At 47.5% G+C, this 57671-nt stretch carries 47 protein-coding genes, 2 pseudogenes and 1 riboswitch (1 of these 50 running past the window's edge); of the genes and pseudogenes, 32 read left to right on the forward strand and 17 right to left on the reverse strand.

Annotated elements, in window-relative coordinates:
• The coding region (locus tag BLS03_RS19205; protein WP_093277894.1) for a sigma-54 interaction domain-containing protein at nucleotides 1-1036 on the forward strand (1036 nt) is incomplete at its 5' end.
• A gap of 6 nt (nucleotides 1037-1042) precedes the next feature.
• Nucleotides 1043-1381 (forward strand): quorum-sensing phosphorelay protein LuxU, encoded by a 339-nt coding sequence (luxU, locus tag BLS03_RS19210; protein WP_093277896.1) that lies wholly within the window; start codon nucleotides 1043-1045, stop codon nucleotides 1379-1381.
• 94 nt (nucleotides 1382-1475) lie between these two features.
• Here luxU and yvcK read toward each other — a convergent pair whose 3' ends face one another.
• On the reverse strand, nucleotides 1476-2366 hold the full coding sequence (yvcK, locus tag BLS03_RS19215) for a uridine diphosphate-N-acetylglucosamine-binding protein YvcK (protein ID WP_093277899.1): 891 nt from the start codon (nucleotides 2364-2366) through the stop codon (nucleotides 1476-1478).
• A 166-nt stretch (nucleotides 2367-2532) separates the two neighbouring features.
• Nucleotides 2533-2671, forward strand: a riboswitch (molybdenum cofactor riboswitch).
• Here yvcK and moaA point away from each other — a divergent pair.
• From moaA to udp, 8 genes are all read left to right on the forward strand, one after another.
• Nucleotides 2660-3649: a GTP 3',8-cyclase MoaA gene (moaA, locus tag BLS03_RS19220; protein WP_093278028.1), complete on the forward strand. Its 990-nt coding sequence runs from the start codon at nucleotides 2660-2662 to the stop codon at nucleotides 3647-3649. (Overlaps the previous riboswitch by 12 nt.)
• A 75-nt stretch (nucleotides 3650-3724) precedes the next feature.
• Nucleotides 3725-4231 (forward strand): molybdenum cofactor biosynthesis protein B, encoded by a 507-nt coding sequence (gene moaB / locus BLS03_RS19225; protein WP_093277901.1) that lies wholly within the window; start codon nucleotides 3725-3727, stop codon nucleotides 4229-4231.
• Nucleotides 4232-4243: 12 nt separating this feature from the next.
• Entirely contained in the window at nucleotides 4244-4723 is a 480-nt protein-coding gene (moaC, locus tag BLS03_RS19230) for a cyclic pyranopterin monophosphate synthase MoaC (RefSeq protein WP_093277903.1), read from the forward strand.
• Nucleotides 4720-4965, forward strand: a complete 246-nt coding sequence (moaD, locus tag BLS03_RS19235) for a molybdopterin synthase sulfur carrier subunit (RefSeq protein ID WP_093277905.1) — start codon at nucleotides 4720-4722, stop codon at nucleotides 4963-4965. The genes moaC and moaD overlap by 4 nt, the downstream gene beginning before the upstream one ends.
• 1 nt (nucleotide 4966) lies before the next feature.
• On the forward strand, nucleotides 4967-5422 hold the full coding sequence (gene moaE, locus BLS03_RS19240; RefSeq protein WP_093277907.1) for a molybdopterin synthase catalytic subunit MoaE: 456 nt from the start codon (nucleotides 4967-4969) through the stop codon (nucleotides 5420-5422).
• Nucleotides 5423-5561: 139 nt separating this feature from the next.
• Nucleotides 5562-5978: a CBS domain-containing protein gene (locus BLS03_RS19245; RefSeq protein ID WP_093277909.1), complete on the forward strand. Its 417-nt coding sequence runs from the start codon at nucleotides 5562-5564 to the stop codon at nucleotides 5976-5978.
• A gap of 195 nt (nucleotides 5979-6173) precedes the next feature.
• Nucleotides 6174-8501, forward strand: a complete 2328-nt coding sequence (locus BLS03_RS19250; RefSeq protein ID WP_093277911.1) for a zinc/cadmium/mercury/lead-transporting ATPase — start codon at nucleotides 6174-6176, stop codon at nucleotides 8499-8501.
• A gap of 228 nt (nucleotides 8502-8729) precedes the next feature.
• Nucleotides 8730-9491 carry a uridine phosphorylase gene (udp, locus tag BLS03_RS19255; RefSeq protein ID WP_093277913.1) on the forward strand — a complete coding sequence of 254 codons (762 nt, stop codon included), beginning with the start codon at nucleotides 8730-8732 and terminating at the stop codon, nucleotides 9489-9491.
• A gap of 61 nt (nucleotides 9492-9552) precedes the next feature.
• Here udp and BLS03_RS19260 read toward each other — a convergent pair whose 3' ends face one another.
• Both BLS03_RS19260 and metG read right to left on the reverse strand, forming a co-directional pair.
• Nucleotides 9553-10374, reverse strand: a complete 822-nt coding sequence (locus BLS03_RS19260) for a hypothetical protein (RefSeq protein WP_093277915.1) — start codon at nucleotides 10372-10374, stop codon at nucleotides 9553-9555.
• A gap of 220 nt (nucleotides 10375-10594) precedes the next feature.
• Nucleotides 10595-12667 carry a methionine--tRNA ligase gene (gene metG / locus BLS03_RS19265; RefSeq protein WP_093277917.1) on the reverse strand — a complete coding sequence of 691 codons (2073 nt, stop codon included), beginning with the start codon at nucleotides 12665-12667 and terminating at the stop codon, nucleotides 10595-10597.
• Nucleotides 12668-12821: 154 nt separating this feature from the next.
• On the opposite strand from metG, the gene apbC reads away from it, so the two are divergent.
• The 3 genes from apbC to BLS03_RS19280 all read left to right on the forward strand — a co-directional run bounded on the left by apbC (nucleotide 12822) and on the right by BLS03_RS19280 (nucleotide 16976).
• Entirely contained in the window at nucleotides 12822-13898 is a 1077-nt protein-coding gene (gene apbC, locus BLS03_RS19270) for an iron-sulfur cluster carrier protein ApbC (RefSeq protein ID WP_093277919.1), read from the forward strand.
• A 179-nt stretch (nucleotides 13899-14077) separates the two neighbouring features.
• A complete protein-coding gene (udk, locus tag BLS03_RS19275) occupies nucleotides 14078-14719 on the forward strand; it encodes a uridine kinase (protein ID WP_093277921.1) in 642 nt (213 codons plus the stop codon).
• Nucleotides 14720-14822: 103 nt separating this feature from the next.
• The gene (locus tag BLS03_RS19280; RefSeq protein ID WP_093277923.1) at nucleotides 14823-16976 is read left to right on the forward strand and encodes an AsmA family protein; all 2154 of its coding nucleotides are present in this window, start codon (nucleotides 14823-14825) and stop codon (nucleotides 16974-16976) included.
• An 85-nt stretch (nucleotides 16977-17061) separates the two neighbouring features.
• Here the strand turns inward: BLS03_RS19280 and cobO are convergent, their stop codons facing one another.
• From cobO to BLS03_RS19295, 3 genes are all read right to left on the reverse strand, one after another.
• Nucleotides 17062-17667, reverse strand: a complete 606-nt coding sequence (gene cobO, locus BLS03_RS19285) for a cob(I)yrinic acid a,c-diamide adenosyltransferase (RefSeq protein WP_093277925.1) — start codon at nucleotides 17665-17667, stop codon at nucleotides 17062-17064.
• Nucleotides 17668-17820: 153 nt separating this feature from the next.
• Nucleotides 17821-18408, reverse strand: a complete 588-nt coding sequence (locus BLS03_RS19290; RefSeq protein WP_093277927.1) for a GNAT family N-acetyltransferase — start codon at nucleotides 18406-18408, stop codon at nucleotides 17821-17823.
• A gap of 245 nt (nucleotides 18409-18653) precedes the next feature.
• The gene (locus BLS03_RS19295; protein ID WP_093277929.1) at nucleotides 18654-19079 is read right to left on the reverse strand and encodes an HIT family protein; all 426 of its coding nucleotides are present in this window, start codon (nucleotides 19077-19079) and stop codon (nucleotides 18654-18656) included.
• 268 nt (nucleotides 19080-19347) lie between these two features.
• Here BLS03_RS19295 and BLS03_RS19300 point away from each other — a divergent pair, with 268 nt between their 5' ends.
• Nucleotides 19348-19806 carry a low molecular weight protein-tyrosine-phosphatase gene (locus tag BLS03_RS19300; protein WP_093277931.1) on the forward strand — a complete coding sequence of 153 codons (459 nt, stop codon included), beginning with the start codon at nucleotides 19348-19350 and terminating at the stop codon, nucleotides 19804-19806.
• Nucleotides 19807-19830: 24 nt separating this feature from the next.
• Here BLS03_RS19300 and BLS03_RS19305 read toward each other — a convergent pair whose 3' ends face one another.
• From BLS03_RS19305 to sodB, 3 genes are all read right to left on the reverse strand, one after another.
• Complete coding sequence (locus tag BLS03_RS19305) at nucleotides 19831-20499, reverse strand: SDR family oxidoreductase (protein ID WP_093277933.1); 669 nt, start codon at nucleotides 20497-20499, stop codon at nucleotides 19831-19833.
• Between the two features lie 211 nt (nucleotides 20500-20710).
• A complete protein-coding gene (locus tag BLS03_RS19310; protein WP_093277935.1) occupies nucleotides 20711-21214 on the reverse strand; it encodes a VC2046/SO_2500 family protein in 504 nt (167 codons plus the stop codon).
• Nucleotides 21215-21341: 127 nt separating this feature from the next.
• Nucleotides 21342-21926, reverse strand: coding sequence for a superoxide dismutase [Fe] (gene sodB, locus BLS03_RS19315; RefSeq protein WP_093277937.1), 585 nt, complete (start codon nucleotides 21924-21926; stop codon nucleotides 21342-21344).
• 269 nt (nucleotides 21927-22195) lie between these two features.
• On the opposite strand from sodB, the gene BLS03_RS19320 reads away from it, so the two are divergent.
• The gene (locus tag BLS03_RS19320; protein WP_093277939.1) at nucleotides 22196-22531 is read left to right on the forward strand and encodes a Grx4 family monothiol glutaredoxin; all 336 of its coding nucleotides are present in this window, start codon (nucleotides 22196-22198) and stop codon (nucleotides 22529-22531) included.
• A gap of 84 nt (nucleotides 22532-22615) precedes the next feature.
• Nucleotides 22616-24565, forward strand: a complete 1950-nt coding sequence (locus BLS03_RS19325) for a DNA topoisomerase III (RefSeq protein WP_093277941.1) — start codon at nucleotides 22616-22618, stop codon at nucleotides 24563-24565.
• A gap of 76 nt (nucleotides 24566-24641) precedes the next feature.
• Here the strand turns inward: BLS03_RS19325 and BLS03_RS19330 are convergent, their stop codons facing one another.
• Nucleotides 24642-25331, reverse strand: coding sequence for an SDR family oxidoreductase (locus BLS03_RS19330; protein WP_093278030.1), 690 nt, complete (start codon nucleotides 25329-25331; stop codon nucleotides 24642-24644).
• Between the two features lie 173 nt (nucleotides 25332-25504).
• On the opposite strand from BLS03_RS19330, the gene BLS03_RS19335 reads away from it, so the two are divergent.
• The 3 genes and pseudogenes from BLS03_RS19335 to BLS03_RS26225 all read left to right on the forward strand — a co-directional run.
• Entirely contained in the window at nucleotides 25505-26428 is a 924-nt protein-coding gene (locus tag BLS03_RS19335) for a histone deacetylase family protein (protein ID WP_093277943.1), read from the forward strand.
• 204 nt (nucleotides 26429-26632) lie between these two features.
• Nucleotides 26633-27400: pseudogene (locus BLS03_RS26220) on the forward strand (PAS domain-containing protein); the annotation flags it as partial.
• A 114-nt stretch (nucleotides 27401-27514) separates the two neighbouring features.
• Nucleotides 27515-27937 (forward strand): annotated as a pseudogene (locus BLS03_RS26225) (methyl-accepting chemotaxis protein); the annotation flags it as partial.
• Between the two features lie 88 nt (nucleotides 27938-28025).
• Here BLS03_RS26225 and BLS03_RS26040 read toward each other — a convergent pair.
• On the reverse strand, nucleotides 28026-30026 hold the full coding sequence (locus tag BLS03_RS26040; RefSeq protein WP_093277947.1) for a methyl-accepting chemotaxis protein: 2001 nt from the start codon (nucleotides 30024-30026) through the stop codon (nucleotides 28026-28028).
• Nucleotides 30027-30289: 263 nt separating this feature from the next.
• Complete coding sequence (locus BLS03_RS19350; protein WP_093277949.1) at nucleotides 30290-31873, reverse strand: RICIN domain-containing protein; 1584 nt, start codon at nucleotides 31871-31873, stop codon at nucleotides 30290-30292.
• A 1212-nt stretch (nucleotides 31874-33085) separates the two neighbouring features.
• Between BLS03_RS19350 and gbdR the strand changes: the two genes are divergently transcribed.
• The 9 genes from gbdR to BLS03_RS19395 all read left to right on the forward strand — a co-directional run bounded on the left by gbdR (nucleotide 33086) and on the right by BLS03_RS19395 (nucleotide 44627).
• Nucleotides 33086-34240 carry a choline metabolism transcriptional regulator GbdR gene (gene gbdR, locus BLS03_RS19355; RefSeq protein WP_093277951.1) on the forward strand — a complete coding sequence of 385 codons (1155 nt, stop codon included), beginning with the start codon at nucleotides 33086-33088 and terminating at the stop codon, nucleotides 34238-34240.
• A gap of 323 nt (nucleotides 34241-34563) precedes the next feature.
• Nucleotides 34564-35541 carry a dipeptidase gene (locus tag BLS03_RS19360; RefSeq protein ID WP_093277953.1) on the forward strand — a complete coding sequence of 326 codons (978 nt, stop codon included), beginning with the start codon at nucleotides 34564-34566 and terminating at the stop codon, nucleotides 35539-35541.
• 124 nt (nucleotides 35542-35665) lie between these two features.
• A complete protein-coding gene (locus BLS03_RS19365; RefSeq protein WP_093277955.1) occupies nucleotides 35666-36199 on the forward strand; it encodes a DUF5943 domain-containing protein in 534 nt (177 codons plus the stop codon).
• A gap of 130 nt (nucleotides 36200-36329) precedes the next feature.
• A complete protein-coding gene (gene dgcA / locus BLS03_RS19370) occupies nucleotides 36330-38393 on the forward strand; it encodes a dimethylglycine demethylation protein DgcA (protein WP_093277957.1) in 2064 nt (687 codons plus the stop codon).
• Between the two features lie 13 nt (nucleotides 38394-38406).
• Nucleotides 38407-40446 (forward strand): (Fe-S)-binding protein, encoded by a 2040-nt coding sequence (locus BLS03_RS19375; protein ID WP_281241244.1) that lies wholly within the window; start codon nucleotides 38407-38409, stop codon nucleotides 40444-40446.
• A gap of 9 nt (nucleotides 40447-40455) precedes the next feature.
• Nucleotides 40456-41694 carry an electron transfer flavoprotein subunit alpha gene (etfA, locus tag BLS03_RS19380; RefSeq protein ID WP_093277958.1) on the forward strand — a complete coding sequence of 413 codons (1239 nt, stop codon included), beginning with the start codon at nucleotides 40456-40458 and terminating at the stop codon, nucleotides 41692-41694.
• Complete coding sequence (gene etfB, locus BLS03_RS19385) at nucleotides 41684-42478, forward strand: electron transfer flavoprotein subunit beta (RefSeq protein WP_093277960.1); 795 nt, start codon at nucleotides 41684-41686, stop codon at nucleotides 42476-42478. Before etfA ends, etfB begins: the two co-directional genes overlap by 11 nt.
• A gap of 253 nt (nucleotides 42479-42731) precedes the next feature.
• Nucleotides 42732-44300, forward strand: coding sequence for a BCCT family transporter (locus BLS03_RS19390; protein ID WP_425445120.1), 1569 nt, complete (start codon nucleotides 42732-42734; stop codon nucleotides 44298-44300).
• Between the two features lie 99 nt (nucleotides 44301-44399).
• Complete coding sequence (locus tag BLS03_RS19395) at nucleotides 44400-44627, forward strand: hypothetical protein (RefSeq protein ID WP_093277963.1); 228 nt, start codon at nucleotides 44400-44402, stop codon at nucleotides 44625-44627.
• A 244-nt stretch (nucleotides 44628-44871) separates the two neighbouring features.
• Here BLS03_RS19395 and BLS03_RS19400 read toward each other — a convergent pair whose 3' ends face one another.
• Nucleotides 44872-46152, reverse strand: coding sequence for an aromatic ring-hydroxylating oxygenase subunit alpha (locus BLS03_RS19400; protein ID WP_093277965.1), 1281 nt, complete (start codon nucleotides 46150-46152; stop codon nucleotides 44872-44874).
• 465 nt (nucleotides 46153-46617) lie between these two features.
• Between BLS03_RS19400 and BLS03_RS19405 the strand changes: the two genes are divergently transcribed.
• A complete protein-coding gene (locus tag BLS03_RS19405; protein ID WP_093277979.1) occupies nucleotides 46618-47745 on the forward strand; it encodes an FAD-binding oxidoreductase in 1128 nt (375 codons plus the stop codon).
• A 336-nt stretch (nucleotides 47746-48081) separates the two neighbouring features.
• The gene (locus tag BLS03_RS19410) at nucleotides 48082-50145 is read left to right on the forward strand and encodes a glycosyl hydrolase family 28 protein (RefSeq protein ID WP_093277981.1); all 2064 of its coding nucleotides are present in this window, start codon (nucleotides 48082-48084) and stop codon (nucleotides 50143-50145) included.
• A gap of 468 nt (nucleotides 50146-50613) precedes the next feature.
• On the opposite strand, the gene BLS03_RS19415 is transcribed toward BLS03_RS19410, so the two are convergent.
• The gene (locus BLS03_RS19415; RefSeq protein ID WP_093277983.1) at nucleotides 50614-51978 is read right to left on the reverse strand and encodes a diguanylate cyclase domain-containing protein; all 1365 of its coding nucleotides are present in this window, start codon (nucleotides 51976-51978) and stop codon (nucleotides 50614-50616) included.
• Nucleotides 51979-52143: 165 nt separating this feature from the next.
• The gene (locus tag BLS03_RS19420) at nucleotides 52144-53526 is read right to left on the reverse strand and encodes an aminotransferase-like domain-containing protein (protein ID WP_093277985.1); all 1383 of its coding nucleotides are present in this window, start codon (nucleotides 53524-53526) and stop codon (nucleotides 52144-52146) included.
• Nucleotides 53527-53659: 133 nt separating this feature from the next.
• On the opposite strand from BLS03_RS19420, the gene BLS03_RS19425 reads away from it, so the two are divergent.
• Both BLS03_RS19425 and BLS03_RS19430 read left to right on the forward strand, forming a co-directional pair.
• Entirely contained in the window at nucleotides 53660-54412 is a 753-nt protein-coding gene (locus BLS03_RS19425; protein ID WP_093277987.1) for a TSUP family transporter, read from the forward strand.
• A gap of 370 nt (nucleotides 54413-54782) precedes the next feature.
• A complete protein-coding gene (locus BLS03_RS19430) occupies nucleotides 54783-55349 on the forward strand; it encodes a porin family protein (RefSeq protein WP_093277989.1) in 567 nt (188 codons plus the stop codon).
• Nucleotides 55350-55466: 117 nt separating this feature from the next.
• Here the strand turns inward: BLS03_RS19430 and BLS03_RS19435 are convergent, their stop codons facing one another.
• Complete coding sequence (locus tag BLS03_RS19435; protein WP_093277991.1) at nucleotides 55467-56726, reverse strand: gallate dioxygenase; 1260 nt, start codon at nucleotides 56724-56726, stop codon at nucleotides 55467-55469.
• 25 nt (nucleotides 56727-56751) lie between these two features.
• Nucleotides 56752-57671, reverse strand: the 3' portion of a protein-coding gene (pobA, locus tag BLS03_RS19440; protein WP_093277993.1) for a 4-hydroxybenzoate 3-monooxygenase. It continues 316 nt past the right edge of the window; 920 of the gene's 1236 nt are visible here — the last part of the coding sequence; the start codon falls outside the window, past its right edge; it ends in the stop codon at nucleotides 56752-56754.

A 57671-nucleotide genomic window follows, 5' to 3' on the forward strand; every position in this document is an offset into this window, starting at 1 on the left:
CACGGTCAACAACGCAATTCGTAAAGCGACCAAGCTGAAAAACGAAGCGGACAATCCTGGTAATCAGACTTACCAAGGCTTTATCGGCAGTAGTCACACCATGCAAGCGGTGTATCGCACCATCGACTCCGCCGCATCGAGTAAAGCCAGTATCTTCATTACTGGTGAAAGTGGCACCGGTAAAGAAGTGTGCGCAGAAGCGGTTCATGCGGCGAGTAAACGGGGAGACAAACCGTTTATTGCCATCAACTGTGCTGCGATTCCTAAAGACTTGATTGAAAGTGAATTGTTCGGCCACGTTAAGGGCGCGTTTACTGGCGCGGCGACCGACCGACAAGGCGCTGCGGAGCTGGCTGACGGCGGCACACTGTTTTTGGATGAACTGTGTGAAATGGACTTAGACCTACAAACTAAACTGCTGCGTTTTATACAGACCGGTACGTTTCAAAAGGTCGGCTCCTCTAAGATGAAAAGCGTCGATGTTCGGTTTGTTTGTGCTACCAACCGCGACCCGTGGAAAGAAGTGCAAGAAGGACGTTTTCGCGAAGATTTGTACTATCGTTTATATGTGATTCCATTGCATTTGCCGCCTTTGCGTGAACGCGGCGAGGATGTCACAGAAATTGCATATTCGCTGTTAGGCTTTATGTCTAAAGAAGAAGGCAAGGACTTTGTCCGTTTGTCCCCGGAGGTTGTGGAGCGATTTATTCATTACGAATGGCCGGGTAATGTTAGGCAACTGCAAAACGTTTTGCGTAATGTAGTGGTGTTAAACAATGGCAAAGATATCACCCTTGATATGTTGCCACCGCCTTTGAATAAGCCGCATGAGAGAGAGATACGTGTTCCTGTGTTGGAGAAGGAATCGTTCTCGGTCCATGACATTTTTCCATTATGGATGACTGAAAAACACGCGATTGAACAAGCGATAAAAGCCTGTGAGGGCAACATCCCTAAAGCCGCTGGGTATTTGGATGTCAGTCCTTCGACGATTTATCGCAAGTTACAAGCCTGGAATGTAAAAGAAAAACAGTAGGTATTAATGGAAGTCTTAAATCAAGAAAAAATCGACCGCTTGAGCGGTGAAATCGGTGCTGAAAATGTACCGGTATTGTTGGACATTTTTTTAGGTGAATTAAATACCTATCTTGACTCATTGAGTTCAAACGAAACCCCGAATAAAGGGCAATATTTGCGTGAAATTAGCCATGCATTAAAAAGCAGCGCGGCGAGTTTTGGCGCAGAACGCTTGTGTGCGTATGCTTCAGAAGTGGATGCGGCTGCCAAAGCTGGCAAGCCACATATCGAAAGCACTTATGTCGTGCCGATGATTGAACTGCTTGAAACCACGAAATCTCGTTATCAGCAATTAGTCAATTAAAGCAATTAGTCAGCTAAAACCATTAGTCAGTTAAGTGGTTGGGCTAAATCGTACTGAGTGAATGGCGATTGCCATTCACAAGTTTTCAGGCGGTTTAGCCATCACTAAGCAAAAGCTCAATCGCGTTTTTCAGTTTGAGGCGGTCATGACGCCAAGCGCGATTTGGCGACGCTAAATCTTCAGTGACGCAATTCCATTCAGTCAGCTCGGCATGAGCTTTTTCCCCTAACACCAAATCGATTTTTCTTGCTTTACAGGCACGCTCGCACCATTGCAGTTTTTGTCTCGGTGTCATGCGCCCAGCAGGGCCGTATTCCGGTGCCAAGTTCGCCACAAACACCAACTTGGCTGTTTTATTGTTGTGAATGGCTTGGCCGATTTCTGGTAGCAACAGTGGCGGCATGACACTGGTCAGAAAACTGCCTGGGCCAAGGATAATACAATCGGCTTCATTAAGCGCGGTAACGGCTTCGCGCGTTGCTGGGACTTCAGGGTCGAGGTCAAGGCGCAGCAGGTCTTGCTCCATCTCATCAACACTGGTTTCACCCATCACCCATTTGCCATCGGTAGAGAGGGCACGCAGGTCAGATGGATGCTCCGACATCGGCAGGATATTGACATCCACTTTGAGCATGCCGCGAATTAGGTTGATGGCATCAAGAGGGCGTACCGACAAGTTATCCAGTGCGGTTAACATCAGGTTGCCCAAGTTGTGGCCGTTCAGTTCACCGGCGCCGCGAAAACGGTATTCAAACATCATTGAGCTGATCGACGGTTCGGTGATCAGCTGGTTGATACAGTTACGGGTGTCTCCCCAAGCGATGCCGCCCTGACAGTTTCGAATGCGACCAGTTGAGCCGCCGTTATCTGTGGTTGTGACGATACCAGTGGCATTTGAACCAAAACTTTGCAATGCAGCAAGCATGCGTCCTAAGCCGTGACCGCCACCGATCGCGACGACTTTTTTGGTAGAATATAGAGGCATAAATCGTTCTTATTATGTTTTTAAAACCGCCTATAATTTAGTTTAATCGCGGTTTTATCGATACTCAATAATGGGTAATTTGAGCAAAATGTACCTTTTTTTTGTGACAAGTCTAGTAACCCGTACCGTTATTCAGTATTTTACTCACAGCTGCTAGTCAAAAGGCTGGTTGCCATAACTCCGAGCTTATTTTGCTAAGTTGAATTATCGATATGCGTGATAAGCCAGTGACATTTGGTCACAAGGGCTACATTGGAAATGATGTATGCCTCCCGTGTTTGGAAAGGTGTTCCGTGGCGCAACAATTCGAAGATAATTTTCATCGTAAGTTTTATTACTTACGTCTGTCTGTTACAGATGTCTGTAACTTCAAATGCACATATTGTCTTCCTGATGGTTATAAACCTTCGGGCAGAAAAAACTCGTCTTTTTTAAACCTCGACGAAATCCGTCGTGTGGTTAAAGCGTTTGCTGACTGTGGAACGTCCAAAGTTCGCATCACTGGCGGTGAACCGAGTTTAAGAAAAGATTTCACTCAAATCATTGAGACGGTCGCGGCTACCCAAGGGGTGCAAAAGGTTGCGACCACCACTAATGGTTATCGCATGGCGCAAAACGTTGCCAGCTGGAAGCAGGCCGGGCTTACCCATATCAATGTCAGTATTGATAGTTTGGATCCGCGAATGTTCCATCAGATCACAGGCGAAAATAAGTTTCACCAAGTGATGGCGGGGATCGAAAAAGCGTTTGAAGTCGGCTATGAGCAAGTTAAAGTTAACGTCGTGTTGATGAAAGACTTAAACCATCAACAGCTGCCGCAGTTTCTGGCGTGGATTAAAGATAAACCGATTCAACTGCGTTTTATTGAGCTGATGCAAACTGGCGAGATGGACGAGCTATTTCAGCGCCATCACGTTTCCGGAGTTGCCATTCGTAACCAATTGATTGCCGATGGTTGGATTCTCAAAGTTCGCGCGGCCAATGATGGCCCAGCACAAGTGTTTGTTCACCCTGATTATCAAGGCGAAATTGGCTTAATCATGCCCTACGAAAAACACTTTTGTGAGAGCTGCAATCGACTGCGCATCTCGGCAATGGGCAAACTGCATTTGTGTCTATTCGGTGAGCAAGGCTTAGAGCTGCGCGATCTTCTTCAACACGATAATCAAGAAGCAGAATTGATTGCGCGTATCGAGCAGCAACTCCAAACCAAAAAAGTCAGCCACTTCCTTCATGACGGCAACAGCGGCATGACGCCGCATCTTGCATCGATCGGTGGATAATTCCTTTATTTCAATACGCTTGCCTTCTTTTGACGGCGAGGGTTCATGTATGAAAATGATTAAATAGGTGAGCAAATGGGTCACGCAGAAAGCAAATTTCAACCTGCTAACATCGCAGTACTGACGGTATCGGATACACGCACCGAGGAAAATGATACCTCGGGTCGTTACTTAGCAGAGCAGGCGCAAGAGGCAGGGCATAAGGTCGTTGATAAACAAATTGTTATCGATGATATGTATAAAATTCGTGCGATTGTTTCGCAGTGGATTGCTGACGAAAGTGTGCAAGCTGTAATGATCACTGGTGGCACTGGTTTTACCTCTCGAGACAGCACACCAGAAGCGCTTAAGCCTTTGTTTGATAAAGAAGTGGAAGGGTTTGGCGAGCTATTTCGCTTGGTCTCGTATGAAGAAATTGGCACTTCGACGATTCAGTCGCGCGCCGTTGCGGGTTTTGCCAATCACACGGTGATTTTTGCGATGCCAGGTTCGACCGGCGCTTGCCGTACGGGTTGGACTAAGATTATTCGCCAGCAGCTTGATGCTAGCCATCGTCCGTGTAACTTTATGCCACATTTGTGAGGGGCTGCGGCGATGACTCAACTTACTCACATTAACGCCTCGGGCGAAGCGAATATGGTGGATGTTTCAGCCAAGCAAGAAACCGTGCGCGAAGCACGTGCAGAAGCTTACGTTGATATGGCCGCCGAGACGCTGGAATTAATCGTATCGGGCAAACATCACAAAGGTGATGTGTTTGCGACCGCGCGTATCGCAGGTATTCAGGCGGCGAAAAAAACCTGGGATTTGATTCCTCTGTGCCACCCACTGCTTTTATCAAAAGTGGAAGTTCAGCTCGAAGCATTGCCGCAAACCAACCAAGTGCGTATTGAATCAGTGTGCAAATTGGCGGGGAAAACTGGCGTAGAGATGGAAGCGCTCACCGCGGCATCTGTCGCGGCGTTGACCATCTATGATATGTGTAAAGCAGTGCAAAAAGATATGGTCATCAGTGGCGTGCGTTTGCTTGAGAAAACTGGCGGTAAATCGGGACACTTTAAGGTGGAGTCATGATTAAAGTTCTATTTTTTGCCCAAACTCGCGAACTGGTCGGCGTCGATGAACTTGAGGTTGAAAACACTTTTGCCAGCGCTGAAGCATTACGACAACATTTGGCTTCACAGCCGGGTAAGTGGTCACTTGCGCTTGAAGCAGGGAAACTGTTATGTGCCGTTAACCAGGCCATCGTACCTTTAGAGTCTGAGCTCAAAGACGGCGATGAAGTGGCATTTTTCCCACCCGTTACGGGAGGTTAATATGGATACTCGTGTCGCGGTTCAACATGAAGATTTTGACCTCAATATTGAGTATCAAAAATTGGCTCAGGGCAGTTCTGCCGGCGCTGTGGTAACGTTTGTCGGTAAGGTTCGAGACATGAACCTTGGTGATAATGTTATCGGCTTATCGCTTGAACACTATCCGGGTATGACCGAAAAGTCGCTTAGCGAGATTTGCGATCAAGCTGAGCAACGTTGGCCACTGCTTGGCGTTAAAGTAATTCACCGCGTTGGCGATTTGGATATTGGCGATCAAATCGTGTTGGTCGGCGTTGCCAGTGCTCACCGCGGCGCAGCATTTGAAGCGTGTGAATTCATTATGGATTATCTCAAAACTCAAGCGCCGTTTTGGAAAAAAGAGCGCACCACAGAGCAAACCCGTTGGGTAGAATCTCGTGATAGCGATGCGTTAGCCGCTAAGCGTTGGCATAAGTAATTTCGTCACGAACTTGGTGTCGCTGTGACTGATAGCGAGACCCTATTGAAAAAATTACCATTTCCAATTTAGTAAAACCAAGAAATTGGGCAACAATTACTCTAAAAGCAGCACAGCAGTGCTAAATAAGGAGATGGTAATGGAATCGCCAAAAGTTAAAGAGTATATGACTCATCAAGCGATCACGTTTCGACCTGAGATGTCGTTAAGCGCGGCGCTTGATAAAGTAATGCGTTCGGATCATTTAGGTGGTCCGGTTATCGATGACAAAGAAAATGTCATCGGTTTTCTTTCCGAGCAAGATTTGCTCGATAAATTGGTTAAAGCCAGCTACTTCTGCCAAGACACTCACATTGTCGCTGAGTGCATGCACAAAGAAGTGTTATCGGTTTCACCCAATACCTCGATTTTAGAGTTGGCCGATATGATGAAAATCGGTAAGCCAAAGGTCTATCCTGTGGTCGATAACGGTAAACTAGTGGGTATCATTACTCGCCGTGACGTGTTGCGTGCGATTGGTAAAAGTCTGTCGACCTGTTTTCAACACCCAGTTTAATGTCCCTATTGGTTGAAAAACATCGATTGGTTGCAAAGTATTTAGCCGTCGTCAAAAACTAGTTGTTTAAAAGACCTAGTCGCAAAAACACGTCGCTCAATTTGAATATCCATCAAATATGCATTTTTGTCTTGACCTTGGAGTTAGCTCCAAGGTCTATGCTAGTTGGATGTTAAATAAGAAGGAGACGCATTTATGTGTACTAAACATCAAGCATGTTGCTCTCATCATCAGGTTCCTTCCGAGCAGCCAAGTGCTCATCAACATTCACATTCTTGCAGTTGCGATGACCATCATACACAAGCGCAAAGTCAAACCATGTCTGACCAAGGATGCGGTTGTGCTGAACACGTATCGGCATGTTCAAGTGGCGATCCCAATAGTGATGACGAGGAACCCGCTAAGGGGACCCTGACTCACACTTGGCAAATTCTGGGTATGGATTGCCCATCTTGCGCACGTAAAGTCGAAACCGCGGTCAGTAAGATAGATGGCGTGGAGTCGACACAAGTGCTGTTTGCCACCGAAAAATTGGTGGTCAAAACCCATCAAGCAAACTTAAACAGCCAAATTGAAGATGCCATTACTCGTAGTGGTTTTGGATTTACCTCACCATCGGCATCTGCGCAGTCAGAGCATTCCCCCCGTTCGTGGCGTCAAAACTTGAGCCAGTATCGTCATATTCTAGCAATTGGTGCTGCTATGTTAATTGGCGCCGTTACTCAAACCACTATGCCGCTGGTTAGCCACTGGATATTTGTGCTTACCTGTTTGGTCGGGTTATATCCGGTTGCAAGCAAGGCATTTAAGTTAGCCACATCAGGCACGCCGTTTGCCATCGAAAGCTTGATGACGGTTGCCGCGCTCGGTGCCTTGTATCTTGGCGAAACCGCAGAAGCGGGGATGGTTTTGCTGCTGTTTCTCATTGGTGAGGAGTTGGAAGGTTTCGCCGCGGCTAAAGCGCGCAGCGGCGTGCAGGCTCTGATGGCTTTGGTGCCTGATACCGCAAGCAAAATTATCGATGGCAAGCGAATGACTGTCGCGGTTAGCGACTTGGCGCCGAACGATATTATTGAAGTTTCGCCGGGGGATCGTTTACCCGCCGATGGCTATTTACTTGATGAGTTTGCCAGTTTTGATGAAAGCGCGTTAACTGGCGAATCGGTGCCGGTTGAAAAACGTCGTGAAGAGAGCGTGATGGCTGGCGCGGTTGTAGCAGATCGCGTGGTGCAAATCTGTGTGACATCCAAACAGGGCGAAAATGCCATTGACCGCATTTTGCACATGATTGAAGAGGCGGATTTACGCAAAGCGCCGATTGAGCGCTTTTTGGATAAATTCAGCCGTTGGTACACGCCTTTAATGATGTTGGTGGCATTGTTGGTCGTGGTAGTTCCGCCATTATTGTTCGCTCAGAGTTGGGAAACTTGGGTTTACCGCGGGCTTGCGACACTGCTGATTGCTTGCCCTTGTGCGTTGGTCATCTCAACGCCCGCTGCGATAACCTCAGGCCTTGCGGCAGCGGCGCGTCATGGGGCGTTAATCAAGGGCGGTGCGGCTCTCGAGCAACTTGGCAAAATTCAGCGCGTGGCGTTTGATAAAACCGGCACCTTAACCCAAGGTACGCCTCAAGTGACCGATGTGGTTGCGTTTGGCGATATTAAGCGTGAGCAGTTGCTGAATATTGCGTGGGCGCTTGAACTAGGTTCTAAGCATCCGTTGGCCAAAGCGCTAGTTAGCTATGCTGAGCAAGCCATTGAACCATCACTGCAAGCCACAGACAAACAAGCGCTGCTTGGCAGCGGTGTTCAAGGTGTTATTAACGGCAAGCGTTATCAACTGCTCGCGATGAGTAAACTTGAATCGAGCCTAAAGGCTGAGCATCAGCAGCAGTTGGAAACGTGGCAAGCGCAGGCGAAAACTATCGCTGTTTTAATCGATGATGCCGACCAAGCTATTGGCGCCATCGCCTTGCAAGATAAGGTGCGCACTGACGCAAAATCGGCCATTCAAGCGCTTAAGCGCCTCGATATTCAAACCTTGATGCTGACTGGGGACAATGCGAGTAGTGCCAAAGCGCTCAGCGCAGAGTTGGGGCTTGAGTATCAAGCCAATTTGTTGCCAGAACATAAGGTCGATTACATCAAATCGCTTAGCCAACATGGGCATGTGGCTATGGTTGGTGATGGGATCAACGATGCACCTGCGATGAAAGCGGCGAACATTGGTATCGCAATGGGTGGGGGCAGTGATGTCGCACTTGAAACCTCGGATGCTGCCCTGACGCATAATCGGTTGATTGAACTCGCTAACGTGATTGAGTTGTCGCGTGCAACATCGGCGAATATTCGTCAAAACGTCAGTTTAGCGCTGGGGCTAAAAGGTGTGTTTCTGGTCACCAGTTTACTAGGCATCACCGGGTTGTGGTTGGCGGTGTTAGCCGACAGCGGGGCAACGGCGTTAGTTACTCTAAATGCACTACGTTTATTGCGCTTTCAAGGTCAGCACACAGATACTCAATAATTCAATTTAGCTTGGATTATTGATATGCAACTACATGGTTTGCATTGACTTAAAATGTGATGTAAACCGATTTTATGTGAAAATGTGTATTTCATTGCTTATTTTGTTGTGATTTGAATCACTAATTGTTGGGGTTGAGTTAGGTATTGTATACTTAACGCTATTAAGTACCCAGTGCGTATAAATAGGCAAAATGAACGCCTGAACGTGCGATAACAGGAGCCCCCTATGACTCAAGCAGCAGTATTTCACCTTGGCGTAACCGAAGCCGATTTAAATGGCGCGACCTTAGCTATCATTCCTGGCGATCCAGCTCGCGTGCAGAAAATTGCCGAACTGATGGACAACCCCGTCTTTCTTGCCAGTCATCGTGAATACACTTTGTACCGCGCTGAACTTGATGGTAAGTCTGTTGTGGTTTGCTCAACGGGTATTGGCGGTCCATCAACCTCGATTGCGGTGGAAGAGCTGGCGCAACTTGGCGTTCGCACTTTCTTGCGTGTTGGTACAACCGGTGCCATTCAGCCGCACGTCAATGTTGGTGATATGATTGTGACGACAGGTTCTGTTCGTCTTGATGGCGCGAGTCTGCATTTTGCACCGATGGAATTTCCGGCTGTAGCGGATTTTGCCGTCGCGACAGCCATGAAAGAAGCGGTAGAAGAAGCAGGCGCTGGGGTACATATGGGCGTCACTGCATCAAGCGATACTTTCTACCCAGGACAAGAGCGTTACGATACATTCAGTGGCCGTGTCGTACGCCGTTTCCAAGGTTCAATGAAAGAGTGGCAAGAGATGGGCGTATTGAACTTTGAAATGGAATCAGCAACGCTGCTGACCATGTGTGCAAGTTCAGGTTTGCGTGCGGGCTGTGTTGCGGGGGTTATCATCAACCGTACTCAGAAAGAGACGCCGGATCACACCACACTTAAAGAAGCCGAAACTCGTTCGATTAAAATTGTGGTCGAAGCTGCGCGTAAACTGCTGTAATTTTCGACCAATTGAAACAATAAAAAACCACCGTCAAGGTGGTTTTTTTGTGCACGGTATTTTACTGCGTATCTGGCGTTACGTTGGGCTTGGGAAGCGGTAAATACAAAGTTTCGGTTAAGTCAGAAAGCATCTGGTCGTAAACTTGGGAAATACTTAGCGATAAGTCAGTGGTGAGTTGGTACAACTCTTCTGCCGACATAGTGAGGCGTTCACAGTCGCAGATTTCACCCAGTTTGAGCATCGCTTCCGAGCAACTAGGTGACGCGATGGACAACGGGCTAATCAAAGACAGTTGGTTCATTTTTCGGCGCATTTTATCGCAATGGTATTTGATGCGCAGTTCGCCTTCGTAGCTGTCCACGTCTTGAATCGAAATTCGTAACTGCGTCAGCACTTCCATCGTATCCAACACCTGTTGCCAATTGAGGTGGTATTCATCACTGAGATCTTCACGGTCGGACTCCACCAACCAAGCCAGCGCCACTTCATCCATTAAAAACATACAATGGCGAATGGTTTTGCCATGGATCATCTGGTTGCGGGCGACACTGCGACATTGCCACTCTTTCATCAAACTTTTGAGCTTAAGCTGCAAAATTCGATACATAGGTTTGTTATCAAATTGGGCGGTGGCGATGAGGTGATTGCTTTTGTCGATCATCAGATCCTCAATTTGCTCCAGCGCATTGATGCTGGTTTGAGGGGATTGGGTTAAAGCATGATGGGTTAAGCTGCGGTGTTGGCGACACAGCAACAGAATTTCTCGAAGTACCACTAACACATCGTATTTACGTTGCAGTGTGGTTTGGCGTTGTTTAGAGAAATAAAGCAATAATCCGAGAATGCCAAACGAGAGCAGCATAGAGACAACAACGAACATAACGCACTCCTTTTGCGATAGTGTTACTCATTTCAGAGCATTCCATACGTAATAACATGCATGCATCATGCCATTCATTATTTGCAGTTAAACCAATATATTATACTAATAAAAGCCAACTAAATGCGCCATTTTGGTGCGCTGCGAACTAAACAAGTGAAGGCAATAAAAAAGCCTCGAGACATGACTGCCTCGAGGCTTGAATTTTCGCAAGTATGGGTTACATAACGCGCATACCAGGTTGCGCACCTTCGTGTGGCTCAAGAATCCACAGCTCGCTGCCACCAGGGCCTGCGGCGAGGATCATGCCTTCAGACATACCGAATTTCATCTTACGTGGTTTAAGGTTTGCTACCACTACGGTGTATTTGCCCACTAAGTCTTCTGCCTTGTATGCGGCTTTGATGCCAGAGAAGACTTGACGCATTTCACCGCCGATATCAAGCTGGAATTTCAATAGCTTGTCGGCTTTTGGCACTTCTTCGCACGAGACGATTTTAGCGATGCGCAGATCCACTTTGGCAAAATCATCAAATTCGATTTCATCGCCAATCGGGTCTTTGCTGAGTTCGGTTTCTTCACCGGCAAGTTTGGCTTCGGCTTGCTCTTTTGCCGCCATTTCAGCCGCCGCATCTTCTTTTGATGCTTCGATCATCGCTTCGATATTTTTCGGATCGATACGATTGAACAGAGCCTTAAACTTAGTGATGGCGTGGCCAGTTAATGGCGTAGCGATACCATCCCAAGTCAGCTCTTCATTTAAGAACGCTTCTGAGCGCGCAGCAAGTGCCGGCATGACTGGTTTCAAGTAGGTGATAAGAACGCGGAACAAGTTGATACCGACAGAACAGATGTCTTGTAGCTCTTTGTCTTTGCCTTCTTCTTTAGCAACCACCCAAGGGGCTTTTTCGTCAACGTATTGGTTCGCTTTGTCTGCCAATGCGGTGATTTCACGAATCGCACGACCGAATTCACGAGTTTCAAACAGTTCAGCGATACGCTCTGCCGCTGCAACAAATTCGTTATACAGTGCTGGCTCTGCAAAATCTGCTGATAGCTGACCGTCAAAACGTTTGCTGATAAAGCCTGCATTACGTGATGCAAGGTTAACGATCTTGTTGACCACATCGGCGTTAACACGTTGAGTGAAGTCTTCAAGGTTAAGGTCAAGGTCGTCAATACGGCTGTTCAGTTTGGCGGCGTAGTAGTAACGCAGACACTCGGGATCTAAGTGATCGAGGTAAGTACTCGCTTTGACGAAAGTGCCTTTTGATTTTGACATTTTCGCACCGTTAACCGTGACGTAACCGTGGACGAAAACGTTGTTAGGTTTACGGAAGCCCGAACCTTCAAGCATCGCAGGCCAGAATAGGCTGTGGAAGTAGACAATGTCTTTACCGATAAAGTGGTAAAGCTCAGTGCTGCTGTCTTTGTTCCAGTATTCATCGAAATCTAGGTCATTACGTTTGTTACATAGGTTTTTGAATGAACCCATGTAGCCAATTGGAGCATCCAGCCAAACGTAGAAGAATTTGCCCGTTTCACCTGGAATTTCAAAGCCAAAGTAAGGCGCGTCACGAGAGATATCCCATTGTTGCAGGCCTGACTCAAACCACTCTTGCATTTTATTGGCGGTTTCGCTTTGCAAAGAACCTGAACGAGTCCACTCTTTAAGCATGGTTTCAAATTGTGGCAGATCAAAGAAGAAGTGCTCAGAATCTTTCATCACTGGCGTCGCACCAGACACCGCTGATTTTGGATTGATCAGATCTGTCGGGCTGTATGTCTCGCCACACGCATCGCAGTTGTCGCCATATTGATCTTCTGACTTACATTTCGGGCAAGTGCCTTTAACAAAGCGATCTGGCAAGAACATTTCTTTTTCAGGGTCGAAAAGTTGCGAGATAGTGCGGCTAGAAATAAAGCCATTTTTCTTTAATTCTAGATAGATATGTGATGCCAGCTCGCGGTTCTCATCGGAATGAGTGCTATGGTAATTATCAAAGCTGATGTCGAAACCGGCGAAATCTTTTTGGTGCTCTTCACTGACCGCAGCAATCATTTGCTCTGGAGTGATACCCATCTGTTGAGCTTTAAGCATGATCGGTGTGCCGTGCGCATCGTCAGCACAGATGAAATTTACAGTGTTGCCTCTAAGACGCTGATAACGAACCCAGATGTCCGCTTGGATATGCTCAAGCATATGACCCAGGTGGATCGAACCATTAGCGTACGGAAGGGCACAAGTTACCAACAGTTTCCGTGAAGGAAAGTTTCTTGGATCGTTTGCCATACTTAATTTTCGCTTTCTTGATAGGTATAAAATAGATGCCAATATTACCCGATCCAAGTCGCAACTCCAAGCTGTCAAACCAACGAATCCCTTAGTATTTTTGGGGTTCTGGTCAGGATATGTCAGTGTTAGCATAGGGATAAAAGGAGGGCGTATGCACCATTTCTCATCCAAGCAAGATTTTTGTGATTGGCTGAACCAGTTTCAGCATTCAAATTTGATCGCCGAGTGGGCGAGCCAGCCTCATTTCGTCACAGTGGAACCAAGCGGCGAATTTAAAATTCGCTTTCCGTTTGCCAGTGCAGATTTGCCAAGCCAATTAACCGATTGGATTGAAAAATCCCAGCGCGAACAGCAAGTGCCGCCGTTTGATTTTTCTGTGGGTATTGATGTCAAAGCGCTCGAAACACCCGTTGAGCAAAGCGTGAATGGGGTGAAAAACATCATTGCGGTTACATCGGGAAAAGGTGGTGTCGGTAAATCGACGACCGCGGTGAACTTGGCGCTGGCGTTGGCAAAATGTGGCGCTCGAGTTGGTCTGCTTGATGCGGATGTTTATGGTCCTTCGGTGCCGATGATGATTGGCAAGCAGGACGCGAAACCTGAGGTGCGTGACAATAAATGGATGCAGCCGGTCGAAGCCCATGGCATTTATAGCCACTCAATCGGTTTTTTAGTCGATAAACAAGAAGCGGCGATTTGGCGCGGCCCGATGGCGTCCAAAGCCTTGGCGCAATTGCTTAATGAAACCGAGTGGCCAGACTTAGACTATTTAGTGATTGATATGCCGCCGGGCACCGGTGATATTCAGCTTACCTTAGCTCAGCAAATTCCCGTAACTGGCGCGGTCATCGTCACGACACCTCAAGACCTAGCACTGGCCGATGCCCGTAAAGGCGCCAGTATGTTTGATAAGGTTGAAGTTCCTGTGGTCGGCATTGTTGAAAACATGAGTTATCACATTTGTAGTCACTGCGGTGAAAAAGAGCACATTTTTGGCGAAGGGGGCGCGGCGAAGATGGCGAGTGAATACGGCTTGTCTCTGTTGGCGCAAATTCCTCTGCATATCGATATGCGACAAGATATTGATAACGGTTGTCCGACCGTTGCGGCGCGTCCGGAATCTGAACATAGCGCACGCTATATCGAACTGGCTCAATCGGTCGCCAGTCGACTGTTTTGGTATGGTACCGCTAAGCCTGATGCAATTTTGTTCACTATGGTTGAATAACCATCAATTGCGCCGAAATTAGTTTTTCTGCCCGTTCAAAGCAAGTAATCGTTTGCATGGGCAGATATTGTGCTATTTCAGGAAAACCTTACATTTTCCTGTATTCCAGACTAGTATCGACGGGGCTCTGACCCTATAATCAGGCGGTTTATCGAGTTACATCATCGGGTGCAAGAATAATGTCTGATAAAAGTCAGTGCGTCATAGTCGGGATCGCAGGCGCTTCCGCTTCTGGAAAAAGTCTCATCGCGAGTACCATCTATAACGAACTTCGAGAAAAAGTGGGCGACCATCAAATCGGTGTGATTACGGAAGATTGCTATTACAACGATCAAAGCCACTTAAGCATGGAAGAGCGTGTAAAGACAAACTACGACCACCCGAATGCCCTTGACCACGATCTTTTGTGTGAACACCTTGAAGCGTTGGTAAGAGGCGAAGCGGTTGAAGTTCCCGAGTATAGCTACACAGAACATACTCGAACCAGTAACAGCAGAACGCTGACACCAAAAAAAGTGATCATTTTAGAAGGCATTTTGCTTCTTACGGATCCTCGTCTTCGTGACCTAATGCATGCGACCGTATTTATGGATACGCCGCTTGATATCTGCTTGCTGCGCCGCGTTAAGCGTGATGTAGAAGAACGTGGTCGTACGATGGACTCGGTATTGAAGCAATACCAAGCCACGGTTCGTCCTATGTTCATGCAATTCATCGAACCTTCTAAGCAATATGCTGACATCATTGTTCCTCGTGGCGGTAAAAACCGAATCGCGATCGATGTTCTTAAAGCTCACATTGCAAGACTTTTGAAAGCTTAGGCACAAGTCGCTTTATTTTTTCCCTGATAAATGGCACTTTGAGTGCCATTTTTCGTTTTAGAATCCTATTCTTAGAGGAATCTAATTGGACAAGGGAAAGGCGATGAAGAAACTGTTCCTATTCTTAGCTGGCCTTGTTGTCGCGGTGATTATTGCGATTACAGCGCTGGTGCTGTTGGTAAACCCAAACCAATTCAAACCCCTGATTGTCAAACAAGCTAAGCAACAAACCGGCTTAGATTTGGTGATCGACGGCGACATCAGTTGGCAATTCTTTCCGTCCTTGGGTTTTGAATTGGGTAAAACAGAGCTCAAAAATCCGCAAGGCTTCAGCGAGCCAAATTTATTCAAAGTTGAGTCGGTGGGTGTTGATGTTTCGGTGATGCCACTACTTAGCCATAAACTGCAAATCGGTAACGTCACCCTTGATGGCGCTGAGTTTTATCTCGAAACGCTCAAAGACGGTCATAAAAATATCGATGCGTTAACCAAAGCGCAAGATGCTCAAACCAATACGCAATCGTCTGAACAATCGAGTGACGCTAAAGCGCCAGCCTCGACGGACGCAAATGCTGAACCCACCGAATCGAAACAAGCCTGGACCATTGAGCTTGCGGGTGTGACGATCAACAACGCGATGTTGGATATCAATGATAAACAGGCTGGCAGCCATACCAAACTGTATGACTTGGCGTTGAATCTGTCGGAGTTTGCCTTTGATACTTGGACCAACGCGAGCTTCGCCGCTAAAGGGCAAATCAATCAACAGTCGTTCGCCGCAAAAGGCGAAGCGGGCTTCAAACTGGCGCCAGGATTTAGCCAGTATGAACTGCGCAATATCAATCTTGATGCCAGCTACCAAGACCCAAGCAACCAAATTGATTCCGCCAAGTTTGAATTGGAGAGTTTTGCGTTTGACCAATCCAATGCGCTTAATTACTCGATTAAAGGCAAAGCGGCGGATATGACTTTGGATCTATCCGGTAAAGGCAGCGTTGAAGTCGACAGCGATATGACGCTCGCGCAGCTTAAGTCATTTAGTTTATCAGGGAAGGTGAATGGTGAGTCATTGCCACAATCGCCGCTGAATATTGATATGGCGTCAAATATTCGCTTTGACTTAAAACAGAATCAACTGAGTGTTGAACTTGAGAAGTTAGCGGCCAATGATATTGAACTTGATGGCCAAGCTAATGTGACGCTCGGTGATATTCCGAAAATTCGTTTTGGTCTGCATAGCGCTAATATCGATCTGGATGCTTTACTTGGCAGTGGCAGTAGCTCTAAAACTGACGCTCAGCCAGCTCAATCTAAAGCGACAAGTTCCACAGCAAGTAGTTCTCCATCAAGTAGTGCCAGCGCGCCGCAAGAGCCGGATCTTTCAGCATTGAAAACTTTGGACTTACAAGGTGAGATCTCCATCGATAAATTCAAAGCATCCGGCGCTAAGCTGCAAAATGTCGCGGCGAAATTTGCGGTGAATAAAGGCATTGCCAAGCTCAGCAGCTTTAGTGCCAACCTGTATCAGGGTTCAGTGAATGCTTCTGCGACATTAAATGCCAACAATCGCCCTGCAACTTACACCGTGAGTAAGCAGATCAAAGGGGTTCAGATCCAACCGTTACTGGTTGATGTGGCGGACAACGATATTCTTGAGGGAACAGGGAACATCACCGCGAATCTTAAAGGTAAAGGTTTGCTGGTGGATGAAATTCAGAAAAATCTCGATGGCAAAATTGATATTGCGTTTAATGACGGCGCGGTACATGGCATCAATGTCGCGCAGTTGATTCGTAAGAACTACGCCAAAATCAAAGGCAAATCCATTGATGATAAAGAAGGGGTACAAAAGACCGATTTCAGTGCGGTGACGGCAACCCTAAATCTTGCTCAAGGGATAGTCTCGACCAACAATCTCAGCATGCAATCGCCGCTTTTGCGCGTGCATGGTGAAGGTTCGGCCAACACGCTTAATCAAACTCTCGATTTTCTTATCGATACCTCAATTGTCGGTACTTTGGAAGGTCAGGGCGGTAAAGACATTGACGATCTTAAAGATCTAACCATTCCGATCAACATCTCTGGCCCATGGGCAAAATTGAAGTACAAATTGGTATTTGATGATGTACTTAAGCAAAAAGCCAATAAAGAGATCGACCGTGGCTTGAAAAAGCTCGATGAAAAGCTTGGCGATAAGATTAAAGACGAGAAAACCAAAGATGCGGTCAACAATCTACTTAAAGGCTTGTTTAACTAGCGAAAAATGACAAAAACAAAAGAGGCTCACGATTGAGCCTCTTTTTTATGTTTTGAATCAAGTGGCCTGAGCGTGAATTACTGGCTTACCAATCAATTCCTTTTTGCGCTTTTACGCCTGATTCGAAAGCATGCTTAACGTTTTTGACTTCTGAAACCGTGTCCGCCAGTTCAATCAGTTCGCGGTGAGCGGCGCGACCGGTAATGATGACAGATTGCATTTTAGGTCGTTTGTTCAGTGCTTCTAACACCTCTTCAAGTTCGATATAGCCGTAGTTCACCATGTAAGTCAGCTCATCAAACAGTACAACGTCAATCGACTCGTCGCTGAGCATGCGTTGGCACTCTTTCCATACCACTTGAGCGGCGGCAGTATCGGTTTCCTTGTTTTGGGTTTCCCAGGTAAAGCCTGTCGCCATTACTTGGAATTCCACGCCGAGTTTATCAAGCACGTTGCGCTCGCCGTTGTCCCATGTGCCTTTAATAAATTGCGCGACAGCGCATTTAAGGCCGTGACCTACCGCGCGAGTAATGGTGCCGAACCCAGAGGTCGATTTGCCTTTACCATTGCCGGTAATGATAAGGAGTAGGCCTTTTTCTTGCGTCGCTGCGGCAATTTTAGCGTCGACTTTTTGTTTCACTTTTTGCTGGCGCGCTTTATGACGCTCTTGTTTGGACTCTTCAGCTGACATCTTTCATCCCTTTTATAAATAGTATGTGCTGGAATGATAACGAAAAAACACCGCCAATAGCGAATTTGTTTTTGTGTTTCGTTGAAGTGATGATGAAGGGTGAAAAATGTGTCTCGCCTTGCTTTTAAAGATGTGTGCGCAGCGAGACAAAATTTAATGATTGGCTGGCAAGTGCGCTTGATGGCGAATATTGAGCTCTTGGCTATGACAACTATTCAGCGTTCTCGAACCACTGTGGATGGCACTGTGCCAATCGGTACGCCAAGCATAGCGGTCGCGCTGAGGGTCATTGAGATCGCCACTGAATTCCGATACCGCTTGATGCTTGGACTTTAAATCCATGCCCATTTTTTGCCAAAACGCGGCGCGGCGTGAGCTCGAATGGGGAGAGGTATCACAGCAAGGCACCATCTTACCGGTTACTTCGCACGCTTCATTGTTGCTAATGCGTTGATGTTGGCGAATAAATTTAAGGCAGGTTGCAACTAAACTGCTGCCATAACCTTGGTTGCGATAATGTGGAGTGGTGTCACCATTACCAAATAGATCATCGATATGAATGGACGAAAGATGTTTGCTTTCACCGCGGCGGTGATAGGCGTACTTGAGCGTCATATCCAAAGTGATTTTGTGCCCGTCAGCTAGGGTTAGTATTGCCGATGCCGTTGAAATCAAAGGCGTTTTGTTAATTAACACCAATTGGATTTGACTGGAATCTTTGTGAGTAAACCAACGCGCCATAGCAGTCACCATAATGAAATAGTTTATGGATTATAAACTAATGCATGACCAAGAAAACCACAAAATTATGCATCACACTTCATTTCATTTAAGAAAATCCTGACGGACTTATGTCTGGCTAAGGTAAAAACTGGGTAAGGTTACTTTGGTAAGTGATGTCTATATGGATGGCGAGCCTATGGGGATTGATTAAAGCGCAAAGCAACGACGACGTTGACAGTCGTCGTTGCTATTGAATATCGCGTTTAGATCGGCAGATGGGCTGTGATGGCCTTTGCGATATCGTTGTATTCTTGCTCAGAGAGATAAACCTTACCTGGATTCATGGCAAACACTGACCCCCATTCAAATTCCTCTTGGTATTTCGGAACTAAGTGGAAATGGAGATGAGCACCAGTATCTCCATAAGCGCCGTAGTTGATTTTTGCTGGTGAAAACGCTTTGTGTAGCGCATTGGCTACCATATTCACCTCGGCAAAAAATTGATTCCGTTCTTGATCGGTTAAATGGATCATTTCGCTGACATGTTTTTTTGTCGCAACAATCACTCGTCCTTTATGACTTTGCTCTTTAAATAGAACCACAATTGAAGCGCTAAGCTCAGCGATTTTAATGCCAAATTGACTGAGCAGTTCTCCTTCCATGCAGTAGGCGCATTGATTATCTTTCATGACATTGTTTCCTGGTTATTTGGGATAGTAGTTATATTGACCAAATCAATATAAGCACCTTTTGATATTGGTATACTATCTTAGATCAACGAAATAGGATTAAACCGTTTGATAAGGTTGTTAATAGACTGTTCTAGCTTACTTTATCGGGTTTTTCTCGATTGAGATTGGTTGAAAATTTAGTTGTTATACCAATTTTACGAATTGCTGAGTTTGGCGAAAACACGCACAATTGTGTAAAGCATTTTTATAGCCTAAGAGGGAAGTTATGCGTCAACCGTTTTCAATATTAGTGGTATGTATGGGCAACATTTGCCGTTCACCGACTGGAGAGGCGATTTTACGAGCCAAAGCTCAGCAAATGGGTGTGGAGGTTGAAGTAGATTCTGCAGGAACTATCGGCTATCACGCAGGAAGTCCCCCAGATAAACGCGCTCAAGCCGCGGGTAAAAAGCGTGGTTATTCGTTTGCGGGGATTCGTGCTCGGCAAGTCAGTGATGAAGACTTCACGCGCTTTGATCTTATTTTGGCGGCAGATAACGATAACCTTGCAGATCTAAAAGCGCGTTGCCCTGCCTCTGAGCAGCACAAGCTGAAGCTATTTATGAGTTACGCCAGCGCAGATATCGATGAAATTCCTGATCCATACTACGGTGGCGAGCAAGGGTTTGAACTGGTGCTTGACCTAATTGAAGATGCGGCAGAAAGCATTCTTATTAGTCTGTAGCAGAATGTAAGTCTGTAGCTGAATTTAAGCGGCCATGACACGGCCACTGAAATAGTCATTGCTCACAATATACTCAATGTTACGAATCAGCTCATCTTGCAACTCGACCCAGCGCAGTTCTTCCAACGAATCGTCATAAGAGGGAATAACCGCGCCCACTCGAATATTGAATGGATTGAGCTCTTTTCCCCAACTCTGAGTAAATCCTGAAACCACCGAGGCGGCATTTTCAAATCCAGCCACATTGGGAGCGTTGTCTTGCGAGATGACATTCACAATCACGCCTTGACGGTGGTGTTTACGCAGCCGTTCTGCCGTTGCTTGGCTGTAGCGAAACAGCATTGATGCCAGCGAAGACATGCTTTGCCCAGCAGTATCCGCAGAGTGATCGTCCATCAGTGAGGGGATCGCACTCGGCGTGAAATGGTTGATCAGCACATCCGGCGCTTGTTGTAAGTCGTGTTCGATATCATCAAACAACTGATTGATGGCGTCACCAGAGTGGTCCACTAAAGGGTATTGGTAAACGCGATCAGAAATGGCTCGGCAGCATTGATAAGTGGTATGCAGTCGTTGAGCATCTTTGTCACACAACACCACGCGTGCTCCCAAATTAATAAAGTGCATTGCCAGTGTCGCCCCGAACCTCGACCCTGCCGAAGTGATTAATATCACAGCATATTTTATGTCCATCTCTCCCTCCCGTAGAATCAACTGATTCCAAATGGTTCACCTATCATGGTTGATTAGCTGTGGCTTAGGTGTGAATAAGGTCAAATTACGTGTTGATAACTCAGCCTTGCGTTCATAATTTGGGCTATTTCACATAAATGTGGATAGTGTTTTAGCTCGAATTACATTGATCTTGGTTATGAAATGATACGAATAAAGGAGGCGTGTTAGATCACACTTGCACGCGCATTTGGTCATGGCGTTGAGCGCTAATTAATTGATTATAAAGATCGGCTGGAATCGCTTGGCGTGGTTGTGTGTCGGCTAAGCGGCGTCTTTGGTGGCCAGATAAGTTGTGATAGACCTCTTCAGGCAAATCGTGGGTTTGCTCGGGCAAATAGACCAGTGGTTCTGGGGTCAGGTAGTGGATAAGCTTAGCGCCCGATAAGCCACTGTCATGAAACTGCTTGGCTTGATGAGCAGATACAGCGTAGGAGCTTTGATCGGAACGCAGTGGTTGCGGTTGTTGCAATTCAAAGCGTTGCCTGAGCAGGGTATCGTTAGTGATGACTTCATCAACCACTTCAACCGGGGTGTTGTCTCGTACATCGTCAGAAAACATCGACAAAATCAGCGCAAAATCGGCCCGACGCCCTTCATGTACAGCATGGTTAATCCCATTGCCGAATTGAAGCTCGTTGATGATCGCAGCTTTGTCTAATGTATGGACTTGCATAGTACTCCTCGCTTAGTGCTTTCTTAACGGCGTGCGAGGGGTAAACTTTAGATAAATAATAAAAAAGCCTGCGTGATAGCAGGCTTTTTAAACAACTTGTGATTTCTCACAATCTGGTTAGCTCAGATTATTTTGCAAAATTCTCAGCAACGAAATCCCAGTTAACTAGAGCCCAGAAACCGTTCATGTAATCTGGACGTACATTGCGGTAGTCAATGTAGTAAGCGTGTTCCCAAAGATCCACAGTTAGGATTGGTGTTGCGCTTTCGTCAGTAAGCGGAGTTGCTGCGTTTGACGTGTTAACGATGTCTAGTGAACCATCGGCTTTTTTCACTAGCCAAGTCCAAGAAGAACCGAAGTTGTTGATTGCAGATTCGGTGAACTTCTCTTTAAACGCTGCGAAAGAACCGAATGAAGCGTTAATTGCGTCAGCAACTGCGCCAGTTGGTTCGCCGCCACCGTTTGGAGATAGGCAGTGCCAGTAGAAAGTGTGGTTCCAGATCTGAGCAGCGTTGTTAAATACGCCACCAGTAGAAGTTTTGATGATCTCTTCTAGAGTTTTGCCTTCAAACTCAGTTCCTGGAATCAGGCCGTTTAGTTTCACAACGTAAGTGTTGTGGTGTTTGCCGTGGTGGTAATCAAGAGTTTCAGCTGAGATATGTGGTTCTAGCGCGTCTTTCGCGTAAGGAAGAGCTGGTAATTCAAATGCCATTGCTCGATTCTCCATATTTTAGAAAGAGTTACCTCTTTCGATTGCTTCCAGTGTTTTTATTTGTAAGTGCTCGTAGTGGCCACTCTGTTGTCATTTGACTGACTTGAGGTTCATTTTAGCAAGTTTTTACTTTATTAAAAGGGGCGTAACAAAAAATTATCTAATCTGATCAATATCCTCTAAATCCCTAGACATTATATGCTTTTTATTCTGCAATGATCGTTTAGAATAACCCGCTATACGGCAGTAACTCCGGTAACGAGGAAGCAATGGAAACTATCGACAAAATTAAACAGCAAATCGCAGAAAATACGATCCTTCTTTACATGAAGGGTTCGCCAAAACTCCCAAGTTGCGGTTTTTCATCGCAAGCTGCGCAAGCATTGATGGCTTGTGGCGAAAAATTTGCGTACGTGGATATTCTGCAAAACCCAGATATTCGCGCTGAATTGCCTATCTACGCTCAATGGCCAACATTTCCACAGCTATGGGTTGAAGGTGAGTTGATCGGCGGTTGTGACATCATTATTGAGATGTTCCAAAAAGGCGAACTTCAGCCATTAATCAAAGAAGCAGCGGCACGTGCTGGAACAGACGCTGAATAATACTGTTTATATTTACAGTTAATCTTGATTTTTAAAGGCCACATTGCATAATGTGGCCTTTATTGTTTTATTGCTCAGGGCTTTATGGCGCGCTTATTTATTGCAGAAAAACCCAGTCTTGGTCGCGCCATCGCGGCGGCTTTGCCTAATCCTCAGAAAAAGGATCAAGGCTTTATTCGCTGCGCCAACGGTGACATTGTGACTTGGTGCATCGGTCATTTACTGGAGCAAGTTGAGCCCGATGCCTACGACGAGCGCTACAAAAAGTGGAATATGGCCGATCTGCCCATCGTTCCGCAGCAGTGGCAACTTAGGCCGCGAAAATCGGCCAGTAAGCAGCTCACTGTTGTGCGTAAACTGCTTAAAGATGCCAGTGAAATCATTCATGCGGGCGACCCAGACCGCGAAGGGCAGTTGTTGGTCGACGAAGTGATCGATTACTGCAAAGTCAGCCAAAGCAAAAAAGCCAATATTCAACGTTTGCTGATTAGCGATTTAAACTTGCCAGCGGTGAAGCGAGCACTGAGTCACATGCGCAGCAACCGCGATTTCATTCCTCTTTCTGTGTCTGCTTTAGCACGCTCCCGTGCGGATTGGTTGTATGGCATGAATATGTCGCGCGCTTACACCTTGCTTGGCCAAAAAGCCGGTTATCAAGGCGTACTTTCCGTTGGGCGAGTGCAAACGCCAGTGCTTGGGCTCGTGGTTCGCCGCGATGAAGAAATTGAAAACTTTGTTCCGCGCGACTATTTCACTCTCGATGCGTTGATTCCCTATCAAGATGGGCAGCATAGCTTTGATATTCGAGCGCGCTGGAAACCGAGTGAGGCATGTAAGCCTTGGCAAGATGAAGAAGGGCGAGTGCTCAGCCGTAAATTGGTTGAAAATGTTGCCAGCCGAATTGCCAATCAACCGGCGACGGTCACCGAATCAGAGCAAAAGCAAACCAAACAAGCACCGCCGCTACCGTATTCGCTTTCTGCGCTGCAGATTGATGCGGCAAAACGCTATGCGATGAGTGCTCAACGCGTGTTGGATACCTGCCAGGCTTTGTATGAAAAGCACAAGCTGATCACTTATCCGCGTTCGGACAGTCGTTACCTGCCGCTGGAACACTTTGCTCAGGCACAAGCGGTCACCAGTGCGATCGCAAATAATGCCAAAGAGCTGCAAAGCGCAGTCTCGGGCGCGAATCTCAGCCTCAAATCCAAAGCGTGGAATGATAAAAAAGTCGATGCTCACCACGCGATCATTCCCACTCCAAAACAAGCGTCCGTCAACGCTTTGTCTGGTGATGAGATGAAAATCTATGCCCTGATTGCGCGCCAATATCTAATTCAATTCTATCCTGCGGCGGTATACGCAGAAGCGAAGCTGGTGTTTGATATTGCGGGCGGCATTTTTATTGCCAAAGGACGCCAGTTATTGTCGCCAGGTTGGAAGACCTTGATGGGCGGTAAGAACCAAGAAGATGATGACGGCGTCGATACGGTGCCGCCGCTTGAAAAAGGTCGCGTGTTGACTTGCCGTGAAGGCGAGATTAAAGATCGCAAAACTGAGCCGCCACGCCATTTTACCGAAGCCACTTTGCTGCAAGCGATGACCGGGATTGCCCGTTTTGTTGCTGATAAAGAGTTGAAAAAGATTTTGCGTGACACCGATGGTCTCGGCACTGAAGCAACTCGCGCTGGTATTTTAGACACGCTATTTAAGCGTCAGTTGCTTAAACGCCAAGGCAAAATTATTTTAAGTAGTGAAGCGGGAAGGGGCTTAATCCACGCGCTACCAAGTGAGTCAACCTATCCGGACATGACGGCACATTGGGAGCATCAGTTGCAGGCGATGGCAGAAAAGAATCAAGCTTATCAACCTTTTATTCAAACACTGCAAAATCAGATAGAGCAGCTCATCAGTCAAGTTAAACAGGCGCCAGTGCCTGAGTCGTTGCGTTCGCTGCCTAAAGTGGAGCGCCCTGCGTTTCGAAAGTCGCGCAAGCGCACCACACGAAAAAGCACCAAAAAAGCCTCTGAATAACGAATACTAAAAAGCCAGCGAAATATGCTGGCTTTTTAATCACTGTTATTGATAACCGTTTTTTGAAGATGAAAGCTTACCAAGGCAGCGGCGTGCCGTCATAGTTAATAAATTGTCCGGATTGTTCGAGTGTGCTGCTATCGATAACCTTGATTAAACCCAGTGCTGAGGTTTGAGTGTCTATGCTTGCATTCTTGCCGCCCATATCGGTTTTCACCCAGCCCGGGTGGAGGGCAAGTACGGTGACGCCAACTGGTTTGAGGTCATTACTTAAACTTTTGACTACCGAATTAAGCGCGGCTTTGGATGAGCGATACAGATAACCGCCGCCGGCGGTATTTTCGGTCATGCTACCGACTTTGGATGAAATACAGGCAATTTTCCTTAGTTCGCCTTGTTCAAGTAGCGGATAAAAGGCTTCAATTAATTTTTGCGGTGCAATGGCATTGATTTCAAACACTTTGCGCCATTCCTCGACATCAGTATGACCAAAGCCATAATTTTTCGGCCCGTAGTAGCCAGCGTTACAGATGATCAAATCCAGCGCAGGAAGTTGCAATGCGAGTGCTGGTAGCGCCGTATAATCGGTAACCTCAAGTTGGTGGCAGGTGAGATTAGGGGAATGTTCGGCAAGGTCGATGAGCGCCGCTGAGTTATCTAGGTCGCGGTAGGTAGCATGTACATGCCAGCCTTTTTTAAGATATTGTTGAGTCAGGCTAAAACCGATGCCTCGATTCGCGCCTGTAATAAATACGCGGTTCATAATGGACTCCTTTTCGCACTTATTATGGTCTATTTTGCGCGGCTTGAAAGCGAAACGCAAACCGTAGGTAAAGCCCGGTTCACAGTTTGGCTGTAGGATTAGAACAAAACCTTATCTGTAGTAACTAACTGATTTATATGAATACTATTTGAGTATTAAACCGATTGAAGAGTGCAATGATTCCACTGATTTACCATTCAATATATTCGCAATTGATTTTGCCCGCGAAACACCGCTATCCGATCAGTAAATATGGTTTGCTCTACCAAGCGGTGTGCGAGCAACAGCAAAACGATCTCAGTTGGGCTGGGCAGTTTGAGTTTTTTGAGCCGCAACCACTTAGCCTAGATGCAGTAAAAGGCGTGCATGACGCAGACTATGTCGATGCTTTAGTTCGCGGTGAGCTTCCTGCCGCTAAGATGCGTCGCATTGGTTTTCCGTGGAGTGAGCGCTTAATTGAACGCACTTTAATGTCGGCTGGAGGAACGTGTTTAACCGCGCAGTTGGCAGCAGAACACGGCGTTGCTATCCACTTAAGTGGCGGTTATCACCATGCTCATTATGATTTTGGTAGCGGGTTTTGCTTGTTTAACGATTTGGTGTTGGCTGCCCAACATGCACTGAGCTTGCCGCATATTGGAAAAGTGCTGATTGTCGACAGCGATGTGCATCATGGCGATGGCACTGCGACCTTATGTGCCAATCGCCAAGATATTATTACGCTCTCTTTTCATTGCGACAAAAATTTTCCTGCGCGCAAGCCGAATTCCACCATCGATATTTCTTTGCCGAGAGAGACCGGCAGCGACGAATTTTTACAGCAATTCACCTCTGCAGTGAGTACGGCGGTGGCGCTCTATCAGCCCGATTTTATCCTTTACGATGCAGGCGTAGACATCCATCAAGACGACGAATTGGGTTATTTAAACGTCAGCAGTGAAGCGCTGTTTGAACGAGATTGTTTTATGTTTGCGCTTGCTAAGCAACACGATTGTCCTATTGCCTGTGTGGTTGGGGGCGGCTATCGAGACAATCACGCCAGTTTGGTTCCTTTGCATCTGAATTTAATCCATGCAGCGCATCAAATTTGCGTAGAATAAGCCAATGGTTACAAGCTCACTATTAACCTTTTGATGTAATCAATCCATTTAAAAATGAACTATTTGCTGTTTTATTGTTAAAAAAATTAGTACATTAGCGAACACTTTATCACCACAGCAAAAATCGCTGACTGTTCTATTCTTGTGTAAGACCTAGTTTCAGCGGACAGGCGTTTATGGATATGCATTCTTGCGGGAGATTTCATGTTTAACAGCAAAAAACTCACCAAACGGGTTGAGGAATTAGAGCAACAATTGCTGCTTCTCAACGCCTTTAATTCGTCAATCAAAACCAAAGTACCGTTCATTGAGTTTACTCCGGACGGGCACATTGTGTATGCCAATGAGCTGCTTCTAGATGTGATGGGGTATTCGCTCGATGAAGTGAAAGGTGAGCATCACCGCGTGTTGTGTTTTCCAGAAGATACCGCCAAGCCAGAATATAAAAAGCTTTGGGATAACCTTGCTAAAGGCCATCCGCAAGAGGGGCGTTTTATTCGTAAAAATAAAGCCGACAAAGCCGTGTGGCTTGCGGCAACTTATTTACCGATTCAAGATAGTCGTGGCAAAGTGATTTCAGTGGTTAAAGTGGCGTCAGATGTGACCGAAGAACAAGTTCAGCTTGAGCGTGTAACCGCAGAGCAAAACGCCATTGAGCATTCTCTAGCGGTGATTGAATTTACGCCAGATGGCCACATTCTCGATGCCAATAGTAATTTCCTAAAATGTATGGGATATAGCAAGTTATCCGATATACAAGGCAAGCATCATCGCATGTTTTGCGATAGTGAATTCTATGAGAAGAATCCGAATTTTTGGCAAGAACTTGCGAAAGGTAAATTTCAAACTGGATTATTTCAGCGCGTTGACCGTTATGGAAAACGTATCTGGCTTGAGGCGACTTATAACCCTGTTTATAACCACGCAAACGAAGTGGTGCGGATTATCAAAATGGCCAGCGATATCACTGAACGAGTCGAGCAGGCGATGACAGTGCGCGATGCTGCGCATACGTCGCTAAGCATTGCCAAAGAGACCGAAACCAGCGCGCGAGAAGGCAAACGTTCGATAGAGAATCTATTGTCTAATTCGATTGAGATCAATCGCGCGGTAGAGCAAGTGTCACTGATGATTGATAACCTGAATAATCAGTCGCGCAGCGTTGAAGCGATCATTTCTACCATTAGCGGTATCGCAGAGCAAACCAATCTACTTGCTCTGAATGCGGCGATTGAGGCAGCGCGTGCTGGTGAGCAAGGCCGCGGGTTTGCAGTGGTTGCTGACGAAGTGCGTAAATTGGCGGCGCGCACCTCGGAATCAACCGCAGAAATTACCGCTGTGATTAATAAAAACAGTGAAATCACCGCTAAGATAGACGAGCAAATTAAAGTGGTCTGCGAAAAATCAGCCACAGGTGAGCAGCAAACTAACGAAATCGCAGGCGTTATTGACGACATCGAAAAAGACGCCGGAAAAGTCGTTGATACCGTGAAGCGTTTATCGATTTAAATCGTGACAGACTCAATGAGTCTTGTCTTAAACCGCATTAGCGAAAAAGCCTCTCAATAGAGAGGCTTTGTTGTTTTAAGCCGTGCGCTTAGCGTTTGGCGAATTGGCTTAAGGTGTCGATCAGTGCGGTTTCTTGTTCAATATGCTCGATGTTTTGCTGGGTAGCGTCGGCGCGGGCAATGTCGCTTTCAGCCATCGATGCGGTATTTTGCGAGTTTTGTGCCAGAACGGTGAGGTCTTGGCTAAACTTCGCCGATTCGGATTCAATCACACTTAACACGCTGTTGATGCTATCGATGCCTTGGGCGATATCATCAATTGAGCCTGTCACTTGCTCAATGGTCTGGGTGGTTTCTTGAACACTCGACTGAGTTCGTTTGGATAGCGCTCGTACCTCGTCGGCGACGACTGCAAATCCGCGTCCGGCTTCACCTGCGCGGGCTGCTTCGATGGCGGCATTGAGCGCCAGTAAGTTGGTTTGTTCGGCAATACCACTGATGGATTGCACGATGTTAACGATGCGATCGGCACTGTTTTTGAGTTTATTCATGTCCTCAAGCAAATTCTGACGCTGAGATTGTTGGTGATTGACCTGGTCCATAAACACAGTGAACTGTTTGGCGAGGTCTTTTTGCTGTCCTGCGGCGTGCGACGCTTGTTCAGCGCTGGTTTGCAGTTGAGCTGTGGTTGATTGCAACTGCGGATAAATGTCTTTCATTGAGGTTATGACGCTGGCTTGCAGGGCATTGATTTTTTGTTCGCTGACCAATTTCGCACGCAGATAATAGTTGATAAAAGAGGCAAGGTGAAAAGGGTAATTATCGGCGTAGTCGTCACTAAAGCTTTGACCTTCATTGACTTTAAAAAAGCCTACAGAGGTAATGGTTTGGTTTTGGTGCACGCCAAGGAATTCCCCAAAGGTTGAAAAACCCGATAAGCAGACACCATCAAAGGTCGAAACTTGGTTGAGTTTATCGCTGTTGTTTAAGCGGCGCAAAATACAGTCGTTGGCGATAAAGGCCACCGGTTTACTAGGTTTGCCTTGCATAAAGGTTTTGTAGTCACGAGTGGTCGATTCGGCAAAATCTTTGGCTTTTACTAACAGCAGTCGCTCGCCAAAGCTGAAATCACTGAAAAACGCTAAGCTGCCGTCTGGGTTAATGTTGGCGACCGAGCGAATGAATAAATCCCCTTCAATATCAATAGCAAAGGAATATTTATTGAGTTTGTTCGCCAGTTCAGAGGACGAACAGTGAAAGTGGTTTTCTAACCACTGTGCGGGCGTGACTAAGTTCATATTGTCATCGAGGACAGTATGCAAAGTGCGGGTAAACGGATTGAAGTCCACCACATCAAAGCCTTTGCCGGTCGGTTCAAAGTTATGACTTTTCATTAAACCGTAGCGATAGTCTGCGCCGATTTTGGCAAAGCATAGAAGCACTTTGCCTTTTTGAATTTGGCCGTCAAGGGCGACATCGGCTTGCTGGAAGTCGAGTTTGCCACCGGCGCTACCACCAATGAAATAACACGGGAAGCGTTTGCTGCGATAAAGGGCTTGAGTAAAAAAGTCTTCGCAACCTGTGACGCCATCAAAGTAGGTGAGAGCAAGGGTATTTTTGCTGTCGATAGCAAACGGCACCTGAATGCGCTCAAGCTCAGTTTGGATTTTTTTGATTCGCTGCGTTGAGGCATTTGCCAAATCGCTTTGGTTCGGTGTGTCTTGATTAAACAGTGAAACACTATGAATCGACAGCTGGCTAAAAATACGTTCAGAAAAGCTGTGCAGTACAATACCGTCCCATGAATTGGGTGTGTCGTGATATAGCTTATCGCCTTTAGCGCCGAGTTCCCCAGCAGTCATCACCGAGATAACGTGTTTTGCAAAGGGCATCGCAGCCTTGAGTTTTTTGCTGACCTCGGCAAAAGCGCAATGCGGTGAAACAAACGCTAGCACGATGGCAGTACCGCCATCGACGTCCAAGGTTTGTAAGTTGGGCGCTGAAATCTGAGCGCTGGTGATAAAGTGAGTAGCAGAAACGCGTTCGGCGGATTTTACCCGCTTGGCCGCGGTTTTTTTTCTAAACAACATGCTTGCATCCTTAATATTCCCGATTGACCGTCTAAGCGGCCATAAATCAATCAAAAAAGAGTGTTTATTAGAATAATGTGAGTAAATATCACTGATAGGTTTTTATTGGCTTAGTTAAAGAGTAATGGATAGTGCCAAGAACGCCATTTTATAAATTTATTAGCAAAGGCTAAAGTAAGATTTATTTAAAATTCAGATTGTTGAGGCGGGATGATCAAAAAGGCAGCGCAATGTGCGCTGCCTTGCATTCGAAACGGAGTTGGTTATTGAGGGCCTGTACCGCCATCAACTTCATCCCCTAACTCGCTTGGATCTTCGAGTGAGTAGGAGTACATATCGATGTCACTAAACACAGTCGAACCGCTGTCTTTGTATTGGTCAGTGGCTGAGACGCCAGTGTAGGTGTTGTCTGAGGCATCAAAGTAGGCATCGCCAATATTCCAGTGCGGTTTAGCGCTGTTTTCGAAGTAGTTGTTTTCAACCAAAACTTCTGCGCTGTCATCACCACCAATTGAGAAGTAAGTGATGTCTTTCCAGTAGTTGTTGAATAGGTGCACGCGCGCATCTTCACCATCCACTTTCGGGTTACGGCCAGCGGCGGTATCCCAGAAGTTGTGGTGGAAGGTCACTTGCGAGTTATCAACTAAGTTGGTGTACCAGTGTTGGTTGGCACACACTTGCTCGTTGTAGCCATAGAAGCGGTTCCAACTTAGCGTGACGTTTTGGCTATCGCCAACATCCACATATCCATCACTGATTTCGCTAAACGCGACATGGTCAATCCAAACGTGGGAACTATCATCAACTGAAATACCGTCACCTGCTTCAACTAAGGCTGGGTTGATGTCTTTAATGGTTAGGTTACGAATAATGACGTTGGTTTGACCATTGATGTTCAAACTTGCTCCTGAAATGGTCGAGCTGCTGCCAAGACCTTCTAAGGTTTTGTTTGAACCGACAGTCAAAGTGGTTTCGTTACGAGTCACGTTGACGGTATCATCAGAGTCGCTACCAAGCTCGGTACAGGTTTGGCTACCCACTGGAACTCGATACCAAGTTTTACCATCGTCGCCCCAATCTGCGCAGTCAAGCGGGCATGTCGCTACAGTGCGATCTGAGGTGTGACAGTCAATGGTGGTGCCGTCGGGGATTTGAATCACGGCTGCGCTAGATGAAGAAAGCGCATCGCTCAAATCATCGCAAGTCGTGACAGTGATAGCTGTGGTGCTACCGCCACCTGTGGTGGTAGACAAACCATCATCACCAGACTGCGCTGCAAAACCGACCAAATCATCATCTGATTCACTTTCACATGACCCTGAAATTGGGTTGATGTACCAGCGCTGTGAACTGCCCGCCGCATCTTCATTCTGGTATACGTTGTCTTCGTTGTCTGAGCCTTCAACAGTTAACGACATTTCGCTGTTTTTATTCACGATATTAAAGCCGCCTGATGACGATGCTTTGAGTGACCAGCGTTGGTTGTCGCCTTCCCAATCTTCGTATACCAATACGTTGGCGCCGTTGGAGGTCGATGAGTTCAACACATCCAGCACTTTACTGTTATAACTTGATTTGATGACCCAGTAGCCATCGCTGTCTTGAGTGAGCACGAACTGCTGGTTGGTGCCGCCCCAATATTCATAAGTGATGACGTTGGGTGCGTCACTGGTGTCTGAGGTATTAACATCGAGCGCAAGGCCCGAGCCACGGTTAATAATTGAATAGGTGTTGCCAGATGTTGGGGTGACCGTACAGTTTTCTGCACTGGCGGCAAAACTGGTAAAAGCAACCAATATAAAAGCTAAGTGCTTATGCCATCGACGTATTTTTCTTATTAATTCCATTATTAAATTTCCTAGTTTAAGCCATTTCTGCGAATGGTTAAGTGGGTCATTAAATTGCCTCACTACTTCACTACGCTGTGCTGTATAAATATAGGTTTGCGAGAGTGGGGAATAAATCTCGCGAATGCATTGTAGGTCAATTTATAAAAATTATGATACTTATTGATGTAAAATATTTGTCATATCGATAGGTTTAAAATCAGAATTGGTGGACTGATCAAAAAAGCACCGCGTCACTTTGCTTTGACTCTGCAACTCATTGTGGAGTAAGGCATAAATTTAAATGTCTACATTGATAGAGTTATTATTTTGGTGATTTTTCGCACGCGGATAAATAATGAAATTGTGAGCAAGATTAAATGTTGAGAGCAATAAAACATCATGCGAATAAATTTTATTATGTAAATTAAATCACTATTTCAAAAAAAATAGATTTAGTGAGAGAAGTAATAATAAAACAGAGGAAGTTGCAGCACATGAAATACTATTTTTTTCACTCGGTTATTTTTTTCGTGGTCGTGTTGGTTGCGGTGCAGCACTCTATTTGTCGATATAACGTTACTTATCTATATGAAGTAGTTTGTCGATATGAAGTTGCTTGATGATATAAAGTTAGCCAGTTTGGTTGTAAGCAACCATGCCACCGATGAGTAGACAGACATGATGAGTAGACAGACATATAGTAGGCAAGCACGGTTTTAAATTGTTCGCGACAGAGTGAATGATCAATGGCGTGCTTTGCTCATCAAACTGAGTTAACGCTCTAATGTGGTGCAATTGTATAAATTTTTATTTTATTTATATAAATCAGTTACTTTTATAGATTTTGGTGCGAGTCAGGAATCATCTGTGGTCGTGATATGCGCTCTAGCACAGCACGCGAGTGCTTGAACTTATTGAGTTGATTGAAAATTAACCAGATGAGTATTGCAGTGAATTAAAACGGTGCAAATTTGAGCAGTTTATCAGCAAGTTAATTTATGCAACCTGTTGTTTATTAAGCGCTTTGGGCTGCAAATTTTATCAAAGTTTGCTTCAAAAATGAGTCAATCGCGGCAGTTAAGGTTCTATTTGCGACATTTTTACCCTGTCTCAAAGTCGATTTTCGGAGAAGGGCACATATATTGCTATTTTGTTACAAGGATGGTTGCAAACGTTGTGTAGGTGTAAACGGTATCCTTTAAAAAATGACAATAATAGAGGTGTGTGCCAATGTCAGAGTTTACAAATTCGCTTCAAACGTCAGCAGTACAAGGAAAAGTACGTCGCGTCGGTTTTCTACTGCTGGATAATTTTACCCTGATCGCGCTAGCTTCAGCGGTAGAGCCATTACGAATGGCTAATCAGCTAAGTGGTCGTGATCTCTATGATTGGTACACCATTAGTGAAGAAGGCGAGCCTGTTACCGCCAGTGATGGCGTCAATGTGACGCCCGATTGTTCCATGGCAGGGGTACCGGATATCGATACCCTGATTGTCGTCGGTGGCGTTAATATCACACGCAGTTATACCCGCAAGCAGATGGCTTGGGTACAATCGATGGCCCGTAAACATACCCAGTTAGGAGGGGTGTGCACAGGTCCATATCTGTTGGCGGTGGCAGGCCTGCTGGATGGTTATCAGTGCAGCGCGCACTGGGAGTGTATTGCTGCGTTGCAAGAGGCGTATCCAAAAGTGCGCTGTACCAATTTATTGTTCGTGGTGGATCGTGACCGCATGACCTGCAGCGGCGGTTCGGTGCCAATGGATATGATGCTGTATATGATCAAGCGTGATTTTGGTCATCAGCTCAGCTCAAGTATTTCAGAGATGTTTGTTTGCGACCGAGTGCGCAGTGAATCGGATTTTCAGCGTGTGCCATTGCGACATGTGCTTGGTACCGCGCAGCCTAAATTGGTTGAAGCGATTACCTTAATGGAAGCCAATATTGAAGAAACCATCGAGCTTGACGAGCTTGCCAGCTATGTCGGTTTGTCCCGTCGCCAGCTTGAACGCTTGTTTCAAAAATACCTTCAGTGCCCACCTTCCAAATACTATTTGAAACTGCGTCTATTTCGCGCGCGCCAGCTGCTTAAACAAACGTCGATGTCGATCATTGAGATTGCGATGGCGTGCGGCTTTGTTTCTTCGCCGCACTTTAGCAAATGTTATCGCCTGCACATCGGTATTCCGCCGCGTGAAGAGCGCAGCGGTCAAAGCCAAAGTTACACCATGGCAAGTCGCGAACGAGTGGTGGTGCCGATGGCGGCCAGCCTCAACGCGCTAGATATGCCAGAACCTTTTACCTCTCCCGCACATCAGTCTAAATCTATTCGAGCCCTGGTTGAGGCGCAATTTGAACCCACTTATGGTTCGGTTGCCGTTTAACCAATAGATAAAGAATTTTTGATCGTGCGCGCCGTCTGTTCTCTATAGGGAATAGGCGGCGTTTTTTATGGCGCAATTTTGTCGTTTTTGCGCTGTTTTTCCCATCCATATATGCCGTATTTCTCGGCTGCTAGTTCGTGTTTTCTTCCTCGACGGATTTGTTGATGTCGCTTAGGCTGCCTCGCTGTGCACCGCATGCAATCGGCTTTTTGTCCGCACTACGCTTTGGGTTTTGTCGGTGACGCTTTTGGAACATTGACCGATAGCCTTTCTTTTTATCCTGACTTTACTGCAAGAAAGTTAGGCTAAGGACAGGTGAAAAGATGAACGCAAGTGAATTGCATGAAGAGTCGATCGTAATCGATGGTTTGGTGATTGCGAAATGGGATCGCGCGCTATTTGAAGACATGCGCCGCGGCGGTATCACGGCGGCCAACTGCACGGTTTCGGTGTGGGAAGGCTTTCAAAATACCGTTAACAACATCTCGGCCATGAACCAACTGATTGATGACAACAGCGACTTGATTCTAAAAGTCACCTGTACTGACGATATTCGCCGCGCCAAAGCGCAAGGTAAAACTGGCGTGATGATGGGCTTTCAAAATGCGCATGCTTATGAAGACCAAATCGGCTATGTGCAAGTGTTTAAAGACCTTGGCATCGGCATTGTGCAGATGTGTTACAACACCCAAAATCTGGTTGGCACCGGGTGTTATGAACGCGATGGCGGGCTGTCCGGCTTTGGTCATGAAATCGTTGCCGAAATGAATCGTGTCGGTGTGATGTGCGACCTCTCTCACGTTGGTGCCAAAACCTCACAAGAAGTGATTCTGGCGTCGAAAAAACCGGTCTGTTATTCGCACTGCTTGCCAAGCGGGCTTAAAGATCATCCGCGCAATAAATCCGATCAAGACCTCAAATTCATTGCCGATCACGGCGGTTTTGTCGGGGTCACCATGTTCGCGCCGTTTTTGAAAAACGGTATCCATTCCTCAATTGAAGATTACGTTGAAGCGATTGAGTACATCTACAACTTGGTGGGTGAAGACCAAATCGGTATCGGTACCGACTTTACGCAAGGCCAAGATGAAGCCTTCTTTGAGTGGCTGACTCACGACAAAGGCTATGCTCGCCGCTTAACTCGGTTTGGCGAAATCATTAACCCTGAAGGCATTCGTACCCTTGGTGAGTTTCCAAACCTTACCGATGCACTTCTGCGTCGCGGTTTCAGTGAACGCCAAGTCAGCAAAATCATGGGTGAAAACTGGGTACGCGTATTAGCCGACGTATGGGGCGAATAATGGCTATTCGCTAGCGCCTCGATTGGTTAACTAATCGATGGGTTATCAATACATTCGGCAAGGATAGCGCCGAACTGCGAAATCAAATCACAAGGTCAGCTGACCGAATTATGGAGTAATTGTTATGGCTGGACACGCACCTGAAATGCCGATTGTTGTCGACGACGAAACCGGCGTTTGGACCACCGACGCACTACCGATGCTGTATGTGCCACGTCACTTTTTCGTCAACAACCACATCGCGATTGAAAAAGAGATCGGCGCTGAGCGCTACGCTGAGCTGCTTTACGATGCCGGTTACAAATCGGCGTATTACTGGTGTGAAAAAGAAGCCGAACTTCATGGAATCAGCGGTGAAGCGGTATTTGAACACTATATGACGCGTATTTCTCAGCGTGGCTGGGGCTTTTTTGTTATCGAAAATCTCGATTTAAAACAAGGCTGTGCACGTATTCGTCTTGAGCATTCGGCGTTTGTTTATCAATACGGCAAGGTCGGGCGCAAAGTTGATTACATGTTTACTGGCTGGTTTGCTGGCGCCATGGATCAGATCGCCGAAAGCCTAGGTTACAGCGTGCGCACTAAAGCTGAGCAAATTCAAAGCGGCGCAGAAGCGGCGTGTGAGTACGGCGTTTTTGAAGTCTCGCCACTTGATTAAACCGCAAGCCTGCTAATAACAACATTTTATTTGTAACCCTGTTTTATTCGAGCTTGAGAAGGAAGCCTCAAGCTCCGGGCCTGATGAGCATAGAACCAACAGACCCTAATTACACCAGTTGGAGTGAACCATGTCGCAGTTCGATATTCTGTTTCAGCCGTTGAACATCAACAAGCTGACCATACGTAATCGCATCGTCAGTACCGCGCACGCCGAAGTTTATGCCACCGATGGCGGTATGACCACCGAGCGCTACGTCAAATATTACGAAGAGAAAGCCAAAGGCGGCTGCGGGCTGTGCATTTGTGGTGGCTCCAGCGTGGTGGCGATTGATAGTCCGCAAAGCTGGTGGAGCTCGGTTAATTTGTCCACCGATCGAATTATTCCGCATTTTCAAAATTTGGCGGATGCGGTGCACAAGCATGGCGGCAGAATCATGATTCAAATTACCCACATGGGGCGTCGCTCGCGTTGGGACGGTGAAAACTGGCCGAACTTGATGTCGCCTTCAGGCATTCGTGAACCGGTGCACCGCGCCACCTGTAAAGTCATCGAGGAAGAGGACATCTGGCGTGTGGTGGGCGATTTTGCTAAAGCGGCAGTGCGCGCTAAAGAGGGCGGTCTTGACGGCGTTGAACTGTCAGCCGTGCATCAACATATGATTGACCAATTCTGGTCTCCACGTGTTAACCAACGCAGCGACCAGTGGGGCGGCAGTTTTGAAAACCGTATGCGTTTTGGCATGGAAGTGCTCAAAGCGGTACGCGCCGCAGTGGGTGACGATTTCGTGGTCGGCATGCGTATCGCCGGTGACGAGTTCCATCCTGATGGTCTTAATCATGACGACATGAAACAGATCGCCGCCTACTACGATGCCACTGGCATGGTCGATTATTTTGGCGTGGTCGGCTCAGGTTGTGATACCCACAATACACTGGCAAACGTAATTCCAAACATGAGTTACCCGCCAGAACCGTTTATTCACCTTGCCGCGGGTATTAAAGAGGTGGTGTCGGTGCCGGTGATTCACGCGCAAAACATCAAAGATCCCAATCAGGCCAAACGAATTTTAGAACAAGGCTATGTCGATTTTGTCGGCATGACCCGCGCCCATATCGCGGACCCGCATTTGATCACCAAAATCAAACTCAATCAAGTTGACCAAATTCGCCAATGTGTCGGGGCCAACTACTGCATTGACCGTCAATACATGGGCCTTGACGTGCTGTGTATTCAAAATGCCGCGACGTCGCGTGAATATATGGGCATGCCCCATCAAATCGAAAAGACCTCAGGTCAAATTCGCAATGTGGTCGTCGTTGGCGGCGGCCCGGGAGGATTGGAAGCGGCGCGCGTTGCTGCTGAGCGCGGCCACAAAGTCACGTTACTAGAGAAAAACAGCGAACTTGGCGGACAAGTCACCATTGCGGCCAAAGCGCCGCAGCGCGATCAGATGGCGGGCATTACCCGTTGGTTGGCGATGGAAGTTGACCGCCTCGGGGTCGAAGTGCTGCTCAATACCACAGTTAACGCTGAGATGATCGCAGAGCTTAACCCGGATGTGTGTATTCTCGCTACCGGCGGCACGCCTTTCCTTGAGCAAAACCCAAACTGGGGGGCTAAAGAGGGGTTGGTGGTCTCGACCTGGGACATTCTCAACGGCACTGTTGAAGCGGGCAAAAACGTACTGATTTACGACACCATTTGCGAGTTTTCCGGTATGTCGGCGGCGGATTATTTAACCTCTAAAGGCGCGCTGGTCGAGTTGGTGACTGACGACATCAAGCCGGGCATCGGCATCGGCGGTACGACTTTCCCGACCTATTACCGCAGCCTGTATGAAAAAGAAGTCATTATGACCCCAGATTTGATGCTGGAGAAAGTCTATCGCGAAGGTGACAAACTGGTCGCCGTGCTGGAAAACGAATACACCGGACAAAGAGAAGAGCGTGTGGTCGATCAAGTGGTGGTGGAAAACGGCACTCGTCCAAACGAAGCGCTGTATTACCAACTCAAAGCGCAATCGCGCAACGGTGGTCAAATCGATAATGAATCGCTGTTTGCCGCCAAACCACAGCCGGTACTGAGCGAATCGGGCGAGGGCATGATTTTATGGCGCCTTGGTGACTGCGTATCACAGCGTAACACTCATGCTGCCATTTACGACGCATTGCGCCTGTGTAAAGACTTGTAGTTAAGGGGCGGCAATGATTTTTGACTGGTTAATTCCCACCCTGCTGGTGGCAGTGATTGCGCTCGCAGTGCTTGGTATGGTTCGGCGTATTCGCCTATGGCGCGCCGGTCAACCTGAGCCTGTCGCCTTGGTCAAAGGCTTAATGGCGATGCCAAGACGCTATTTGGTCGACCTGCACCACGTGGTGTCGCGCGATAAAATGATGTCCCACACGCACGTGGCAACCGCTGGTGGCTTTGTGCTGTCGATGCTGCTGATCCTTGCGGTGCATCTGTTTGGCTTAACGGCGCAGTGGCTTAGCATCGCGCTGCTCGCATCCCTTGCGCTGATGACCGTTGGTGCAGGCTTTGTGTTCAAGCGCCGCCTCAATCCTCCCGCGCGTCTTTCCAAAGGGCCGTGGATGCGTTTGCCAAAAAGCCTGCTGACCTTTTCGGTGACGTTTTTTATTCTCACTTTACCCAGCGCTGGCGTACTGCCAGAGCATTTTGGTAACGGCGTCATCACCGCCATTCTCACTCTTGGGGTGGTGATAGGCCTTGGCGAATTACTGTTTGGTATGGCATGGGGCGGACCGATGAAGCACGCGTTTGCCGGTGCTTTGCACCTTGCGTTTCATCGCCGCCCAGAACGTTTTGCTGGTGGTCGCTCGACTGGGCTGAAAGCGCTCGACCTAAACGGGCAAAAACTCGGCGTTGAAAAGCCCAAAGATTTTAAATGGAATCAACTGCTGGGCTTTGATGCTTGCGTGCAGTGCGGTAAATGTGAAGCCATGTGCCCGGCGTTCGCCGCTGGTCAGCCACTCAACCCGAAAAAGCTGATCCAAGATATGGTGGTTGGGCTTGCGGGCGGAACCGACGCCAAATACGCCGGCAGTCCGTATCCGGGGCAAAGCGTTGGCAGCGCCTGCGGCGGCACCGATAAAGTGATCACCGAAGGGCTGATTAAAAACGAAACGCTGTGGTCATGCACCACTTGCCGCGCCTGTGTTGAAGAGTGTCCAATGATGATTGAGCACGTCGATGCCATCGTCGATATGCGCCGCTTTTTGACGCTGGAAAAAGGCGCCACGCCAAATAAAGGTGCCGAAGTGCTGGAAAATTTGATAGTGACCGACAACCCCGGCGGTTTGAATCCTAGCCATCGCATGAACTGGGCGGCGGACCAAGAGTTAGCGCTGATGAAACAGGTTCAGCAAGCCGAGGTGCTGTTTTGGGTCTCTGACGGCGCGTTTGATATGCGTAGCCAACGGATTTTACGCGCGTTTGTTAAAGTGCTTAAGCGCGCCAAGGTCAGCTTTGCCGTGCTTGGCGATGAAGAGCTCGACAGTGGTGACTTGGCTCGTCGCCTTGGCGATGACGCTACATTTCAGCGCTTGGCGAAGCGCAATATCGAAACGCTTAGCCGTTATCAATTTAAGCAAATTGTCACCACCGATCCGCACGCATTTCATTGTTTGAAAAACGAATATCCGGATTTTTACCCAAGCGGTGAGAAGCCAAATTATGAAGTGCTGCACCACACCACCTTTATCAACCGTTTAGTCAAAGCAGGCAAAATCACGCTCAATCCAATCAAAACGGCCAAAGTCACCTATCACGATCCATGTTATTTGGGACGATACAACGGTGAATACGACTCGCCGCGTGAGTTACTTGGCGCACTTGGTATTGAGTTGGTTGAAATGGAGCGCAGTGGTTTTCGTTCACGTTGCTGCGGCGGCGGTGGCGGTGCACCGATTACCGATATCCCTGGCGAGCGCCGCATTGCCGATATGCGCATGGACGACATTCGCGCCACTGGCGCAGAAATGGTCGCGGTGGGCTGTCAGCAATGCACCGCGATGCTCGAAGGGGTCGTCGAACCGCGCCCTGAAGTCAAAGACATTGCAGAAATGGTGGCAGAGGCGCTGGTGGAAGATAGCCAAGATGACACCGTGCAGATAGCGCCGGTGACGGCGAAAAACACGCCCAAAACCCAGCCCGCAGCCAAAACCGCCGAACTTGTGGCGAGCCGCGCGGCAGACTACTCGACAAGCCAGACGGCGAACGCATAGGAGAGAGTGATGAGTGACATAATTCGCCGTAACCCACGCCTTGAATGGATTGCGCGTAACCGTCTTCACCCCGAGCATCAAGCGCTGACCAGCAATACCGGCAAGGTGTTTGGTCCAACTGGGCTTTTGCGCCGCAATGTTCACGGCCAAGGCTTTATCGGTCCAAATGGCTTAAAGCGTATCGACCGCAGTAATCTGTCTCAGCCGATAAATCTTGGCAGTGTACGCCGTCAGGCTGCGAGCCAAGAACCGCTGCGCACGCCATATCAAGTGTATAATCCGGACCAATTTATTGTGGTGGTTCCCGATATGATTGGCGGGCGTTTGACGAGCCATGATTTGGACTTGCTGGGTCAAGCGCAGCAAATGAGTCAACATTTGGATGGCGAATGCGCGGTATTGGCGGTGGTGTTTGGTGAGCATCGCGAAGATCGCTTTGCCGATGCCGGAGTGGATCGCCTGCTGCACATTACGGGTTCTGAGTTTCAAGGTTATGTGCCCGAGCGCAAAGTGGCACTACTGGAAGAGTTGGAAGCGCAGCTGGTGGCAACCTTTTGGTTGTTTCCCGATGGCAGCGGCGAGGGTTATGAGTTGGGTCGCCGCTTTAGCGCGCGGATTGGCGTACGCCCGGCGACGCAAGTATGGCGCGCCGACAGTAAACGCTGTATTGGTCGCGGCGCTGCGGGTTTACTCGATGTGGAACGCGACACCCCAAAAGTGCTGCTAATGCTGGAAGAGTGCGCGATGCCGATTGATGAAACCCGTCATCAAGCGCTGCCAATAAGCCTTGCTAAAACACCTGATTTGGACTCGAAAATCCACGATCTTGGCTTTATCGATGTCGACCCCAGTACCATCGCCCTTGGCGAAGCGGAATTCATTTTGTCCGCTGGCAACGGCGTACACGATTGGTCGCTGTTTCATGAAACCGCCAAAGTGCTCGGCGCCACGGAAGGAGCGAGCCGCGTAGCGGTCGACGACGGCCATATGCCGCGTGAGCGCCAAGTCGGCGCAACCGGCACTTGGGTAACTGCAAGGGTATATGTGGCGGTTGGCATTTCCGGTGCAGTGCAACATCTGCAAGGCATCGGCGGCTGCGATAAAGTCATCGCGATCAATACCGATTTAGGCTGCGACATGGTTAAACGCGCTGCGCTGAGTGTCATTGCTGACAGCAGTGAAGTCATGCGCGAACTGGTGGCGCTTATTGAAGCCTATCGTCAACAGGAGGCTCGTCATGCCGCATAACCCATCTGAACCTGAATTGAGTGTTTGTGTGTTGGTTTCCATCGGTCAGCATCCCAGTTCGGAGCGTGCACGCCGCGCGCCAACCGATGCCAGAGCGGTAGAAATGGGGCTTGAGTTAGCCCCCGCTGAATTGCAAGTGCTGCATGTCGGTGACCCTTATGATCAAGCGCTACGCAGTTATGCTGGCATGGGGCTCGATTCGCTGCGCGTGATTGAGCAAGGTGAGTACGACGATGTGCTCAATAGCTTGTTGCATTATTTTTCCTCCGATCTCCCCGACATCATTTTCACTGGCGTGCGCGCCGAGCGCGGCGAGTCATCGGGCATGTTGCCGTATCTGCTTGGCGAATGTTTAGGCTGCACTGTAGTGAGTGGGATTGCTCAAGTGCTCTGTATTGAAAATGGCTTTGCCGAGGTATTGCAAGCTCAGCCACGCGGTCAGCGGCGCAAGCTTAAAGTGCCATTGCCGTTTGTCGCCAGCGTCGATATGGCCGCCGCCGCGCCGCGGCAAAGTGCGTTTGGCAGCGGAAGCCGAGCCAAGATTGACATCGAACAGATTCATGCTGCGCTGGTCGATAGCGAAGCGCTCGACTGGCAGTGGAGCCCGGCGCGTAATCGGCCGAAACGGCTCAAAGTGGTCAAAGCTAAATCAGCGGCTGATCGCCTTAAAGCCGCGACCCAAAAATCCGCCAGCAGCAGCGGGCAAGTGCTGCGGGATATGCCCGCTGGTGAGATGGCGCAGGCGGTCTTTGATTTGCTGCTTGAAGAGGGCGTGGTGCGTTAAACGGCATTGGGTTGCTCGTTGGCTTTACGCGCTAAATCACTTTGAGTCGCTCGTCATCTCTCGCTGCGAGGGATGACATTTATCGTAGTAAATCATTTAGTTAACTGAATGATTCTTATAGGTAAACCCGTTTATTTAAGTAAGGCTGTTTTTTCAAGTAAACAATAGGAAGTTCTTTTCACCTGCGCGCAAATAACGCCGGGTGAAAATCTCAGGAGAGACACTAATGAAAGACGTGTTACACAACAAAGCCATTGGCCGCGGTGCACCGCGCAAAGGCCCATATGCTACCGATTATGTGGTGGGTCAAGATAACGTAAAGTTGCTTGGACTTGATGTTCATAATCCGGTATTTGGTATTTCAGCAGGCTTGATCCTGCTGTTTATCGTTATGACCCTGCTGTTCCCAGCTGGCAGCAAAACACTGTTGATGGGGGCGCGAACCTGGTCAATCGAAAATTTTGACTGGCTGTTTATGATCGGCTGTAACCTGTTCGTGCTGTTTTGCTTGGCGCTCATCGTTCTACCGGTTGGCAAAATTCGCCTTGGCGGTGAAACCGCGACGCCAGATTACTCGACCCTGTCGTGGTTTTCGATGCTGTTTGCTGCGGGCATGGGGATTGGCCTGATGTTTTGGAGTGTGGCCGAGCCGGTGGCGTATTACACCGATTGGTATGGCACACCGCTTAATGTTGCGGCGCGCACCGAAGCGGGCAGAGAGCTTGCGCTCGGCGCTACCATGTTCCACTGGGGATTACACCCATGGGCTATTTATGCGGTTGTGGGTCTCGCGCTGGCATTTTTCGCTTATAACAAAGGTTTGCCACTCACCATTCGCTCTGCATTTTACCCTTTACTTGGCAATCGTTGTTGGGGGCCAATTGGTCACGTGATTGATATTTTGGCGGTGCTGGCAACGATTTTCGGCTTGGCGACCTCACTTGGCCTTGGGGCTCAACAAGCCGCCAGTGGTCTGAACTTTTTGTTTGGTGTTGCCAATGATCTCACCACTCAAGTTGGGTTTATCATTGTGGTGACGGCAATTGCGATGTTTTCGGTTGCCCGCGGATTGGACGGTGGAGTAAAAATACTCAGTAATATCAACATGGTGATTGCCGCAGCTTTGATTGCGTTGCTTATTGTCGTTGGTCCAACGCTGAGTATTTTCGCCTCGCTTGGCACAGTTACCGCCAGTTATGTGGAAAACATCATTCCATTGTCGAATTGGATTGGCCGTGACGACAGTACTTGGTTTCACGGTTGGACGGTATTTTATTGGGCGTGGTGGGTCTCTTGGTCACCGTTTGTCGGCATGTTTATCGCTCGAGTATCCAAAGGTCGCACCGTGCGTGAGTTTGTGATTGCAGTACTACTGATTCCAACCGTCGTGACCATAGTATGGATGGCGGTGATGGGCGGTACGGCCATGGAGCAAGCCAGCAACGGTATTGGTCAACTGGCAACCGGTATCAGCGATGTCGCGCAGGCGATGTTCCAAATGTTTGAGAATTTACCACTGAGCGGTTTTCTTTCTGTGGTGGGTATTGTGTTGGTGCTGGTGTTCTTTGTCACCTCATCGGATTCTGGCTCGCTGGTGATTGACAGCATTACCGCCGGCGGCAAGTTGGATGCGCCCGTACCGCAACGTTTGTTCTGGGCATCGGTTGAAGGGGTGATTGCATGTGCGCTGCTGGTTGGCGGGGGTAACGAGGCGTTAACCGCGCTGCAAGCTGGCGCGATTACCACCGGTTTACCATTTACTGTGGTGCTGATTTTGATGTGCTTTAGCCTCTATCGCGGACTGCGCGAAGAGTTAAACTAACCCACAAATTTAGCATCAAAACCATCGCGGCTTGCCATCATATCGGTAAGCCGCGATATTGTCGTTTAAGCGCTTGAGTATCAAGATAAGGATGTTGTTATGATGTACGCTAATTTGGTGGATTTAGAGGATTTTAGCGCCAAGTTAATCGAACTTGGCGTTGAGGTTGCACCCCGCGCCGATTTTGAGCAAGTGCAGCAGGCGTTGTCTTGCTGGTTACAAAAGGCATCGAGCGAGCAGCTCACGGCCTTTGACCGCGCGAATAGAGAACTTGCAGACAATGCAGAAGTGCTGCCACAAGTGGCGCAGTTAATGGCTCGCAGATAAATGCGGGCGTGGTGGCCGACATTTCTGTTTGCTGCTTAGCCTAATAAAAAAGCCTCGCGAGAGCGAGGCAAACAGTGAAAAACACAACTTTTTATTTATCAGCACGCTTCTATACCCAAAGTACTTGGAGTTGCAGGTAGGCGGCAAGTGAGTGAGGCCCCATGAGCATAGATAACTATGTGATTGGGGTGAACGAACATAGCCAACACCGCTGCAGCTTCAAGTAAGACGGGTATAATCAGCACTATTTGGTTTTGCTGAATGAGCTAATTGTGCTGAGTACACTTTGTGAATACCAATCAAGGAAATTGATCACGCCAAACTCGTAAGTAGTGGAGTAAGGGCCTGGCTGATAGCTCAGTGAGTTAATGCCGCGTTGGTTCTCTTCGCCTAAAACTCGGTCTTGGTCATTGGTGGCATCCCACACTTGGCGTAGGCGCTCAGGGTCGTAGTCAACGCCTTCAACCGCGTCTTTGTGCACAAACCATTTGGTGGTCACCAAGCTTTCTTGCGCAGAAATTGGCAACACGCGGAACACGATAAAGTGATCGCTTTGCATGTGGTTCCAAGAATTGGGTAAATGCAGAATACGCATCGAGCCAAGCTGACGGTTTTTGATTCGACCGAGCAATTTGGTGCAGCCTTGCGAGCCGTCAATGGTCATGACTTCGGTGCCTTGTTTGAGTGGCATGCGCACAATACGGTTACGATGACCAAACGATTTATGCTGGTGAGGAATGTTTTCTGCATCCCACGCCGCGGCTTGGGTGGCGTAGTAATCAAGGAAATCTTGCGGCGCGCGTGGGTCGTTAGTGTCGTCCCATTCAAGCAGGGTGTTAAGCAGTTCTGGGTGGCTGCCCGCACAGTGGTAGCACTCGCGGTTGTTTTCAATCACCAGCTTCCAGTTGGCTTTTTCATACATGTTGGACTCAACCGCCAGCTTAGTGTTGTCGACATCATAGGGTTCCATGTATTCCTCAAGGGTAGCGAGAAACTCTTCAAAGTCATTTTCTGGGGCTTGGTCAGACAGGCAGATAAAGATAAATCCACCGGCTACTTTGCACTGTGCCGCTTTAAGGCCGTGCTGCTTCATGTCAAAGCCGTCACCCATTTCAGTGCCTGCAAACAACAGGTTGCCTTTGGTGTCATAGGTCCATTGGTGATACGGACAGACTAAGTTGGCGACTTTGCCACGATGTTCAAGGCAAATACGTGAACCGCGGTGGCGGCAGGTGTTGTGAAACGCGTTTACCGAGCCATCGGCAGCGCGCACGATAAGAACTGGGTTTTGGCCGATTTCGACGGTGAAATAGTCGCCTTTGGTTGGAATCTCACTGCTCATACCGACAAACAACCACTCCTTCTGAAACACCTCTTCCATATCGATGCGAAACAGGTAAGGGTCGTTGTATAGAGGTTGCGGCAGTGAATAATTAGCATCACGCTCCTCAAGTAAGCGGGTCATGTTTTCTCGTGCGCTGTCGATGCAGGAGTAGTTGAGGTTAAGCAAATCGTTTTGTGTCATTTGAGCTATCTTCCCGTGTTCAATGTATCTGCCCGAATGGGCGTCCGTGCTTCAACGACTTACCCCTAACCACAGGTTATGGGGAAGGTGTTTGAGCCAATATCCTGCCTATCTGTAATGATATTGACGATTCTGTTCGCGACATAAAACCATGCTGTTTGAGACATAAAACCGCAGGCTTTGAAACAAGCGATGATGAAAATTCTTTAAGTGGGAGTTTTTGGATAAGTTAATGTCGTGAAAAGACAAATGCTGCGCCGCCGTCCATTGAACAATAAGCGCAATCTCTACTTGGTTTCGGTCGGATCAGGTTTCGGTCGGATTAAGTGCTATTTGCCGATATCGATGACCAAGTCAAAGCACAAGCATCGGTGTGCAAAGGATTGTATTAGTTAAGGACTGTGTTGGTTTCAGTGTGAACTCGCTTAGCCACGCATTTTCTCCGTCTCGATAGGAGCGAGCCAGATGAGCAACGCCAATATTTCCGTTGTTAATAACGACGCGTTCATGCCTGTGACCACTCAAACTTGGAGTAATGGTCGTCACGTGGTTCGCTGTGTCAAAGCCATTCAAGAAACGTGGGATACTCGCACCTACTGCTTTATGGCTGAGCAGCCGATTATGTTCTTCTTTAAGCCCGGGCAGTTTGTCACTTTAGAGCTTGAAATTAACGGCGAACAAGTGTTTCGCTCGTACACCATTTCCAGCTCTCCTTCGGTGCCATACAGCTTTTCGATCACCGTGAAACGTGTACCTGGCGGGTTGGTGTCTAACTGGCTGCATGACAATCTCGATGTCGGCATGGAGCTGGCTGCGCACGGGCCCGTCGGTCAGTTCAACAGTATTGATTATCCGTCAGAGAAAGCGCTGTTTTTATCCGGTGGCGTAGGTATTACGCCGGTGATGTCGATGGCGCGCTGGGCATACGATACCAATACCGACATCGATATGGTGTTTGTTCATAGCGCGCGTACGCCGCGCGATATCATATTTCGCCACGAGCTGGATTTTATGTCGTCGCGAATTTCCAATTTTCACTTGCACTTGATTTGCGAGCGAATTGAATCGGGCCAAGAGTGGGCTGGTTATCGCGGCTTTTTTGACAGTGCCAAGCTGCAGATCATGGTGCCTGATTTTCTTGAGCGCGAAGTGTTTTGCTGTGGGCCAGCGCCTTACATGCAAGCGGTTCGAGCGCTTTTGGAAAGTCATGGCTTTGATATGCGCCGCTATCATGAAGAGTCGTTTGGGGCGACGCCGGAAACCGTTGAAGAGCAAGCAGCGCAAGACGCGGAAGCCGCCGAAGAAGCCGCGGAAGCCATGCATCCTAGCGAACTGCTAGAAGTGATGTTTATCGATACTGATAAAAGCGCGCTGGTGGCGCCGGGTGAAACCGTGCACGCCGCAGCAGCCAAAGCGGGGATTCATATACCTAAAGCGTGCGGGATGGGCATTTGTGGTACCTGTAAAGTCAAACGCGTAGAAGGTGAGGTCGAAATGGCGCACAACGGCGGTATTACCGATGAAGATGTTGAAGAAGGATATATTCTTTCTTGCTGTAGCGTGCCACTTACCAATGTGAAAGTTGAGTTCTAATCTTTAATTTAACTCAATCTGATATAAACAAAGCCGAGCTAATGCTCGGCTTTTTCATGCTTTATTACCGTAGTGTGAGTCATAAAAATAGCGTTTGTTTAGTTTGACTCTTCATCCCTTTTACTGAGAAGGTTTTGATTTTATCTTGTTGTATTAAAAGATTTTTATTTCAAACTTGATGTGGTTAATGATTGAGCGATCACAATCTTTTACGTCAGTGGTCGTCAAGATGAGAGCTTATTATCATAAGCCAATCTACGCGATGTTCTTTTACGGTTTTTTCTGTATGAAATATTGGTGCTGTATTTATAAAACAATATTTCATAAGGATAATAAATGAAAGTGCCAAACGAGATTGTATTATTATTTGCCGCCACAAGTTTAGGACTGACCGGTTGCCAAGCCGATGTCGATCCAGATTCGAGCACCGATACTGGCAGTGAATCGAGCGTAATGAGTGCGCCTTATGTGCCCACGTTGGCTTATGATGACACCAGTGTCACTCTGGTATGGGACAAACCCGACGATTACAGCGATATTGTCGACTATCGCGTCTATATGAATGGCCAGTCGCTTGGCCTTGCTAGCGACAACAATACCGAGTTCAACCCAGCCAAACCTTACATCGATGTATTTGAGCAACAAGACAGCGATAACTTTCACCATCAAACCACTTATTTAAACTTCAAAGTCACCGATTTAACGCCCGCAACCGGTTATCAATTTAGCGTGGCGGCGGTGCACAGTGACGGTCAAGAATCCACGCCAAGCCCTGTGGTAAGCGTAACGACCGCAAGTTTTAGCCAAGTGGTGGATATCACCGATTATGGTGCCCTTGGTGATGGTTCCACCCTCAATACCAGCGCGATTCAAAGCGCGATAGATGCTTGTGCCGCAAGCTCGACTTCCGCATACGGCTGTAAGGTGGTGGTGCCTGCCGATGACAGCAATGGCGCAGTGTTTGTCACCGGGGCGCTATTTCTTGCCAGTAACATGACCTTTGAAATCGAAACTGGCGCCACTTTACAAGGCTCGCAAAGCAGCGAGGATTATCCGCTCAGTCAGGGCTACCAGCTTTACAGCTATCGCACCAACTCCACTGACTCTCGGCGTCCGCCATCGTTACTTAACGTGCTCAGTAGCGATCATATGAACACCACCAATGACACTCAAGATGGTTATGATCATCGACGTGGTGTGTTTGAAAACATTCGCGTCACTGGTGGCGGTACGCTGGATGGTAGCGGTTGGCAAGTGAGCGGAGAGACTGCTGATGAAGCGGGCAACACCTTGCCTTATCACGCGCCCGGCAGCCGCGAAAAAGTCTACACCTTAGGTGTACTGGCCAAAAATCAAATGGTGGCGGGTTATCAAGAGTTTTATCCTGAGTGGGATGGCGATGTCTCGACAGTCGAATATCAAGAGCAGATCAACCGAGACCTGTATTCAAATCGCCGCTCCAGCCTTGCCACGTTTCGCGGTGTCACCAACTTATACTTTGGCGAGTTGACACTGCATAACCCGGCATATCACGGCATCATGTTCTTGGAAAACGAAAACACCGTGTTTGCTTACACCACCACTCAAACCTTTGATATCAACAACGCCGATGGGGTTGAGTTTGGTAATAGCTCCGATTTTCTGGTGTTCGCTAACTTTATTGATAGTGGCGATGACTGCATCAACTTCGCCGCCGGGCAAGGTGCCGATTACGATTCCTCGCTCGACGATGTCAACCCAACGCAAGGTGGCTGGGTATTTAATAACTACACCCGCGAAGGCCATGGGGTGCTAGTGGCAGGCAGCCACACTGGTGCGTGGATTGAAGACATCTTGGCTGAAGAGAACGTTGCGTTTATGACCGATAACGGCTTGCGCCTGAAAAGTACCCCTGCAACCGGCGGCGGTGCGCGCGATATCGTATTTCGTGACAACGCGATGAAAGACATCGGCACGGATAATACTCATGAGATCAACGGCGTAGAAATCGACAATCGTGGCGGTAAAGGTAACGGCTTTATTTTTACGCTCAGTTACAGCGCAGGAGACAACGTATATACCAATGCTGACAGTGCAGCGTATTTTCACGACATCACAGTGCAAAACGTCACACTTGATAACGTTGATGCCAGTGCGTCGGCGAAAGCGGTCATTCACAGCGATGCTTACGATGGTAGTGACAGCAGTTTGGATTATGCGGCCAATTATCACCAAAATATCGTCTTTGACCACGTTGCGATTCGCAACAGCAAAGTCACCGACATTAGCCGCTTTAAGGATGCAACTTTTAGCCATGTGAGTTTTGAAAATTGGGAATCGGGTTATGACTCACCTTGGCAGATAAGTGATTCAGAAAACGTCACGTTTGACGACGTGACGCCGCAACCGCAGGAGGAGTAACCCGCATCTTTTGATTAAAAGAGCAAAAGGGAAGGAGCAACCTTAGGACAAATGGGGGATAAGGTTGCTCCTTAGGGGGAGTGTGTGAATATTGGTCAATATTAATAATAAAAACATGACCTTAAACACGATTAGCATTGAGCTAACCGTCTGTCAGGGGAGGCCAATTAACTCACTGCTACCAAATAGAATAAGTCCGCGTAGTTCTAAAGGGGTGTCTTAATTGTGATAATTATTAGGGGCTTATCATTAATCTGTTCAACGCTTGAATGGGATTTTTGAAACTGAGAATGAGGAAAAAATGTCCAGCGCTGACTTGCGTCTGTCACAGGTGACTAGTTCAGAGTTACCGCATAGTGGATGTTTAGTTGAGATTGTAGGCGATGTGATTGATGCCAGTACCCATTTTTATGTGATTGAGGTGATAAAAAAGGACGAGACGCCCTTTTTATCTTTATCGCACTGAAGCTAAACAGCCGCTTTGGGTTTATATAGAGATTTTTGCTGATACATGGCTTGATCGGCTTCAGACAATAGCTGTTTCACATTGGTACTTTGACCATGGTAAAAGGTATAGCCGATGCTCAGCGATGGCTGGATCTGCTCTTCACCCCAATGCAATACATGCCCTTCAAGCGCTTGACGTATTTTATGAATCACCACTTCAACGTTCTCGACAGTAGCGACATTTTGCAGCTGAACAATGAATTCATCGCCGCCAAATCTGGCTACCGTGTCACTGTTACGAACGCAGCCTTGCAGTTCCTTTGCGACATGTTTGAGCAGCTCATCTCCCGCTTCATGACCGAGTTCGTCATTAACGCGCTTAAAGTCATTGAGGTCGATATTCAGTAGGGCAAACGGCTGCGGTGTATCGCTGGGTTTCATCTGCTTATTCAATAGCGACAGCATAAAGCGTCGATTAGGTAGGCGAGTGAGTTCATCATGCAGCGAGGCTTTGTGCACGCGGCGATAGTTGCGATAGTGCAAAAACATAATGGTGTAGAGCAGAAAGGCCACACTATAGCCAAAAAAGTTGACAATCAGGCGTGTATCTTGGATATGTTCCATATCCGATAAGTTAAATTTGGCCGCCATTTCCCAACTGCCATTGGGGAGCATCACCGAGTACAATACATCGGGTCCTTCAAAGATGGTGTTATCGCCATAAAATACGCGTTCTGTTGAGTTCGATGCAGACGGTTGACGCAAGGCAATTTGCGCGCCACTGAAATCTTTGATCCCAATATCTTCCAGCAGCTTTTCGTAATCCATGACTACGCTAACGGTCCCCCAATAAGTTTGATTTATGGGATAGTCAGAGAAAATCGGGTAACGGGCAATCAGCCCGGTGCCACCTTGGACCAAAGTCAACGGCCCATCAATGATCACTTGCTGGGTTTGCTTGGCTAGCAGTACAGTACGCAGTTGATTGGGTTGAGTACGAAAATCAAACCCAATCGCCCCTTCATTGCCCTCAATTGGATAGACTTTGCTGATGACATTATTCGGCGCCAGACCGACGTTGCGCACAAAGCGGGCTTTTTGTAGCAGTTTGGCGGCAATGGTTTGCCAATTATCCGTGGCAAATTTGGGATCAATAGTGACGACGGTTGCCAAGCTGTCGGCAAGGTAAGTATCCATAAATAGCGTGGCTTCAAATTTGGAGCGAACTAAGGCGAGGTTCTTAGTCACAACTCGCTCAACTTTGGCGGTTTCATTGTTAACAAAGTAGCCGGAGAGGCCGTTAATGATGCTAACCGCGAGCACGATAAACACCACCGACAACAATGAAAACAGCAAGTTATTCTTTCTAATTGTGTTTGAAAACATGATTTTCTCAGCTAAAGCATTCGAATTAGAGAACAGCGTTCACCCTGCATAATTAGTACCAGAAGATCAATCACTTTCTGTTAGCTTAGTCAAAAAGTCACCGTTTGAATCCGCAAACACGCTTTTTACGGAGTTTAGAGAAATGGGAGAGGGAAGTTATTGAGCTCAATTTACATCAAGTTGACTGTGTATAACTGCTGCTAGTGCTTGGATTTGTTGCTCGATTTGAGGTGTTAAGCCGTAGCCAAAATTGACTCTTAAACAGTGGTCAAACCGCGAATCGGTTGAAAATAGATAGCCGGGTACAAAGCTGATTGACTGGCTGGTGGCGAGTTCAAATAGGGCTCGCGTTGAGCCAGCTGTATTTGGTAGTGATACCCATAAGACATAGCCCCCTTCTGGCATGGATACTTGTGTGCCGATTGGAAAGTGCTCAAGTATTGTGTGCCGCATTTTGTCTCGATATTCACGCAGTTTGCTGGTCAGACGCCGAAGGTGAGCATCATAGCCACCGTTACTGAGAAACTCTGCAATCGCGGCTTGGGGGTATATAGCGGTGGTTTTGGTCATTGAATGTTTTAGAGCGGCAATCTGCGCCTGCCAACCGCTAGCCGCTATCCAGCCAATTCGAATTCCTGGCGCTAAGGTTTTTGTAAAACTGCTGCAAAGGATGACATGTGGACTAAAAGCTCGTAGTGGCCTTGGTCTTGAACGTCCAAAATGCACATCTCCATAGACGTCATCTTCAATCACCGCGACATGGTGACGTTCAGCAATCGTCACTAAAGCCTGTTTATCGCTGTCTGTAAGTAGCGCGCCATCAGGGTTGTTAAAATTGGCGGTATAAACCAAAGCAGTGGGGTGGTGAGTGATACATTGCTGATCAAGATGTTCAACACTTTGAATTTCGATACAGTTCAATCCTAACTCGCGAGCCAGTTCCAACATGAAAAAGTAGGTTGGCGTTTGGACGAGAATGTTGTCACCTGGCTGGGTTATGGCTCGTAGTGCTAAAGACAGTGACTCTAAACCGCCATGGGTGATGAGGAGCTCAGTTCGCTCAAAACTGCATCCGTAGGCCAAGGCACGACGTTGAATCTGTTCTATCAGTGGTGAATAGCCTTGTCCGCTTACATAACCGCCAAGTAACTCTGGGTGGCGGTATATTTGCTGACGCATGATTTGGCTGAGGCGCTTTACGGGATAGAGATCGATATGGCCGTTTGACAGAGTTAGTCCACTGCGTTCATGAAGGCGGAGTTGCTGTAGGTGATATTGCTTGTTGTGGTTGAGCGGTTGGTGAATCATTGGCTGTCGGGGACACTTGTTGTCAATACGGCGCACGTAATAACCAGAACGAGGTTTAGCAGTGACTAAAAGCTGATCTTCGAGGCGACGCAAAGCATTCATAACGGTTAGCGCACTGGTTTTATATTCGGCGGCTAATTGACGAATTGAAGGCAACTTTGCGCCGGGTGCGACATGTCCCAATTCAATTGCATGCCTAAGTTGCTCGGCAATCTGTTGGTATAGTGGGAGTCGGCCCATCTCTCGCTCGCTTAACAGTCACTAAAAATCTGTTATACAACAGATAGCTAAGATCTGTAACTATTTCCTTGCTCCACAATTGATTAGCGTTATGCAGATAGATTTAACGTCAATGCTGAGGAGAAAAGGAATTATGGACTATTCGTTAACCATTATTGTATTGCTGTTTACGATAGCGGTACTGGCAGGATGCATCGATGCATTGGCGGGTGGAGGAGGACTTATCACTATTCCGACCTTGCTGTTATGTGGTGTTCCACCAGTGGCGGCGATTGCGACCAATAAACTCGGAGGGGTCGGGGGATCGCTAGCGGCAACGGTGCATTTTATTCGTTGTGGTGAGTTAGAGCTGCATAAAGTCAAATTAACGATAGTCACCAGTTTCATCGGCGCAATACTGGGCGGCGTATTACTGACTTGGCTTGATAGTCGGTTTCTAGCTACCGTTGTCCCTGTACTTTTAATTGGCTTCGCGCTGTATTTCTTATTTTCTCCGAATCTTGGTGAATTAGACGCCAAACCTTGGACTAGCTCCTTCGTCTATGCGTTGACGCTAGCGCCTTTAATTGGATTCTATGACGGATTTTTTGGCCCAGGTACAGGCGCTTTCTTAGCCATTTCTTTGGTATTACTTCGCGGTTTCAATTTAGTTAAAGCCACCGCGTATGCCAAACTTCTCAATTTTTGTAGCAATTTAGCGGCGCTGAGCTATTTCATTATTGATGGCTCTCTGATTTGGCCAATAGGTATCGCGATGTTTATTGGCCAAGTTATTGGTGGTTCACTAGGGGCGAGATGGGTTCTACGTAGTGGTCGACGGTTGATTAAAATCGCGATGGTGTTGGTGACCACCGCCATTTCAAGCAAATTGATGTTCTTCAGTTAATGATGGATACAAAAAGAAGATAAATAAAATGACCCTGGTGCCATTAAACATTTGAGTCGGAAAATCATTCAAATACCATGTATTATTTACATTAAATTCGTCTGATTAAATAAATAATTAAATGTTAACTTGTTGATGACGTTTAATTAACAAAAGTCGGTTTTTTACTGTTAGTTTTAATAGGGAGTTTTGCTTGATGTTGGATGCTTACTGAATAATTAGCCATTAATTAAGATGTTTATTTTAAATGATTTAAATGGTATGAGTTTTGTAAGCCAGTTTTATAACTTAAGCAAAATAATTAATTGCTTTGCTGAGAGTATATTTATTTTCAGCGGCGATGACCTTCAAAATCACTAGGAGTAAAAAGATGAAAAAGATCCTTCCAATTCTAGCGGGTACCATGGCTTTAACGACATTCAGCACACTTTCTCATGCAGCGGTACTCGACGATGAAAGTGGCGTCTATGTCGGCGGTAACTATGGTTATGTGAAAGTCGATGGCCAAGATGATTTTGATGACGACAATGATGTCATGCAGGCTTTAATTGGTTTTAAATTAAACCGTTATATTGGTGTCGAAGGCAGTTACATTGACTTCGGATCTTATGGTGGCAGTGTGGCAAGCGCCGAAACTGATGGTTATACTGCCGCGCTAAAACTAACCGCGCCAATTGGTGATCGCGTTGAGCTTTATGCGAAAGGTGGTCAATTATGGTATACCACAGATTACGATATTGCCGGATTTAATGGCGATGAAGATGATACCGCGGTATTTGCCGGCGCAGGGGTTGGCTTTAAAGTGACCGACAATTTCTTAATTAATGCGGAATACGCTTGGTATGATGTCGACCTAGACGCTAATGATATTAATGATGGTGCAGACACCAATACTGACTTTAAACAAGCGACAATTGGTGCAGAATATCGCTTCTAAATATTACCTATTATTTAAATTATAAAATAAATAAGAGCCACTAAATTTAAGTGGCTCTTTTGCATTAAGTGTAAGCTCTAAACTCATCACATGAGTATGTTTTAATTTACCTGTAGATCACTTTGCGCCGGAAACCGAATAATTCATCGCGACATTGCGGGTGCGCTGAAACGTATCGATATCTTCGCCGCGCATCGCGGCGTAAATATGCGGATTCGGTACGCCAAGTACGGCGCCTAGCTTTTCAAGCAAAAAGAAAATCACCCCGTAACGAATCATTTCAATCCACTGGCGCTCAACGATCATGGTTTGCTCTTGCTCTGTTAACTTAAATTCTTCAAATAGCGCTTGCGGATTCGAACTGAATTTTTCGCGGTGCGCAGGTTCAATCAAGCGATGCAAAAAGTCATTTAGGCGATAGGCTCGATGCGCAAGCTCCAAACCAAACGGGTAAGTGCCCGGCAGTGCTTCAGCGCCTTTAAGTTCGGCGTGAATGTGCTGTCGATAACGCTCGGCGCTTTGTTCATCAAAGCTTGCCGCTAAGTCTTCATAGATAACGGTGGCGATGTTGGTCATCGAGGGTAAATAATTGGCGCTGTGAACTTTACGCACTTTATCGGAAAGTGCGCCTCGCATAATTAGCCACATGATCACCTCGGCCCCTTCCAATCCGCCTAGTTCTGCGTATTCGGCAAGACGCATGTCAGCCAATTGCTCCGGCTGATGTTCAAGAAGATCAAGAAAACGTTGGTCCCACTCAAGGTTGTTAAACCCGCAGCGCTCACCATGGACTTGATGTGACAATCCGCCAGTGGCGACGATCGCAACACGCAGTTCCGGGTCTGGAAAACTTTCAATCGCTTTGCGCAGGCTTTTACCAAGCTTGTAACAGCGTTTGGCGTTAGGAATAGGAAATTGCAGCACGCCGACTTGCAGTGGAACTATGCTTCCCGACCAGCCTTGAACATCAGGCGAAATCATCGACAGTGGCGAGAAGCAACCATGGTCAAGGGGCTTTTTTTGAAATATCGACAAATCGAATTCATCGGCAATCAATGAATTAGCGATATGGCGAGACAATTCTAAATGGCCTTTAACCGCCGGATATTGGCGCGGGCCGCCCCCTTCGTCGGCGGTGTGGTAGCTGTCGTCAACGCCGAGGGCGAACGGAGAGTAGTGATCGAAAAAGAACGAGGTAATGTGGTCATTGAAAATCATAAACATTACATCAATTTGTTGCTGTTTCACCCAGTCTTGTACCACTTGAAAACCGGTAAAGATCGGTTTCCAACCAGGATCGTCGGCTTTGTTGTTGTCTTTGGCAAAACCAATGGTCGGGGAATGGGAGGCACCGATGCCTCCAATGATTTGGGCCATGTCTATCTTCCTTGTGTGCGCCGTTTTATTTTATTGTTTTCTCGGCGTGAAGTGAGTTGCAAAGGGTTATTTGGTCGTAGGGTAAACCGACATATTGCTCAGCAATCAGCTGCTTGCCAGCTTGATTTTCTAAGTAAAAATTGAGCTCTGAATCGCTCATGCGATCGAGAAACGAACACGACTCCTGTTGGTCAAAATGGTGCAGCATGGATGTCATCCACCAGGAGAAACGCTCGGCATTCCAGACACGGCGCAAACACAGTGGAGAGTATTGATCTAATACTTCACGCGGCTCACCATCGTAGTAAGCACTTAATACTTGATACAACGCAGCAACATCGGACGCTGCGAGATTTAACCCTTTGGCTCCGGTGGGCGGTACAATGTGCGCAGCGTCGCCAACCAAAAATAGCTGGCGATATTGCATCGGCTCGCACACAAATGAGCGCAGTGGCGCAATGCTTTTTTCAATACTTGGCCCTGTTTGCAGCTTCGCCGCGTCTTGTTCCGGCAAACGACGCTTGAGCTCTTGCCAAAACCGTTCGTCGCTCCAATCTTCGACCCTATCTTGGTTGGATACTTGTAAATAGTAACGAGAGCGAGTAAGTGAACGCTGACTGGCAAGGGCAAATCCACGTGGATGCTTGCAGTAAATCAGCTCTTCGCTCACTGGCGGTGTATCGCTAAGTAGACCAAGCCAGCCAAATGGATAGACGCGCTCAAATTCACGGCGTATGTCATTGGGAATACTTGGACGAGATACGCCATGGAAGCCATCACAACCTGCGATAAAGTCACACTGGATGCGATAAGCTTGACCTTGATGCTCAAATTCCACATGCGCCTGTCCCCGTTCTGGGTTGTGAATCTCAGTCACAGGCGCTGAATAAAAGCTGCGCTGGGCACTGGCGTTTCGAGCTGCGATTAAATCTTGAGTGACTTCGG

This window comes from Vibrio xiamenensis (genome assembly GCF_900100015.1).
Taxonomy (GTDB): Bacteria; Pseudomonadota; Gammaproteobacteria; order Enterobacterales; family Vibrionaceae; genus Vibrio; species Vibrio xiamenensis.

What these genes read in the sequence shown, in the direction of transcription:
- luxU (WP_093277896.1), top strand. Translation starts at nt 1,043, where the DNA reads ATGGAAGTCTTAAATCAAGAAAAAATCGACCGCTTGAGCGGTGAAATC.
- yvcK (WP_093277899.1), bottom strand. Translation starts at nt 2,366, where the DNA reads ATGCCTCTATATTCTACCAAAAAAGTCGTCGCGATCGGTGGCGGTCAC.
- moaB (WP_093277901.1), top strand. Translation starts at nt 3,725, where the DNA reads ATGGGTCACGCAGAAAGCAAATTTCAACCTGCTAACATCGCAGTACTG.
- moaC (WP_093277903.1), top strand. Translation starts at nt 4,244, where the DNA reads ATGACTCAACTTACTCACATTAACGCCTCGGGCGAAGCGAATATGGTG.
- moaD (WP_093277905.1), top strand. Translation starts at nt 4,720, where the DNA reads ATGATTAAAGTTCTATTTTTTGCCCAAACTCGCGAACTGGTCGGCGTC.
- moaE (WP_093277907.1), top strand. Translation starts at nt 4,967, where the DNA reads ATGGATACTCGTGTCGCGGTTCAACATGAAGATTTTGACCTCAATATT.
- BLS03_RS19245 (WP_093277909.1), top strand. Translation starts at nt 5,562, where the DNA reads ATGGAATCGCCAAAAGTTAAAGAGTATATGACTCATCAAGCGATCACG.
- BLS03_RS19250 (WP_093277911.1), top strand. Translation starts at nt 6,174, where the DNA reads ATGTGTACTAAACATCAAGCATGTTGCTCTCATCATCAGGTTCCTTCC.
- udp (WP_093277913.1), top strand. Translation starts at nt 8,730, where the DNA reads ATGACTCAAGCAGCAGTATTTCACCTTGGCGTAACCGAAGCCGATTTA.
- BLS03_RS19260 (WP_093277915.1), bottom strand. Translation starts at nt 10,374, where the DNA reads ATGTTCGTTGTTGTCTCTATGCTGCTCTCGTTTGGCATTCTCGGATTA.
- metG (WP_093277917.1), bottom strand. Translation starts at nt 12,667, where the DNA reads ATGGCAAACGATCCAAGAAACTTTCCTTCACGGAAACTGTTGGTAACT.
- apbC (WP_093277919.1), top strand. Translation starts at nt 12,822, where the DNA reads ATGCACCATTTCTCATCCAAGCAAGATTTTTGTGATTGGCTGAACCAG.
- udk (WP_093277921.1), top strand. Translation starts at nt 14,078, where the DNA reads ATGTCTGATAAAAGTCAGTGCGTCATAGTCGGGATCGCAGGCGCTTCC.
- BLS03_RS19280 (WP_093277923.1), top strand. Translation starts at nt 14,823, where the DNA reads ATGAAGAAACTGTTCCTATTCTTAGCTGGCCTTGTTGTCGCGGTGATT.
- cobO (WP_093277925.1), bottom strand. Translation starts at nt 17,667, where the DNA reads ATGTCAGCTGAAGAGTCCAAACAAGAGCGTCATAAAGCGCGCCAGCAA.
- BLS03_RS19290 (WP_093277927.1), bottom strand. Translation starts at nt 18,408, where the DNA reads ATGGCGCGTTGGTTTACTCACAAAGATTCCAGTCAAATCCAATTGGTG.
- BLS03_RS19295 (WP_093277929.1), bottom strand. Translation starts at nt 19,079, where the DNA reads ATGAAAGATAATCAATGCGCCTACTGCATGGAAGGAGAACTGCTCAGT.
- BLS03_RS19300 (WP_093277931.1), top strand. Translation starts at nt 19,348, where the DNA reads ATGCGTCAACCGTTTTCAATATTAGTGGTATGTATGGGCAACATTTGC.
- BLS03_RS19305 (WP_093277933.1), bottom strand. Translation starts at nt 20,499, where the DNA reads ATGGACATAAAATATGCTGTGATATTAATCACTTCGGCAGGGTCGAGG.
- BLS03_RS19310 (WP_093277935.1), bottom strand. Translation starts at nt 21,214, where the DNA reads ATGCAAGTCCATACATTAGACAAAGCTGCGATCATCAACGAGCTTCAA.
- sodB (WP_093277937.1), bottom strand. Translation starts at nt 21,926, where the DNA reads ATGGCATTTGAATTACCAGCTCTTCCTTACGCGAAAGACGCGCTAGAA.
- BLS03_RS19320 (WP_093277939.1), top strand. Translation starts at nt 22,196, where the DNA reads ATGGAAACTATCGACAAAATTAAACAGCAAATCGCAGAAAATACGATC.
- BLS03_RS19325 (WP_093277941.1), top strand. Translation starts at nt 22,616, where the DNA reads ATGGCGCGCTTATTTATTGCAGAAAAACCCAGTCTTGGTCGCGCCATC.
- BLS03_RS19335 (WP_093277943.1), top strand. Translation starts at nt 25,505, where the DNA reads ATGATTCCACTGATTTACCATTCAATATATTCGCAATTGATTTTGCCC.
- BLS03_RS26040 (WP_093277947.1), bottom strand. Translation starts at nt 30,026, where the DNA reads ATGTTGTTTAGAAAAAAAACCGCGGCCAAGCGGGTAAAATCCGCCGAA.
- BLS03_RS19350 (WP_093277949.1), bottom strand. Translation starts at nt 31,873, where the DNA reads ATGGAATTAATAAGAAAAATACGTCGATGGCATAAGCACTTAGCTTTT.
- gbdR (WP_093277951.1), top strand. Translation starts at nt 33,086, where the DNA reads ATGTCAGAGTTTACAAATTCGCTTCAAACGTCAGCAGTACAAGGAAAA.
- BLS03_RS19360 (WP_093277953.1), top strand. Translation starts at nt 34,564, where the DNA reads ATGAACGCAAGTGAATTGCATGAAGAGTCGATCGTAATCGATGGTTTG.
- BLS03_RS19365 (WP_093277955.1), top strand. Translation starts at nt 35,666, where the DNA reads ATGGCTGGACACGCACCTGAAATGCCGATTGTTGTCGACGACGAAACC.
- dgcA (WP_093277957.1), top strand. Translation starts at nt 36,330, where the DNA reads ATGTCGCAGTTCGATATTCTGTTTCAGCCGTTGAACATCAACAAGCTG.
- BLS03_RS19375 (WP_281241244.1), top strand. Translation starts at nt 38,407, where the DNA reads ATGATTTTTGACTGGTTAATTCCCACCCTGCTGGTGGCAGTGATTGCG.
- etfA (WP_093277958.1), top strand. Translation starts at nt 40,456, where the DNA reads ATGAGTGACATAATTCGCCGTAACCCACGCCTTGAATGGATTGCGCGT.
- etfB (WP_093277960.1), top strand. Translation starts at nt 41,684, where the DNA reads ATGCCGCATAACCCATCTGAACCTGAATTGAGTGTTTGTGTGTTGGTT.
- BLS03_RS19395 (WP_093277963.1), top strand. Translation starts at nt 44,400, where the DNA reads ATGATGTACGCTAATTTGGTGGATTTAGAGGATTTTAGCGCCAAGTTA.
- BLS03_RS19400 (WP_093277965.1), bottom strand. Translation starts at nt 46,152, where the DNA reads ATGACACAAAACGATTTGCTTAACCTCAACTACTCCTGCATCGACAGC.
- BLS03_RS19405 (WP_093277979.1), top strand. Translation starts at nt 46,618, where the DNA reads ATGAGCAACGCCAATATTTCCGTTGTTAATAACGACGCGTTCATGCCT.
- BLS03_RS19410 (WP_093277981.1), top strand. Translation starts at nt 48,082, where the DNA reads ATGAAAGTGCCAAACGAGATTGTATTATTATTTGCCGCCACAAGTTTA.
- BLS03_RS19415 (WP_093277983.1), bottom strand. Translation starts at nt 51,978, where the DNA reads ATGTTTTCAAACACAATTAGAAAGAATAACTTGCTGTTTTCATTGTTG.
- BLS03_RS19420 (WP_093277985.1), bottom strand. Translation starts at nt 53,526, where the DNA reads ATGGGCCGACTCCCACTATACCAACAGATTGCCGAGCAACTTAGGCAT.
- BLS03_RS19425 (WP_093277987.1), top strand. Translation starts at nt 53,660, where the DNA reads ATGGACTATTCGTTAACCATTATTGTATTGCTGTTTACGATAGCGGTA.
- BLS03_RS19430 (WP_093277989.1), top strand. Translation starts at nt 54,783, where the DNA reads ATGAAAAAGATCCTTCCAATTCTAGCGGGTACCATGGCTTTAACGACA.
- BLS03_RS19435 (WP_093277991.1), bottom strand. Translation starts at nt 56,726, where the DNA reads ATGGCCCAAATCATTGGAGGCATCGGTGCCTCCCATTCCCCGACCATT.